The following is a 57,671-nucleotide window of genomic DNA, read 5'->3' as shown; positions in this document are numbered from 1 at the left end:
AATTGCGGTCGATAGATACTGAATATTTAGTAACTGGTAAAATCACACCTTTGGAACGTCGCGCTGTTGGCTATCCTGACCCCATTGTCGAGCATAAAATTCAGCAACAGCAATTTAAGCAGCGTTATCAAGAGCAAAAACAAGTGCTGGGATAAAGATAAACTTAAGTTTGTAGTCCGAGGCTCTAGCCCTTCTTAAAATCTTACTCTGAGTGCTTTAGCACTCACTACAAACTATGAGTATATTTTAAGTTAGCTTTTACTCACTATTCCTGAACTGATAGAGAATACAAAGCCATGACTGAAACCAAGCATAATCACATAGTACGTCAGGGAAGATTATTTCCTGAAATACAATGGACAGAAGAACAAAAAACACAATGGAGAAGGACACTAGAAGAACATTACCAACGCTGCAAAATCATTTTTGAGCGCCTTCAGCCAGAGTTGCTAAAAACCCACTATAAATGGTTTATGGCAGTAGAAGCAGAGAGTGGGGATTATTTTATTGATCAAAATGAAGAAATAGTTACCCAAATGTGCCTTCAAAAATATCCAAATGCTATCCCTTTCATTTTTGTGATCAACGAAACAGGGGTAGCTGGGAGAATATGATCGAAGGGAATTTTGGCAGTGATGGTGAGCTTTTTTTTGAAATTGAGTTGATTGCTGCTGATGGATTAGAATTACCAGTAACTGCTATGCTGGATACTGGATTTACAGAGTTACTTGCTGTTAATTCCCAGGATGTAGAAGGGCTAGGTTGGAGCTTTTTGCGAGAACGACAGTTACGAACAGCACAGTGAATAACAATTTTTAGAATTTATTTAGGAAAAGTCCGCTTAGATAGGCAAGAGTTTGAAGTTCCTGTCTATACTGGCGAAGAAATTACAGAAATTTTACTAGGTAGCCAATGGTTAAAAACTATGCGCTTAGTTGCAGATATGCCATCAGGAGTTTTGACTTTAGCATGAATTTGAAAAAATAAGAATTTCAATCCTGAATCTGTTTTCTTTTTGTAGATTCCACGATTGTATTACTTTGCTTTCTCAAGATAATTTTCTATCTTTGGCTTGCCTAGAAGTAGCTTCTAAAAAATCAGTAAATACTTGGGTGAACTTATGTATTCCCTCGCTACCGCCAGCAATTAAACCACCTGTTAATAATGCATCTAAACAGCGAAAAATAATTATTTGAATGGGATTATTAGCATCAAGTACAATTAGTGGTTCAATAGAGCGAATACCGATCGCACTAATTAATAAACCGCATAAAAGAGATGTCCATAAAGCAATTATTCTAGTATCAGACTTATAATTTACTCGCTGCCGTTCTATTTCATTCAAATTCTTAATTCTGGTATTTAAATCATTAATATGCGGTTGTAATTGCTGAAATGCTTGTGTAGGAATTTGGTTAGAATCTTGGATGAGTTGCTGTTCTAAAGTGGTTCCACCTGACTGATTAACTTTGATAGGACTTGCTTCTAAAGAAGAGACTTGATTTTGACTTTGTTGTTCTTCGATAAATTTTCGCTTTTCAGAAATTAGAGCGGTTTGCTGTTGAATACTAATTTCTAGCTGTTCTGTAGTAGGACCTCGCCAAGTAGTTATAAAAACTTCTAAGGAACGCTCTAATAAAAGTGAAATAAAAAACGGTAACGTAAGTAACTGCATAATATCATCTAACCCAAAGGGTTTTAACTCCAAAGGTCGTTGCGATAACCAAGCTGTTAAAGTTACCAATAAAAAACTAATAATTATTAATAAAATAAATACCGGAGATTCCAGAGAAACTTTTAGCAACATTCCTATAGTCCTGCTTTGTTCCACAATATCTAACACAGAGAGAAATGTAGAACAGCAGGAAGAAATTAGTCTTGCTTGAAAATACTTTGTGCCTTGGTATTTTAAGTAATATTGAACCACTAAGACACTAAGACACAAAGAAAAAAGGTTTTTATACAGCGAATTTCAAGTTAGTGAAGTACAGATCCTCAGGCTCAAACCCAAGCATAAAGACTGTTTTACTTCTGAATTCTGAATTCTAACTCCTAAATTCTGCTGTACGTGCTGGTATACGTAATTCATACTGGCTACTTCGTTAAATTCCCGCACCATCAAGAAAGTCTGCAATTACGCGATCGCTATCACAGGTACTACTTTCTATTACTCCATTGTCTTGTTGGATTGACGACAAACTTGACTCAGCGTGTAACTGTTCTAGGTGTTTCTCTAAAGCCTTAACCCGTTCAAACAAAGCGCGAATTGCTTCAGCTTCCACGTCCCGGACTTTACCATGAGCTAGAACATCGCCATTTATGTTGTTTTGACGAGTTATCCGTCCGGGAATCCCAACAACAGTAGTATCGCTTGGTACATCTCGCAGCACTACCGAACCTGCGCCGACACGCACGCGATCGCCAATTTGAATATTTCCCAAAACCTTTGCACCTGCTCCCACAACTACATGGCTACCTAATGTGGGATGGCGCTTACCGCTTTCTTTCCCAGTACCACCAAGGGTAACACCTTGATAAATTAAGGCATAGTCACCCACAATCGCCGTCTCGCCAATTACTACTCCCATTCCGTGGTCGATAAACACACCCTTACCAATCACTGCACCAGGGTGAATTTCAATTCCAGTGAAAAACCGACTCAGATGGGAAATAAATCTCGGTAGAAAAGGAATTCCCGCTTTATGCAGCCTGTGTGCTAATCGATGAAACAGCAAGGCTTGCAGCCCAGGATAACAAAACAATACCTCTAGCCAGTTACGAGCTGCTGGGTCGCGCTCGTAAATTGTTCGCAAATCAGTTAGTAACATACATCTGTTGATTGAGATTGTCGTTGATGGGCGAGGCTCTGGATGTTGAGGAACGCAGGAGTCCGATAATTTCTACAAAAGATTCAAACTATTTATGAGAATTTTATAAGATAATCTACGGTAAGTCGATAGGTATACGGAGATTTGTGCAATAAGTGAAGATGCGATCGCATGTTCCACTTTTAACCGCATAAATAACGATAAATCAATCGACCCACCGTAGTATATTGAGTAGAGACTTGAATAGCCAAACATACGCTCTCCTGGATCTGTCTTCCAAAGTCGAATACGCACTGCTGGCACTTTTAGAGTTGGCAAGCAACCACAGCAAAAAAGTTCCTCTGACTATGAGTGAGATTACTGCCAAGCAACCCATACCCGAACGCTATCTGGAACAAATTTTGACCAACCTGCGGCGTGCTGGTGTGGTGCAGAGTCAACGCGGCTCTAAAGGAGGTTTCATTTTAGTGCGTGAGCCGTGGCAGATTACCTTACTAGAAATTGTTACTGTGGTGGAAGGTGAACGCAAAGAGAAAGACAGCTCTGAAGCTCGCACTTTAGAGAAGAGTCTGGTGCATGAAGTTTGGGAGCAGGCTAATGCAGCCTCGATTGAGGTGTTAAATAGCTATACACTCCAAGACTTATGCCAGCAAAGAGAGGCTCGCGCACAGCAGAGTCCAATGTATTACATTTAGTTACGCAGGAGTACCCCTGATGCGGATAGCAAAAGACATCACAGAGTTAGTCGGACGGACGCCTTTAGTTCAATTAAACAAGATTCCCCAAGCTGCGGGCGCAGTTGCTCAGATTGTGGTGAAGCTAGAAAGCATGAACCCAGCTTCTTCTGTCAAAGACAGAATTGGTGTCAGCATGGTGGAAGCCGCAGAAAAAGGGGGTTGGATTCAGCCGGGAAAAACCATTTTAGTAGAGCCAACCTCCGGTAATACAGGTATTGCTCTGGCAATGGTGGCGGCCGCTAAGGGCTACCATCTTATTCTAGCGATGCCTGATACGATGAGCCAAGAACGGCGAGCAATGTTGAAAGCTTATGGCGCGCAATTAGAGTTAACGCCTGGAGTAGAAGGGATGCGCGGAGCGATCGCGCGTGCGGAGGAAATTGTCGCCAAAACGCCCAATGCTTATATGTTGCAACAGTTCCGCAACCCTGCAAATCCCAAAGTTCACGCCTCAACTACGGCTGAAGAAATTTGGGCTGACACAGATGGACAAGTGGATATCCTTATCGCCGGAGTCGGTACTGGCGGGACAATTACAGGCGTGTCAGAAGTCATTAAACAACGCAAGCCAAGTTTCCAAGCGATCGCAGTTGAACCTACCAACAGTCCTGTATTAGCAGGTGGTAAACCAGGCCCTCATAAAATTCAAGGGATAGGCCCCGGATTTGTTCCAGCAATTTACCGCCCAGATTTGGTAGATGAGGTCATTGAAGTTACAGATGAGCAGGCGATTTCCTACAGCCGTCGTTTAGCAAAAGAAGAAGGATTACTTTCAGGTATTTCTGCTGGTGCGGCTTTATATGCAGCACTTGTAGTAGCACAGCGACCAGAAAATGAAGGTCGCCTGATTGTCATGGTGCAACCTAGCTTTGGCGAACGCTATCTCAGTACCTCGTTGTTTAGAGATCCAGAGGAAAGTGAATGGTTAAGTAAGGTTTGATGCCTAGTTTTTTTTCATTTCTTTGACATTTTCATCATCATTTTTTAACAGAATTGTCAAACAAAGACAACTACCAGCAAGCTTTATTAAACTTAAAGCTTCGCTTTTCAATACAATAAAAGCACCTAAACCCATCAGTACGAAAGGCACAATATTGTTGCCGTAGCGAGTTAAGAAATTAGCTATTGTTTTCTGATGGGTTAGCTGATATGTTGCGTAGCACCATACTCCTAAAAGCAAAAAAAATAAAGCGATAATAACAACAAAACTCTCTAAATTATTGTTAGCAAATAAAGGCACATACACGCTAATGTTATCGCTACCATTAGCTACTGTCAGTGATGCCACAGTATAAATTTGTGGAGAAATAAAACTAGCAACAGCTGAGCTTTCAACTTGTTCCATTTCTGGTACTAATTCTGCTGATGAATTGGCTTCCCAATTGACTAGGCTACTAAGACCAATTGCCAGAGGAATCAAACCAAGTAATCCAATCCAGTTTTGCGGTACAACTAATCCACCAAAAAAACCGGGAAGGCTCAGTATTAACAATGCAGTGAAACCTAAATATTGGCCAGCAAAGATGTGCCAAGGGCGGAAGGTAGCATTAATCTGAGAAAAGAACAGTAGCAAAATAACAATATCATCAATGTTTGTAGCACTGAATGCGGCTACTCCTGTGCTAATTGCAGTGATGAACTCGTTCATATATTCAGAGAAATCAAGTTGGGAGAAAGGATTTTAGTAGGGTAGGCAATGCCCACCATATCTAAGTTCTATTGGGCAATGCCCACTCTACATACTCTGCAATTTTGAATTTTGAATTTGTTAATTTGGTATGGTGGTAAATTGTACATTCTAACCATCCACCATGAGCCAGCTTGGGGCAGCTTTCACTGAAGGAATTATCGCCTTTGTTGCTACTAATCTTGATGACATACTTATCCTACTGTTATTTTTTACCCAAGTAGATACTAACTTTAGACGGCGGCATATCATAATTGGTCAGTACCTAGGTTTTGTAGCAATTATCCTTGCTAGCTTACCAGGATTCTTTGGTGGCTTGGTGGTACGACGAGAATGGATTGGATTATTGGGAATACTACCAATTGCAATTGGTCTTAAGCAATTACTATCTTGGCAACAAGAAACTACAGAAGTGCAGACAGTATCTACTAATTTTGCACAGACATCACCTAGTAACTTTATCCTGTCTTTTCTTTTGAGTGTTCTGCATCCCCAAACCTATAAAGTGGCAGCAGTAACAATTGCTAATGGTGGCGACAATATTAGTATATATATCCCCTTATTTGCTGGACATAACCTTGCCAGCTTTGGGGTAATTTTAATGGTATTTTTTGTTATGGTCGGGATTTGGTGTGCGATCGCTTATTATTTAAGTCGTCACGCTACCATTGCTTCTGTTTTAAATCGCTACGGTCACCATATAGTACCTTTTGTATTGATTGGCTTGGGTTTGTTGATCATGTATGAAAGAGGTACATTCAACTTACTACCGTGGGTGAGATCATAATATTGACATTAAGTAGATATGTAACCACACCTGAAACACTTACAAATGACAAATGACAAATGACAACCTACTTACACCTGATAAACTAACTTCCAACTTACCATCATCAAAATTGCGTAAACAATAAACCTTAGTGGACGTTGAGGCGCAATTTGGCAGATTTTTGCACCTAGTAAAACACCTGGAATTGAGCCTATCCATATTGGCAATACCAGGCTCCAATTAACTGTTCCTAGGGTGAGATGTCCTAGAGAAGTAAATAGCAATAAAATCGCTGCCTGGGAAATATCTGTACCCACTAATTTACGTGCATCAAGACGGAAAAAGGCAATCATTACTAAGGCAAACATTGAGCCTGATGAAACGCTAGTCAGTCCTACCAAGCAGCCCAAAACTGCGCCTATGAGGATTGTTAGAAAACGACCCAAGTTGGTTTTTAAATCTAACTTTGGCAATTCGGGTAAATTGAACTTGGGGAAAAAAGTCAACAGCAGCAATTGTACTAGTGCTAACACTGTCACTAGGAGAATCATCACTCCTAGCATTCGCAGCATCATGTTATCTAGATGATACTCGCCTGTGCGCCGGAGAAAGTGCAAAATTCCTACCCCAAACAGCGAACCAGGAACGCTTCCCAGCGCCAGCCATTTTACAACTTCCACATCAAGGGTTTTCTGCTGCCAGTGTTTGGCACTACCAACAACCTTCATCAATGTTGCAGCTACCACATCAGAACTTACAGCAATGGAAGGGGGAACCTGGAAGACAAAAATCAACATGGGAGTGATCAGGGAGGCTCCACCAATTCCTGTTAACCCAACAATGATGCCAACAAAGAAGCTAAAGACTGGTAGTAATAAATAGTGCATACTCCTATCCAGAAACGAGGTTTCAAGTGTAATGAAGTCAGCTAGGACTTAAGCAGGCGAAATTTAGCCTAGTGGTAGACTAAGCTCGGTCAGTTATGGTACTGCTCAAGGGATAGGTAACACAAAGGTTATCCAAACTCAAGCTTTGGTCGAGTTAATCTCCAGTCCACAAAAAACATTTAGGAGTTGTTTGAGCATGGATGCTGGCATCGCTATTAAGCAAACCGTGATAACTGCTTATCGATCGCTTGTCCTGCTAGGTTTAACTGCCGATTGATTTTTTGTAGTTTTACATGTAAACACGGAAAACCGACTGGCTTACCGTATTTTAATCGTAAAGTTGATTTAAAGTCTAGGGTACTCGTGTTATAAATCACAAAAATTTTGGATAATACATGCCATTAAAAGGGATTCTCTGGTTATTGCTGCTATAAAAGTTACCCACCTCAGTGCGTGCCTTGCCAGTTCCCAGAAATTTGGGTGGTGCTAAGACGTACAAGAGCGATCGCCTGCTATGATTTTGTTAATTAATTGAGCCAATATCGATACAAATGACTGTGGCGTAGGGATCGATGGCTGATTTGGGAACAGAAATAGTTAACTCACCTAAGGGATCGGGATTTAATATAGAATCCATAATTGCACAACGACTTGTGTAGGCTAGTTGTGTACCATCGGCTAGTAGCGATACCGACTGCACTTGTTTAATTGGTAAACCCCTCACAGAGATAGTTTCATAAGGCTTCATCAACAGGTGCAGATAGATCCGATTGCCTTTTCGAGTTGAAGGGCCATAAAATTGCCAGGGTTCTAGTCCTGGTGTTGTACCCAGGATACTTTCAGCGTGGCGAGACATCCAACTGGCTATGTCCTCTAAACGTTCTAGCTGTTCAGGTGGAATTTGCCCATCACCCATTGGACTAATATTCAGCAGCAGGTTACCGCTTTTACCAGCAACTTCACACAGCGTATGAATTAGCTGACGAGAGGATTTGAAGTTACAATCGCTTGAGTTATATCCCCAACTTTCATTGATAGTCAAACAAGTTTCCCAAGGATGAGCAGGCGGTTGATGGGGAATAAACTGCTCAGGAGTTTCAAAGTCTCCACAATTTGGTAAGCGATCGCTGATGAGAATATTGGGTTGTAACTCACGAATCATTTTTGCCAACTCTTCAGCTTGCCATTGCTCTGGAGTTCGTTCCCAACTACCATCAAACCAAATGATGTCAATTTGACCATAGTTGGTCAACAATTCTTTTACCTGATTGAACATAAACTGGCGATATCGTTCCCACTGTTGCTGTGTGGGTTGAGGCAGTTTATCAAAACGGTAAGGTTTATCAGCTTCCGTAAAAGCAGGGTAGTCAGGATGATGCCAGTCACTCAAAGAAAAATAAAGACCAATACGCAATCCTTGAGCGCGCATAGCTGTGACAAATTCATCCACAATGTCCCCTTGATAAGGTGTGTTTGCAATTGAAAAATCTGATTGCTGAGTATGAAATAAAGCAAAACCATCATGATGTTTGGTCGTTAAAATAACGTACTGAACTCCTAAACTTTTGGCTAAATCTGCCCATTCTTGGGGATTGTACTGCTGGGGATTAAAAGTATCAGCTGTACTGTAATACTCTTCAATCAAAATATTTTGGCAAAAAGGAAGGCTAAACACACCTCCAACCATTGGCCAGGATAACTCCCAGCCTTGTTGAGAACTATGTCCCCAATGAATAAACATCCCCAACCGCGCTGTTTGAAACCAATTATTATTCATAGTTTTATTTATAAAATTCAGTCCTTAATTAGAGGACTTATCTGAGATTAATATTTATTGTGGAATTGAACCAACAAAAAATCATGGAAACTGTGAAACAAGCGACTAATGAGCGCCGTTCGCCGCTGAGTTTTCTCAAAAACCTACTTATTGCCCATTGGCGTTCTTTATTGATCCTATTAATAGGAGTTTATTTACCTTTTCAGTTCTTTGAAATTTTGGCAGTGAAAGTCTGGCAGAATGCAGGTGGCTTTCCTTGGGATGTACCGATTCTGCTGTCAATCCACTCTCAAGCACTGCCACAATTAGATGTAGTGGCGGTGATTCTGACGAAGTTTGGCTCGTTTTGGACTGCGTTACCGATTTTTACGGCGATCGCCATCATATTATGGCAAAAACGGTGGTGGCGATCGCTAACTTATTTGCTCACCACAACATTGGGAAGTGTGATCATCAACCGCACCGCCAAGGAACTCATGCATCGAGTGCGTCCGCAACTGTGGGTGTCTGGTGCGCCTGAATTTGATTATGCATTTCCCAGCGGTCATGCAATGACAAGTATGACGCTAGTAATAGTTCTGCTAATTTTGAGCAGAGGTTATCCTTGGCGTTGGTTGATTCTTCTTTTCGGTAGTTTATATCTCTTGGCTATTGCCTGGACAAGGCTGTACTTGGGAGTTCACTTCCCTAGCGATATTCTGGCAGGCTGGATGGTTGCGATCGCCTGGGCCATTGGAGTGAGTCTAATTATCAAACCCCATTTGAATTTAGCCAACCCGATAATTGCCGATAAAACTGTAGATGAAACTTCTTTATTACCAGAAGAAAAACAGCTTTTAGCAAAAGATTAAACCTATCCTCTACCTGTTGTGAACACAGTACAGGTGTTATGGATATTAAACCACAGATAAACACAGATGAACACCGATACTTATCTGTGTTTATCTGTGTGCATCTGTGGTTCTTAATTTATCTAGATTTAAGCCTTTTTGGTAGGCGCATTAGTTACTCGTGCATCCACAATTGCCTGCGACACATTAGGGATAAACCAGTCCACATCACCAGATTTGAGAATTTTAGTACCAGCTTGATTAAATTCAATTGTCCCGGTATCTGGATTTGCCTTCAGGGCTAAGTTAGTTCCGTTTGGAACCTTAATCACAACACCACCTGCCACTTCTGCGCTTTGTCCATCTTGGTTCAAAGCCGCAGCTGTCACATCACTCGGCAGATAAATACCCTTACAATTCCATCTATCTCGAGTTGTCTGACCATTACCCAAAAAATACAGTGCAGCTCCTTGGGAGTAGTCATCATCATCTAGATTTGGTTCTGGCCCATAGACAGCTAAAGTCTTACCTGTTTGATTAGTACACTGCCCCCAGTCAATCCCCGACTCAAAAGCATATTTTTGCAACTCTAACTCATTGATTGCTTGCTCAATTTGCTCTGGTTTATAGCCCTCTAATTGAGCCTGCGTGTCTTTAGCGGCTTGCAGTTTATTAATCTCTTCAGTTAAAGCTATATAATCAGGGTTTTTCGTAAATTTCGGGCGATCGGCAAATGAAGGTTGCGCAAAAACTAGATTGACTAGTAATAGCACTGCCATCAAAATGTATTTGCAGGTTTTCATATTATATGTCCTACTTTTTACAAATTGCAGTTTATATTTAACTACATAAATTGTCAATTTTATAACAAAAACTAAAATTTTATTATTTTAAAAAATTATTTTCTAATACTTCGGATTTTTCAGAATAACTATTAATTTTAACCTACCATTTTAACTCAGAATTGGCAACATTCGTTTTTTAATTGAGTTTTATACTTTTTGCCTTTAAGTGGATATTGTGCTGTATATCAGCTTCAGCCCTACCTATATTTGATCCCATCATGTAATTAAATTAAATGGCTCTAATCCCCATGAGCTTATCGGGTATTATTTTTATCTCCTTATTCAAGGTAACAACTATCAATGTTATTTCTCAATAATAAATTTACACTATTCCGATATACTTAGTGTGAATAATCTATCTTTAGAAAAATTTTAAAAATTATTTTTTACTAATACTTGATTGTAGAAAATACATGAGGTAGTATGACCTCTATCGTGAGAAATACAACCAATGATAGAGGTTGTCTAATTGAGATATATATCGAATATGCTCAAAATTTAGGGATAGCTGAAAAGGGATATTGTGCTTTAAAGCAATATCGTAAACACCCATAATCCCCTCGATATATGTACTATTCCTCCGCAAAAGCAGCAACATGAACAAGGAAATCTCATCGCATCGCAGTGTTCATGGCTTAAAGCCAGAATGTCTTTCCTTCACAGAAGTTTTAGCGCAATCTTTTGCTGTAATTGCACCCACAACAATACCCGCATCTAACATTGGCTTGATAGTTGCGCTTTCAGGGAATGGAACTTGGTTGAGTTTTTTAATAGGCCTGATCGGGTTATTATTTGTCAGCATTAATATCAACCAATTTGCTAGCCGTTCCGCCTCTCCCGGTTCACTCTATTCTTACATCAGTAAAGGACTCGGTCCGATGGCTGGTGTAATTTGCGGCTGGAGTTTGGTCTTAGCTTATTTATTAACTGGGATGTCAGTACTCTGCGGTTTTGCAAACTTCAGCGGCATGTTCTTCGGTCATTTAGGTATCCATCCGTCTAGTATTACGCTGTTAGCAATCGGTGCTGGAATTTCCTGGTATGCAGCTTATAAAGATATTCAAATTTCCGCAGTAGCGATGCTATTAATGGAGGGAGTATCCATTTTTTTGATCGCTATTTTGTGCATCATCATTTGGGCACACAAAGGTTTTGTGCTAGATATTTCCCAATTGACTTTATCTAGTACAACACCAGGTAGCGTGGCAACAGGTCTTGTCTTAGTAATGTTTGCTTTTTCTGGCTTTGAAAGTGCAACATCCCTAGGTGATGAAGCAAAACACCCTTTGCAAACCATCCCTAAAGCTGTAAAGGGTAGCGTAATCCTGGCGGGTTTGTTCTACATTGCAACTACTTATATAGAGGTATTGGGGTTTAGCGGTACAGGAGTTTCAATTACCAAAACTGAAGAACCACTGGGTTTTTTATCACAACAAGCCGGAGTTGGTTTTTTAGGAGAATTAGTTGCTTTAGGTGCCTTACTTAGCTTCTTTGCTTGCATCCTTGGCAGTATTAATCCTGCTGCTAGAGTGTTCTTTTTGATGGCGCGTCATGGTCTTTTTCATTCCTCTTTAGGTACAGCACATTCATCCAACAAAACCCCTCATGTTGCAGTCACAATGTGTTCGTTAATTACATTTCTTGTGCCTGCTTTCATGTCTCTATGTCATATCAAATTGTTTGAGAGTATGGGTTATTTAGGTGCAATCTGTAGCTATGGATTTTTAACAGTGTACATTTTGATATCCGTTGCCGCACCAGTTTACCTATACAACATTAGACAACTTCGTTTGCGAGATGTATTGTTCTCAGTTTTGGCAGTTGGATTCATGATCATCCCAGTTCTAGGAAGTATTGGAATTCCTGGTAGTAAACTCTTTCCAGTTCCCGAAGCTCCTTACGATCTGTTTCCCTACCTATTCTTGTTCTATCTAGTTGTCACTTGTGGATGGTTCAACATTAAAAGGCTTCGTTCTCCCAACCTAGTTGCAGGTATGCGCCAAGGAATTGAAGAAATTCACGCTAGATTCAGCGACAGAAAAATTCCTTAATTTTTGTTTCCTTTCTCCAAATTTAAAAATCTAAAATTGATATGAGTGGTTTAGTCACTGCAATTAACACTGGGATCGCAGCTTTCAGCGCTACCAACATTGATGATATGGTGCTGCTGACGCTGTTTTTCTCACAAGTAAATGCTAAGTTTCGCCGTTGGCATATTATTGCTGGTCAGTATCTAGGTTTTACAGCACTAATAGTCGCTAGTCTTCCCGGTTTCTTTGGCGGCTTGATTATCCCACGTCCTTGGATTGGTCTATTTGGTATAGTGCCAATAGTTATAGGAATCCGTTCTTTACTTAAACAGGAAGAAGACAATTCGGAGGCAGACGAGACAGAAATAAAGCAGTCTCATCACTCAGTTTTAACCAAATTTCTCAATATCCAAACTTACAGTGTGGCTGCTGTGACCTTTGCCAATGGTACAGATAACATCAGCATCTATGTTCCTTTATTTGCTAGTAGTACTGGGGAGAGCTTACTGATAATTTTAACGGTATTTTTTCTGTTAGTTGGATGCTTGTGCTACGCAGCATATAAATTAACCCATAACAGAGCGATCGCAGATGTTATGGCTCGCTACGGTAATAATATTATGCCTTTTGTTTTGATGGGATTAGGAGCTTTTATTTTGTTAGAAAGTGGGTCTTTGACTCTCGTAAATCTATTAAAGGGCGAATTGTTCTTACCTCCCTTATAATTCCAAGCAACAAAAATCATCGGCTGGCGCTGGAAGTATCAAAAAAATGAAATGTTATCTAAGCATCATATTTAGCTTTCATCCGCCTGCCAGAGAGTAATTATTTATTTATCATCTATATTAAAAATCTCATCACACATTCATATATATCTAAGACAGAGGTATGAAATTTGAATATCCTAGAATTTTCTTTACTAGTTTGGACAGGTTCATTTACTGCTGGCTTTTTAGGTGCATTAACTGGTTTAGGCGGCGGAGTTGTAATCGTTCCCTTATTAACTTCGGTATTTGGTGTTGATATTCGATACGCTGTTGGTGCTTCTCTAGTATCTGTAATTGCTACTTCCTTAGGTGCTGCGTCTACCTATATTAAAAAAGGCTACACCAATTTAAGGCTGGGAATGTTTTTGGAAGTAGCCACAACTTTAGGAGCTATAGTTGGTGCTTTATTAGCAACTGTTGTCTCTGTTAAAGCACTGACTATTGTGCTAGCGATCGTCCTCATTTATTCAGCATACCTTTCTCAAAGACCTAGAATCGAACATATTGAAGATGAACCAGCCGATCCTTTAGCAAACTATCTCAAACTCAATGGAACTTATCCAACTGCTGATGGACTGATATCTTACCAAGTTCATGCTGTTCCAGCAGGATTTAGCGTGATGGTAATAGCAGGCGTGCTTTCTGGTTTGCTTGGTATTGGTTCAGGGGGGTTTAAAGTATTAGCTATGGATCAAGCCATGCGTTTACCCTTCAAAGTTTCTACCACTACTAGCAATTTTATGATTGGTGTTACAGCCGCCGCATCAGCAGGAGTTTACCTAGCACGGGGTTACATCGATCCGGGTTTGTCAATGCCAGTAATGTTGGGAGTACTACCTGGTGCTTTTTTAGGTGCTAGAGTCCTTTTAGGAGCCAAAACCCAAACTTTGAGAATAATTTTTAGTCTTGTACTGGTAGTAATGGCTTTGAAGATGGTCTACAACAGTGTCATAGGAGGGCTGTAAAATGTATAAATTCAATTCGGTTTTTCAGTCACTCTCATCAACACGGGCAGAAAGTGAAATAGTCGCAATAGCTTTACCACAACAAGATTTAGGTTCTGATATCAAACAATTGCAAGAACAACAAGCCAATAAAAAGAATTTAACAAAAACATTAAGCGAGCAACAGCTAGAAACTTTACTTAGCAACCTCCTAAAATATGGGGTTTTGCTTGCTAGTACTGTGGTATTAATAGGGGGAATACTATACTTAATACGCCACGGTTCTGAGCCTGTTACCTATCAGTTTTTTCAAGGAGAGCCATCAGAATTTCGCTCACCAGTAGGCGTCATAAATGCAGTTTTATCAGGTAGCCGACGCGGCATTATCCAACTTGGACTGCTATTATTAATCGCTACCCCTGTTTTGCGTGTGGTAATTTCTTTATTGGCTTTTATATGGCGACGAGAGTTTATCTACATTGTTGTGACTTTGATAGTATTGGCTAGTTTAACTTATAGCCTTGTGGGAGCCTATTACTAATATTGTTAAAGTTAGCAGTCACGTGCAGAATTCATCCTTGAGTTTTGAAGTATAAGTAGGGTAGGTACTGTCCACCCTAAACTTAAGCTTCATTTATATAAAAACATTCATTTGGTTATATCAGAGATTTATTCATATATTACTACAGTAAAATTTTGCAATTCGCTTAAGAGCCAAATAAATAGTCATTAACAAATCCTGTACTTTGTTGAATTAGATTTGTTAGATAGGTTCTTAATAAATCCAGGGTCTCTACAGAAGTAGTTCCTGATAAAAGAGCAACCGCTAAACTTAACAAACCAATCAATAAAGCTAAAGTTCTGCCGAAACAACCTGGATTAATTTCAGCAAAACCCAGTTTAGTTTGCCCCAAAACAGCAATCAAAAGGAAAACAATTCCCACAATTAGAAAGACGTTAGTTGAAGGAAAATTTGTCATACTCTTTTAAACATTCATAATTTTGATTATAGCGATTATAAAATTTTTCACCCAACCCAAAAATCTGGTTCAGCCTACTGTATTCAGTAACTTGCTCATAGTTTATATCGTACTTTTTAGCACCAGTACTGATATAAATGTAAATACTAGTATATTTTTACACTATAAATTAAAGCAATTTACTAATTAAAATAGTCAAAATTTCAAATGGTATCAGTACTGTACTAGACTTTTTTTCGGCTTCTAGATTAAACTACACTAGACTGGTAGGATTAGTGTGTTTTTATGGAAAGCGTCCAAGAAGTTAGTCAAGAGTTGAGCTTAGCAGGGGAAAAACAGCCGGAGCAATTACAACAGGCTGCACCCCAGGAGTTAAAAAAAGGTATTTTAAAAAAGCTTAGAGGTGGTTTCTTCCTGGTACTTGGATATTTACTCTCACCGCTGTGTTGGTGGAATGACCTGTTATTTAATTTACCGATTGCTTACTTTTTTGGGTATATGTGTAGTTTACTATCACCCAAATTACTTCTACCTTGTTCAATTATAGGATATTGGCTATCTAACATCGTAGGTATTCTTTTAATGCAATTTGGGTCTGCGGATGTTTTTCAAAACGAAGCCAAAGAGCGTAATTTGAAAAAAGAGCTATTGACAGGTTTAGTTTCTTCAACTGTTTATACTCTTGTAATTATGGTATTGATACAGTTAAAAATACTTGATACTCCAGTTTTGTTCTCTAATGGTTAGCGATCGCTTTATCTAGAAAAAGCAAGATTAATTTTCGTAATCTTTAAAAAGTTCGCTCAAATTCCAAAATTTGGGCGTTTCCTTACCAACAATTAATGGTAGTTTGCCATTCCACTTTTCTATTGCTTGTCTTTGCAGTATTTCTGTGGTCAAACCGTCTCGCAGTAACCTTTGTACCTCAGCTTCTCCTTTTGCCAAATTCACTTTAGCCTCAGCTTCTTTTGCTGCTCTAATCGCTATAAATTCTGCTCGCTTTGCTTCTTGCTCAGCAACTTGTTTTGCCTCTACTGCTTCGCCAAATCGTTCTGAAAAATGAACATGAACTAAAGAAATATCGTCAACAGCAATGTGATAATTACCCAGTCGTGTACTCAATGCATTATCTACACTGCCTTTAACTTCCCCTCGTTTAGTAATAATTTCTTCAGCCGTATACTTAGCAATGATTGCTTTTAAAACTTCTTCTACTGCTGGATGAATAATACTTTTAACTACGTCTTTCTCATCTCCAATCTGTTGAAAAATGGCATTTGCTTCCTCAGGGATAATATGCCAATTGAGCGCTACATCAGTAAAAACATCTTGTAAATCTTTCGAGGATGCCTCAGCCGAAATTTCTTGATTTTGCACGCGAACGCTCAATTTTTTTACTGTGTTGACTACAGGAATAATTACGTGAATACCTTCTCCTAGTATTCTATTTTGCACTTTACCAAACTCCATTAAAACGCCGCGTTCACCAGCGTTAACAATTACAAAGGGTGTCAAAAATATAGTTATCAATATTAATAGTGCAGTTAATTTACCAGCACTATTGAAAGCTTTATATTGTTTCATAACTATCTTTAAAACCAAGGTAGAGCATATAAATACGGTAACTTGCTCGGAATACTAAAGTAATAATGTCTAGATACAAATATGTCATAATTGCACCTACCAAACAAGCCTTCTGAAGGTATACCAAAGATTGCAAAGCACTCTATTTAGCTAGAGTAGTCTGGGGAAAATGCGCTGTTAGTAGGGTTACCACAACTACCGTAGGGAACATTATTATGTTCTTACGAAATACCTATATCGCCTTTTTATTTAATTTGTAAAACCTTTGCCGGTTGGGCATTGTCTGCATATTCGGATTTTGGTGGGCATTGCCTACCCTACAGAATTACTAATTTTTCCCAATGATTTAGGCTTGCTATCCTACAGGAAATTAGAAATGGCTATTAATAATTTTGGAAAATATATTTAATCTATTTAATTAATCTTGTTGCCGATTAAACTCATCAACTGTTTATCCAATTCGATGAGATAATCTCTACCGTAGGCACCATTTTCTAAACTTGTAACTAGATGAATGGGAATGTCCTGTCTAATTTCTTCACTGCATGAACCAGCAGCTAGGGCAATTGTTGCGACTGTATCCACATCGCCGGTAAAGGCAATACAGTCTTGCAAGAGTTCGCTTATGCTGTCATTTCGGATAAGCGCTGTAATTGCTGCTCTAACGCTCATCCATCCTTTAGACTTAACTTTACCCTCCCACGCTTTAGACCATTCTCCAGATACATAGCTTTCGAGAAACTGTCCTAAATTTTGTTTTGGCCCTAGTCGGTAAATAAAATAATGGGACATCAGCGCCGCTGCAATGGCGGCGTTAATGCCATCGGGTGTGTTGTGGGTAATTGCTGCTTGAATGGTTGCGGCTTCTATCACCTTTTCGGGTGTGGAATAAATGCCAATTGGCCCTGCACGCATTGCAGCACCGCTTTTGTCACTGTCTGGGCGAATTTTTGCTAAAAACTCTTTTCCATGTTGAATATTTACGAGAAAATCGTAGAAACCACCAGCGTAGCCTTCTCTGCGATCGCGTTTAAAGCAGGTAACGAAACTATCAGCTAAGACTTGCGGTGTCCAAGGTGCTTGCGACACAATCACTTCGGCAATGGCAATGCTCATTTGCGTGTCGTCTGTATAGCTACATGGATTGAGTCGATGACGAGGATGTGTGACGTATCGACTCAAATCGTTATAAACGCTCATTTCGTCAGCGTATTCAAAGCCGGCTCCGTAGGCATCACCGATCGCTAATTCTATGAGCATATTGACCTTAAACTAAGAAAGGACGAGCCAACAAAAAGCTAGAAATCGTTTTAGCATCTACTGGTTCACCGTCTAGAAAAGCTTTCTCCAGTTCTTGCGGAGTGTAATAGAGGATTTCAATATCTTCATCCTCTTCTTTGGCTGGTGGTGTCTCTAACTCTTCTACATCTCGCGCGAGAAAAGCGTAGAGAATTTCATCCGAATAGCCAGGAGCTAAAAAAAACTCTCCTAACTTGTCCCACTTTTGGGCACGATAACCAGTTTCTTCTTGAAGTTCACGCTGCACCGTTTCTAGGGGATCTTCACCGGGTTCTACTGTACCCGCCGGAAATTCGATGATTCTGCCTTGAATTGCAAAACGGTACTGGCGCAGCAATATCAGCTTACCCTCTGCTGTTACGGGCACAGCTAGAGCACCACCTGGATGACGAATACATTCCCATTCTCCCTCCGCTTTGTTGGGTAACCGCAAGCGATTAACTTCAAAATTAAACTTGCGCCCTTTATAGAACAAGCGTTGTTTCAGCAGCTGTGGTAATTCTCTACCTAATGGCATAGTAAAATTATATTGTCTTTAGATACACAGGCAAACACTGAAGCTGGTTGTACAACTCAGAAGCTCTCTGCATTTATGGATGGTAATTTTAACTGCCCATCAATAAATGTACATCAGAACAGTTTACCTCTTTAACCAAATCTTTAATAACACATCCAGAAACTGGTTCTACCCAATCTGGGGCAATTTCTGTCAAGGGAACCAACACAAAAGCCCGCTCCCGCATTCGGGGATGGGGAATTTGCAGGGTTGGTGTATCTACAATTAAGTCATCATATAAGAGCAAATCTAAATCTAGGGTGCGGGGTCCCCAACGTTCTTGACGAACACGCCCAAATTTTTGTTCAATCGCTAATAAAGTTTCTAATAACAGCTGCGGTAGCATAAAGATTCTCACTATGACGCAGCCGTTTAAGTAATCTGGCTGTGGCGGACCTACGGCTTTAGTTTTATACCAATGAGACTTGGCTTCTAGAACAATACCTGGTGTTTTGGCTAAAGTTGCGATCGCTGCTTCTAAAATTTCCCTTGAATCTCCGATATTACTACCAAGCGCGATCGCAGCACGAACGCCTTTAGCGATCGCACCAGTTTTCAACATGCTGCTCGTCTTTGTGCCTGTACCTTGCGGCATAGTTTTAGTTTCTGAAGGCAGTATTTTGACTGCGAAATTTTAATAAAATTCTGTATTAATATTTACGGGATCAAATTTAAAGAATTCCAAAAAATCACTGTTTGATACTTAATTCTCTGGTTTATTTATGGGATATTATACTAACACAAAGGTGGTAAGCTAACCCCGAAACTACTGGTGGTTAGGTAACAACTACATTTGAGCGAGGAACTAAGGTGGGGAAACTAACCTCCTGGTTCAAGCAAGGATCAAGTGATTTAAGTGCATCTGACAAGGAGAAACCGCGATTGTCGCCTGGTAATCATCTCGAAAATGAAGAATCTGTCAATGAGAACTTACCACCAACAAAGCTGGGCAAAGGAAGGCAGGTACTAAGCCAGATGCAAAACGTCTCATCTGGAGTAATTGCCAAACTATCCAGTAGCGATAAACCGTTTTATCGTCGCCTTTGGTTCTGGGCAGGCTTAAGTCTAGGTGGTGGAATTATCGCCTTTAACTACGGCATTGGGACAATAGACCGCACATTGCCAGATAAAGCTGAATTGAACGCCGTTGTCCGAGAGCAAACATTAACCATTAAAGCTGCTGACGGTACTATCTTGCAACAGCAAGGAGAAGCAGCAAGAGAACAGCTAAAGCTGGAGCAAATACCAGAAAAGTTTAAAAAAGCTTTCATCGCCTCAGAAGATAGAAGATTTCAGCAACACAATGGAGTTGATCCTCAAGGAATAGTCAGAGCAGTTTGGAATAACTTGCGATCGCAAGATGTTGTTGAAGGTGGTAGCACGATTACTCAACAGCTAGCGCGAATTCTCTTCCTCAAACAAGAAAAGACAGTCTGGCGCAAGCTCAAAGAAGTCCGTCTGGCACAAAAGATGGAGCACGAATTGACCAAAGACCAGATTCTTGAGCGTTACTTAAATCTGGTGTATTTGGGATCTGGGGCTTATGGTGTAGCTGATGCTGCATGGGTATACTTCAGCAAATCAGTGGATCAACTGACCTTACCGGAAATGGCCACCATCGCCGGATTAGCGCCAGCCCCCAGTCTCTACTCCCCAGAGAGAAATCCAGAAGCTGCTAAAGCCAGGCGGAATTTGGTGTTGCAGCGGATGCAAGAAGATGGCGTAATTACAGCCGTTGAAAGAGAAGCAGCAACTCGGGAACCAGTAACCCTCAACAGTAGCTTACCTAAGCGCCTGCAAGTAGATTCACCCTACTTTACTACCTATGTTCAAAAAGAATTGCCCAAGTATGTTTCTCCTGATGTGTTAGCAGGCGGGGGTTTAGTAGTGGAAACTACCTTAAACCCAACTTGGCAGAAGTTTGCAGAAGAAGCAGTGGCGAAAACGCTAAGAAATCAAGGTCGCTGGGAAAATTTTAAACAAGCAGCAATGGTTGCCATTGACCCCCGTAATGGTGAAATTCAGGCAATGGTTGGGGGCAAAGACTTTGGGAAAAACCAGTTTAATCGCGTGACTCAAGCCCAACGTCAGCCAGGCTCGACATTTAAAGGATTTGTCTATGCCACCGCGATCGCTACTGGTAAGAGTCCCTATGACAGCTACTTAGATGCTCCCTTTGTCGTAGATGGCTATGAACCGAAAAACTACAGTGAAAACTTCCGGGGCTGGATGAGTATGCGAGATGCCCTCACCAGTTCGATTAATATCATTGCGGTGAAGACATTAATTGATGTGGGATTTGAGCCAACAATTAAACTTGCCCATGATATGGGAATTAAATCAGAACTCAAGCCTACCTATTCCTTAGCCCTTGGCTCGAATGAAGTGAATCTACTGGAGTTGACTAGCGCTTATGGTAGCTTTGCTACCCAAGGCTTACACACAGAAGTTCATGGTATTCGCCGTATCCTTAACCGCCAAGGACAAGTAATTTGGTCGGCTAATTTCGCTTCCAAGCGCGCCCTTGACGCTGATAGTACGGCTATCATGACCTGGATGCTACGTAACGTAGTAGAAGCGGGTACTGGTGCTGCTGCTCAATTAGATAATAGACCTGTAGCTGGGAAGACTGGCACCTCCGATGAAGCCCGCGATTTATGGTTTATTGGCTACATCCCCCAACTGGTGACAGGAGTTTGGCTAGGTAATGATGATAACCGCCCGACTTGGGGTAGTAGCGGTAGTGCTGCTTATACCTGGCATGAATTTATGGAAAAAGCCGTAAAAGATATGCCAGTAGAAAAGTTTCCTGCACGTCCTAAACTAGACGGTCGTAAAGGCACTATCAAGGCCCAACCTCTGAAGCCTAAACGAATTGTGAATAAGGCTGTTTCCTCTGGTGATGACGATGAGGATAACTCTAGCAATGAGGAGCGTCCATCTAGAAGACGTAGATATTATCAACAAGACCAGCAACAAGAAGAAACTCCAAGACGCCGCAGACGTTATTATCAACAGCAAGATGATGAAACAGGTTCATCTCGCAGACGGCGTCGGTATCGTAGCGAAGAAGTGAGCAACAACAGTGATTCTTCAGAATCTCGTCCCAGACGGCGCAGTCGGCGGGTAGAGTCTTCTGAATCTTCCTCGCCTCGCAGATATCGGAGGTCATCATCGTCCTCAGGTAATAGGTCATCTGGTTCCTCAAATTCCTCTTCAAGTCAACCTTCCTGGCGGGACAGGCTTAAACCATCCTCTTCGGAATGAGACTAATTATTTAAGTTGCTAGCTTGCGCATCTTTTAGTTTCCTTAGCTGTAGCTAAGGAAACTAAACAGTTGAATATCAACCGATATTCAACTGTTGATATTTAACTGTTCAAACTAGGGGGGGATGTTAGGTGCTACGCTCGTTTTATAGTCTGATAAGCAGTGTTACCTAGATTAGGAGAATATACTCATGCTTTTATTGATGCAAACAGCAGCACAAGCAGCAGATGCGCCGCATTTTCCTTTTGCCTTTACCTTAGTGTATGTTGTTGGTTTTATTGCTGCTGTCACCATTGGCTCGATCGCCTGGTACAACTCTAAGCGTCCCCCCGGTTGGGAAAGCAAAGAGCGTCCTGACTTTGTGCCCAAAGTTGAAAAAGAAGAGACTCCGGGTGTGGGTGAACCGAAGTCATAAGCAGTAATGAGTGCTGAGTTAAATTATCAAATTTTAAAATCATCAACAGGCGCGATAAACCGCGTCTGATTAACTCACAAATCATAAATCTCTGTTAGTTTTGAACTTCAACCCAACGCCGATAAAGCTTTTGAATTTGTTTGAGCAAAGCAGTGTGGGCTGATTGGGTTGACTCACTGGCCTTAGTAATCTCCTGTAATTTTGTCAGGAGTCTTGCTTCCTCTATCGCCACGTCGCCGTCGCTGTAAATTAAACCACTGATAGCTTCAATTAGGCTGACACAATCTTCAATGCTGGGGCGATCGCCTAAATATTCTTGCACCCAGCCATAGCATTCTTTTGGTTGTACAGGAACCAATTCGTACAACCACGGCTTAATCTCTGGATCGGTAGCTACACCTTTGGCTTGGGCTATTTCTCGGAGGTATTGCCGTTCTTCCGGCTGGATTACACCATCAATCCACGCCGCACCGATCAGGATTTTCACTAAGTTTTTCACATTGGAATCAGTAACCATGCTGCATCCTCTGGGAGATTTAAACCTCCATCAAATCGTACAATCCCAATCCAGTATTCACCCGGAATCATTAGTTTTTCTTAAGCGAACCATAAAAAAGCCATCCATATTCTGACGATGGGGCCAAACTTTGCACCAACCTTGTGGAGTGGAATAGCCAACAAGAGGCGAATCAACGCTAGGAGGCTCTATTTGCCAATTAGGGAATTGAGTTAAAAACTCTGAAATCACCTCTTCATTTTCTGCTGGATGCAGCGTACAAGTGGCGTAGACGAGTACTCCACCTGGTTTAACAAAAGTTGAGGTATGTGAAAGTAATTCTTTTTGCAGCCGGGAAAGTTCTTGGACAGTTTCTGGTGTTTGTCGCCAACGCGCATCAGCATGGCGATGCAAAGTTCCCAAACCAGAGCATGGAGCATCTAGTAAAACGCGATCGGCGGTATTTTGAAATTCTAAGAATTGGCGACTGTCCCCAATACAAATTTGAATAGATTGTAAATTTAACCGTCGGGCATTTTCTTGGAGTTTACGCAGCCTAGAGGGAGTGCGATCGCAAGCCCAAATCTTACCCTTATCCCCCATCAACTCAGCCATGTGAGTTGTTTTTCCCCCTGGTGCAGCGCACGCATCAATCACCACCTCACCTGGTTGGGGGTCAAGCAAATGGCTCACCATCTGAGCGCTACTATCCTGTACAACCCACCAACCTTCACTAAAACCCGGTAAATTTTGAATTGGGCCACTGTTGCTAATTAATCTTAAAGCTTGCGGCAAGTTGGGAAGGCGTTTCACTAACACATCAGCCGATTGCAACGCTGCTTCAACTATATCTATAGAAGTGCGAAGCGGGTTGATTCGCAAGTCAATTGTTGGTGATTGATTCATCCATTCACACAACTGTTCTGTTTCAGCAAAACTCAGTTGTTCTAACCATACTTGAATAATCCAGTCAGGAAAGCTGTGTAAAATACCCAAGCGTTCCACAGGATTTTCTGGGAGTTGCAAGGGGAGATGAGAAGAATTTCCCCGATCATTCTCTGCAACACGAATGGACTGTCGCAACAAACCATTCACAAAACCCGTAAGTCCAGAAAAGCCATTTTCTTTAGCTAGTTGGACTGTAGTATTAACAGCCGCAGAGGCGGGAATCCGTTCTTGATAGCATAGTTGGTATAAACCTAAATGCAGAATAGTACGGAGGTCTTTTGGTTGTTGGTGAGATTTCTTTTTGGCGAGTTGGTCAATCAAGGTGTCTAGGGTGCGTTGTCGCCTGACACTGCCATACACTAATTCTGTTACTAAACGGCGATCAATATCTTGTAATTTAACCTTTTGCAGCACTTTGTCTAGAGCAACATCAGCATAAGCCCCTTTGTGAACATCTCGCAGGGCAAGAAAAGCTATGTGACGGGGGTTTATCATGAAAATATTTAAATTATGGATTTCAGGATATATGAGGAATCCTATGTTTACATTCTGACAATATTTATAGTACTTATCTATAAACTTGCGCTTAATGATTACCTCACTCTTCCTTAGAGTTCTTGGCGATTCATTTATTAAATATTAAATTTCCAGGAATCATCAATTAATTATAAAAAATATTAAGTAATCTAGGCTAAGCATTGCCAGCCCTACAGGATGATTAATTATTTGCTTGCAAATAAGATAAGAGCAATACAAATTATCTGATTTTATCTAACTTTAAACTTATAAATCACAAATTTGGGAAGCATTGTTTAAATCAAATTCTGCAAAACTCATTAATTCTAAATAATCAGAGTTGCGCATCAATTCTTTTGCTAATAAAAACCCGGTAATTGTCCAGGTTTGATATCTCCTGGCTTCTTTACCAATTAATAATCCCCTCGTCCCATCGTAATATTGCGGCCATTGATCTTCACTAAGACGGGTTTGGGCAATTTCAATAGCGCGTTGAGCAAGACTTGTTCTACCTGTTTTTTGAGCAGCAGCAGTTAACAACCACAATAAGACTGGCCAACTGCCACCATTATGATACGACCAAGGTGGATTTTTGGGGTCACATCCTGTAAAAATTCTGTACTCTTCTTTTTCTATAGCAGGGAAACAGATTTTCATCGGCATTTCTGCCACTAAGTCTTGCCACTGTTCTTCAATCAAATTCATAATTGCTTGTGATTGGCGATCGCTAGCTAAAGAAGTCAAAATCGCCATCAAATTTCCAAGTGAAAAAAAGCGAGTATCTAGCTGCGAGGGACCAACATTACCAGCTAAATAACCACCGAGTTTTGGTAACCAAAGAGCCAACTTAGCATAAGCAATTGAATCTGCATATATATTGAACTGATTGACGGCTGTATGACCATATTCTTCACCTTTAAAGCGATAAATTGCATTCAGGCGATGCATATCTATCCAATAATGATTCCGAATATGATCTCGTAATACAGGTAAGCGATTATCAATACCTATAACAATCTCTTCATCGCCTGCACAAATTAGTAACTTGCGAGCAGCACGCAATGCCCCATAAAATAGAGCTTGAATTTCTAAAGGATAGCCGTAAATACCCAAACGCCGTTGAATCATACAAGCGCCATCTGGAACTAATAGCGTTGGGTACATATCAAATCGAGTCGCCAAGCAGAGTTCCATGATTAACACGATTCCCTGCTGAAACTCAGGTTGCAAGGCGAAATTTATATCTTTTGTGGCTTTGACATATGCATATAAAATAATAATCCACCAGAGGCAGGAATCAACTGGTGTAACTCTAGCGATCGCATGTTCGCCAAAATCTGCTTCTAAATATTCTTGCTCATTCGTTGATACCACTTTGAAGCTTGCTGGTATCAAACCTCGACCAGGGGTATAAGCATTTAAGAGATTTTCAGTTGGTTGTAATTTTAAAGTTTCTTCAAGGAAATTACGGACAATATCATATCTACCTTTGATCAGAAAAAGTAAGGCTGATGGTACAAAATCTCTGACAAAGCAATGATCGTAATTCAATGCTACTTCTGATGGCTCGCTAGCGGCGATTGTACCTATAGGGCGACCTTGATAGTAAATAATCGACTTTTCTAGTAGTTCCCATGCCTGTTTCTCTATCTCATCAAATATTACTAATTCCTCTCTTTCCATTACGAGAACCACTCCATCTTTCTTGGATTTTGGCAGTAAATGATACTTTTATTTTTCTTTGTTGATGTAATGCTTTTTCGCCGATTAATAAAGACAAAAATATATAGTCACTGAGCTTTTGCCACACTTTCTCCAGCGCTATAATTCATTGTCCATTCTCTCAGGATAGGCCAACTTTTTCACTTACTTCATTTTCTGTGATGACATATTCTTGAAGTGCTCGTAGAGAGCAATTTAGAAAACAGAAAAGCCCCTATAGCTACAAAGGGGCTTTTAAAATATTGTTTATCCTGAACAATCAGTTTATTTTAGTAGCAATAAAACTTTGCTGCTATCGCGGCATGTATGGATCTATACTACCAATTTCAAACTCACATGCTCTAGAAACTGCTTCTGGGGATAATTCATCAAAACTTACTAATCGTAAATAACTGGGGTTAGCTATCAGTTCTTTTGCTAATAAGAACCCAGCAATAGACCAAGTTTGATATTTCCTAGCTTGCTTACCAATCAATCGTCCTTTTTTACCATCGTAATATTCTGGCCATTCATCTTCACTTAGACGTGTTTGGGCAAGTTCAATAGCCTTTCTAACTAAACCTGTTTTGTTAGTTTTCACAGCAGCAGCTGCCATCATCCACATCAAAACTGGCCAGCTTCCAGCATTATGATAAGACCAAGGAATATTTTTGGGGTCACATCCTGTGACAATTCTATACTCTTCGTGTTCTAAAGCTGGGAAACAAATTTTCATTGGCATATCTCCCACCAAATCGTCCCATCTTTCCTCAATGAGGTTCATAATCGCTTGCGACTGTTCTTCAGTTGCAAGATCGGAAATGATCGCCATCAAATTACCAAGGGAAAAGAAACGAGTATCTAGTTGAGAAGGACCAACATTACCAGCTAAATAACCACCTTTTCTCGGTAGCCATTTATCTAATTCATAATAAGGAAGAGAGTCTACATATATATTGAATAAATTGACTGCTCCTTTGCCATACTCTTCACTCTTGAAGCGATAAATCGCATTCAAGCGATTTATATCTATCCAATAATGTTGACGAATATGAGCGCATAAAAGAGGTAAGCGGTTATCAATTGCTGCCACAATATCCTGATTACCTTGACAAATTAGCAGTTCACGAGCAGCACGCAGAGCCGTATAAAATAAAACTTGAATTTCTAGAGGATGACCATATATACCCAAACGGCGATCAATCATACAAGCGCCATCTGGAACCAACAACGTTGGGTACATATCAAAACGATTCGCCAAGCAGATTTCCATAATCAACTTGATACCATTTTGAAATTCAGGCTGATACGCTATGGAATAATCTTTAGTAGCGACTACATAAGCACGCAATAAAATAATCCACCAGAGACAGGAATCAACAGGTGTAACTCTAGCGATCGCATGTTCGCCAAAATCTGCTTCTAAATATTCCTCACCATTGAGAGACACAACTTTGAAGCTAGCTGGAATTAGACCTCTTCCAGGTTTATATGCATCTAATGCTCTTTCTTTAGGCTGTAACTTTAATGTTTCTTCTAGAAAATTGCGGACAATTTCCGTTTTACCTTTGATTAGGAAAATTAGAGCCGACGAAACAAAATCTCGGATAAAGCATTGGTCGTAATTCAGCGCCTCTACAGATGCATCGTATGCGGCCAAAGTCCCAATAGGACGACCTTGATAATAGATAATTGACTTTTCTAGTGCTTGCCAGGCTTCTTCTTCTATATTTTCAGCTATTACCAATTCGTTTATTTGCATCGCCAGAATAACTCCATTAGGATTGTAAATTGGTGTAGATGCGCTTTGATTTATGCTGCTATTCAGATCATAACAAAGACGATTTTTGGAATAGCAAATAGAATTTGGGAATAATGAAGTCTAAAAAAGATGTCTGTAACTGCCGATTTTTTGCAGCTTAATTGACAGTTAATTTGCTTTTAAGCAACGATCATCTTGGTGAATGACAATTTTATTTTTTCACCTTAAGCAATAATATTACTTTTAAAGCACTTACGCAAAATATATTTTTAGATTGTTTAACAAGCTTTCATGTCCGGAGTGTTTGCGTTGCCAAACAAATATATATTGCTAGCACTGTTATAAGATTTCCTTAATTTTTTCCCTAGTTAAAGTATCTCTACTTAACTAGGGCTTAGTTTTTCAGACTACAAATTAATTTATTCCCCTATAACTTAATAATTTATAACGTTTTTTCAGAATATGCAATATGAATAATTAAAAAATTTTAGAAGTCAATACTTCTTAAGGATTATATATTGTAACTTATTTACCCATTAAGCAGCGAGCCTGTAAGAGTAAGTATGCAAAATGTGACGTATATCAGAGTGAGGAGTAATAAATTTTTATATTCTTGTTGATAAATGAAGAATAAGCAATATTTAGCGTAGTTAAAGTGATTATTAAAACAATATCAAAATGATCATTTTTGAGTTGCCTGACAGCTTTATATAAAATAAGGTTCACGCAAAGGCGCATAGACACGAAGCGGCTTCCCGAAGGGTAGGTGCAAAGGAAGAGAGTAGGTAGAGATGCGATCGTGCTTGACTCTTTCCTCCTGTTGCAATTGGTAATTTTTGAAACAGTAAAACCCTTCAGTTAAAATACCGAAGGGTCATCTTTGTTATTTGGCAAATATTGTATACGTCATTATAAACTACGCGCACCTTTTCCACGATTGCAATGGAAACACAGCGTTTGCAAATTGTTCATGTCGTTACTGCCTCCTTTAGAAAAAGGCTTTTTATGGTCAACTTCTAGCGTGACTTGTGGTGGACTTTGACCACAAGAAACACATTTATGGTCATCTCTTTGCAAAACTGCAAAACGAATTGATAGGGGAATATGACGCGATCGCTTTTTTGTTTGCTGGTTAGATTTGGATTGGGATTTGGTAGCAGGTTTTTTAGCCTTTAGCTTTTTTGCTTTATCGGCTTTTTGACCATTAGCCTGATTAATCAAATCCCGAATCATACCTCTTACCAGTTTTTGCAGTGGATTAGGAGGATTTTTTGCCATCTACAGCTTAGTCAAAAAAGACTTTCTTCACTCCATAAGCTGCAAGTCCTGCGGTTGCAACAATTCCTGCTGCTGGTAATGCAACAACTGTCGTTGTCGTAAATCCTAGAACACCTAAAATTCCAGGTGCAGTTGAAGTAAGTGTAGCTACTGTAATAGAGCCTAGACCAGCAGCAGCCGATGAAGCAGCTGCAATAGCACGTATAGCATTAGAGTCTTGTGAGCTTAGCATTTATGTGTATCCTGTATTTACAGCTTACTTAGTCAAAAATTTTCTTCAAGCCATAAGCAGCAAGTCCAACCACTGCACCAGCAGCTACTACCGGAGCAGCGCCAATAGCAACAGCAGTTCCTCCTACTGCTAGACCCATACCGCCAACGGTCGCTGCGACCCCTGCACCTGCTGCGGCTCCACCTGCTGCAAATGCCGCAGCTTCTTTAATATCATCTTCCTGGCGTTTTTTAGCCATTATCTTTTTTACCTAAAAATTAATTAGATCTATAAAAAAAATAACAGAAGCTTGTTTTAGACTCCATTTGTGCTTTTACTTAAATCTTGAATTAGCTTTTCGTGAAGCAGTAAAAGTAAAAATACACAGTTCATTAAGCTTATTTATGAAAAAATTTAAACTGCGATCACAAATCTTCAGACATTTTAAGTTTTACCTTATAGAAATAACTCTTTATTTTCTTCTTTCTCTATGTTCTCTGGGCCTCTGCGGTTCGTTTTCAGCAAAATACCCATAGGTAAAGCTTGAGAACTACTAGCAAAAGTTTCTTATTTCTGTCACCTATAGCCAGGACACCAGAACAATCAATCCCCACCGCTAGAAAAAGCTTATCCTCTTCTTGCTCAATTTCTTATAGTGAAGTTCATAGCCTGTGACGGTATTGTAGTAAAAGCTATGCCTGGATAAAACAAACAATTTATATGACTTCGGTTTCTCCTCATAAAAAAGCCAGAGCTTTAAAAGCCACTAGCCGCCGTCCTGCGAAAGAACTTTGTAGCGAGTGCGGACTGTGCGATACATACTACATCCACTACGTCAAAGAAGCTTGCGCCTTTATTAATCAGCAGATAGGCGAACTTGAAGAACAAGCCCACACTCGCCCCCGCAATCTCGATAACCCCGATGAACTCTACTTTGGTGTTCATCAAGACATGATGGCGGCGCGGAAACAGCAGCCTATCGAAGGGGCGCAATGGACTGGTATTGTCAGCAGTATTGCCATTGAAATGTTGAATCGTGGCATAGTTGAAGGTGTTGTCTGCGTGCAAAACACCAAAGAAGACCGCTTTCAACCCATGCCCATTATTGCCCGTACCCCAGAGGAAATACTGGCAGCTAAAGTAAATAAACCAACACTATCACCCAATTTATCTGTTTTAGAACAGATAGAAAAATCAGGGATGAAGCGGCTATTGGTGATTGGAGTTGGTTGCCAAATCCAGGCATTAAGAGCCGTAGAAAAACAGCTTGGGTTAGAAAAGCTGTATGTCTTAGGTACACCTTGCGTAGATAACGTTAGCCGTGCTGGACTCCAAAAATTCTTAGAAACCACCAGCCGATCGCCTGAGACAGTCGTGCATTATGAATTTATGCAAGACTTCCGAGTTCACTTCAAACATGAGGATGGTTCTACGGAAACCGTGCCATTCTTTGGCTTAAAGACCAATAAACTCAAAAATGTCTTTGCCCCTTCTTGCATGAGTTGCTTTGATTATGTCAACTCCCTAGCAGATTTAGTTGTCGGCTACATGGGCGCACCCTTCGGCTGGCAGTGGATTGTAGTTAGAAATGACACAGGCAAAGAAATGTTGAACTTGGTGAAAGACCAGTTAGACACTCAACCTGTCATGTCCCAAGGTAATCGTAAAGAAGCTGTACAACAAAGCATTCCCGCTTACGATAAAGCCGTTACTTTACCCATGTGGGCAGCAAAGTTGATGGGTGTGGTGATTGAAAGAATTGGGCCTAAGGGTTTGGAATATGCGCGGTTCTCGATTGATTCGCACTTTACAAGGAATTATTTGTATGTGAAGCGGAATCATCCGGAGAAGTTGGAGGCGCATGTGCCGGACTATGCCAAGCGGATCGTTGGGCAGTATAAGTTACCGGAGGAATAGCTCACGCAGAGGCGCAGAGGCGCAGAGAGAGCTGTTAGAGGTTATTAACTACCCGTGAGATACCGTCTTTAATTAGTGAGACGTTAAAGTTGATCAGCAATCCAACTCGCTTATCAGCAAGGCGTAGGTAGGTAAGAAGTTGCTTTTTGTGTACTGGATGAACGGCTTCCACTGATTTGAGTTCAACAATCACCTGATCTTGGACTATTAAATCAGCACGAAAGCCTTCATCTAAAACTACACCCTCATAAACAACCGGAATAATTACCTGTCTTCTTACCTGTAACTTGCGCTTCCGTAACTCAAAGTCCATTACAGTCTCATACACAGATTCCAGTAAACCAGGTCCCAAAGCCATATGAACCTTGTAAGCAGCATCCACAACTGCACCCGAAATCTCATTCTCAATCATTCTCCTCTGCGCCTCCGCGTCTCTGCGTGACACAATCCTAACTCATGTTACTTAGGACACCATCATCAAGCCATCCCCACTGCTTCTATCGCCGCCTCCAAAGCGATCGCAATATGAGTCCAATGCGTCCCCCCTTGGCAATAAACCACATACGGCTCACGCAAAGGCCCATCCGCTGAGAACTCCAAGGTACTTCCCTCGATAAATGTCCCCCCAGCCATGACTACCTGGCTCTCATATCCCGGCATTTCATCGGGGATCGGGTCTAGGTAGGAACCGATGGGAGAATTTTGTTGTACAGCTTTACAGAAGGCAATCAGCTTTTGCGCAGAACCGAGTTTGATTGCTTGAATTACATCTCGACGAGAAGCAAATGGTGCTGGATTTACTGGATAGCCAAGCTTGTCAAATACATAACCAGTCAGATGAGTACCTTTGATCGCCTCACCTACCATCTGCGGAGCTAAAAATAAGCCTTGGAATAGCAGACGATTTTGGTCAAAAGTAGCACCACCATAACTACCAATACCAGGAGCAGTGAGGCGGCAGGCAGCAGCTTCTACTAAGTCAGCATGACCAGCGACATATCCACCAGCAGTGACAATCGTGCCACCAGGATTTTTAATCAATGACCCTGCCATTAAATCAGCACCGACGGCTGTGGGTTCTTTTGTTTCGATGAATTCGCCGTAGCAGTTGTCTACAAAGCAAATGGTGTTGGGATTTTGTTGTTTGACTAAATGAACGATTTTTTCGATGTCAGCAATGGATAAGCTAGGACGCCAAGAATAACCACAAGAACGCTGAATTAACACTAAGCGAGTATTATCACCTACCTGAGTGCTTAAACCTTGCCAGTCTATGGTTCCGTCCGAGGTTAAGTCTAATTGGCGGTAATTTATGCCAAACTCAATAAGGGAGCCTTGCCCTTGACCCCTTAGACCAATTACTTCTTCGAGCGTATCGTAGGGAGAACCGACCACTGCTAACATTTCATCTCCAGGACGTAGCACACCAAATAACGCACAAGCGATCGCATGAGTCCCGGAAACAAACTGCACTCGCACCGCCGCTGCTTCGGCACCCATTACTTCGGCAAATACTTTATCTAAAGTTTCTCGTCCTAAATCATCGTGACCATAGCCACTTACACCCGCAAAATGGTGTGCACCGACACGGTGATTACGAAAGGCATTCAGCACTTTTTGAAGATTTTGCTTGACCTGAGCGTCAATTCCAGAAAAAATCTCTAACAGTGCCTGTTCTGCTTGCCGCAGCTGTTCCAAGCTGTTCATTGTTTCCTCGTTCACAAAAAAATTTAAGATGCGGATTTTTAAATCGCGCAGACTAGGCTTGACCTTTCCTATTCAGGTTTCCCATGACAATTGCTACCTCAACCAAACTTCAAATTAACTGGGTTAATACCCTATTCTTCGCTGCATTGCACATCGGAGCTCTGTTTGCCTTGGTTCCTAGTAACTTTAGCTGGAATGCAGTTGGTGTCGGTTTATTGCTCTACTGGATCACTGGTGGTTTAGGAATTACTTTGGGATTTCACCGCCTGGTTACCCATCGCAGTTTTCAAACTCCCAAGTGGCTGGAATATCTATTGGTTATTTTCGGAACTCTCGCCTGTCAAGGTGGGCCAATTGAGTGGGTAGGTACGCACCGTATCCATCATCTACATTCGGATACTGAACAAGACCCCCATGATTCCAATAAGGGTTTTTGGTGGAGTCACATGGGTTGGCTGATTTATCACGCACCTGCTCACGCAGAAGTTCCTCGCTTCACTAAAGACATTGCCGATGACCCAGTCTATCAGTTTTTGCAAAAATATTTCATTCTCGTCCAAGTAGCTCTGGGTTTATTGCTATTAGCTATTGGCGGTTGGCCGATGGTGGTTTGGGGAATTTTTGTGCGGATTGTTTGGGTTTACCACTGTACTTGGTTGGTCAATAGCGCCACTCACAAATTTGGTTATCGTAGCCATGAAGCTGGCGATCGCTCGACTAACTGCTGGTGGGTAGCCTTACTGGTGTTTGGTGAAGGCTGGCACAATAATCATCATGCTTTCCAATACTCAGCTCGTCACGGTTTGGAATGGTGGGAAATTGACATGACTTGGATGACTATTCAATTGCTGCAAGCTCTAGGTCTCGCTACAAATGTGAAGCTTGCAGATAAAAAGTCTTAAGCAAATCGTTAATTTTCAGTCAGGTCTTGACATTGGATGCTTGGCTGTAGACGTTTAATTGGCGACGAAGTTTTTTTAGCAACTATGATATCCATTCAATAATTTCGAAAAAAGAGTGGGTGAGATTGCTATAATCCGAGACGCTAATGTTAAGAAACTTTGCGGCAAACCACTATGTGGTGTGTTGGAGATAGATTTTGTTGTTTTTCAGGTTTTCATGACTACATCAATAATCCAAAATCAGAAACAAGCTTATAACCTTAGTAATTCCGACCTGAGGCTTAAAGATATAATTAAAACCTTGCCAAAGGAGTGCTTTCAGAAGAATAGGCGTAAAGCTTGGACAAAGGTGCTGATTGCTGTGGTGATGGTGGCTTTAGGCTACTTCAGCATCGCCATTTCTCCTTGGTTCCTCTTGCCCTTTGCTTGGATTTTTACAGGCACTGCTTTAACAGGTTTTTTTGTTATCGCTCATGATTGTGGTCATCGTTCGTTTGCTAACCGTCGCTGGGTAAACGATTTGGTAGGGCATTTGTTGATGATGCCTTTGATTTACCCATTTCACAGTTGGCGTATTAAGCATAATTATCACCATAAGCATACAAATAAGCTGGATGAGGACAATGCTTGGCATCCAATTAGAACAGAAGTATTTGAAAATTGGGGTTCATTCCACCAGTCTATTTTTGAAGGCTTCATGCGTAACCGCCTCTGGTGGGTAGGTTCTGTTGGACATTGGGCAGTTGTACATTTTGATTGGCGTAATTTTAAAACTAAAGACCAATCAAGTGTTAAGCTTTCTGTGGCTGTAGTAGTTTTGTTTGCAGCAGTGGCGTTCCCATTACTCATCGCTACAACTGGTATCTGGGGATTTGTCAAATTTTGGCTTTTACCCTGGTTGGTTTACCATTTTTGGATGAGTACTTTTACAATTGTTCACCATACTGCTTCAGATGTACCTTTTGTGGCAGCGAACAAGTGGAACGAGGCTTTAGCACAACTATCGGGAACTATTCACTGTGATTATCCACGCTGGGTAGAATTCCTGTGCCATGATATTAATGTTCATGTACCCCATCATCTTTCTACTGCTATTCCTTCTTATAATCTGCGGCTAGCTTACAGCAGCATCAAAGAAAATTGGGGGGATTATCTGCATGATGAAAGCAAGTTCTCTTGGGCATTAATGAAACAAATTACAGGCCAATGTCAACTGTACATAACTGATGTTGGTTATCAGACTTTTGACGACTATTACTCAGGGCGATAATTCAAAGAGGAAGTATAACTTGGGAAGGTGTATAGTCTTCCTGAAAGTTTTACCCTAAACTTCTTTGTGTGATCGCTCTGTGAGCTATCTCGATTCTGGCAGTTTCTACTGATGAACATTGTTCAGGGAATTGCCAGAAAATATCCTTGTGCGGGTTAGTGAGAACAGAGATGTCTCCAAAGCTTTCCATTGCAGAGGTAACATTTCCTTGTTGAAAGCAAGGCTAGAATTTATATTTCATCGAATCCAGTGCCATCAAATAGTATTCCAGCAAATAGCCTTAACGTACTCCATCTCCCTAGCTCACAATCATCTGAAGATTACACAAAACTACCCTTTACCCTTCAGGAATTAAAAGCTGCAATCCCACCTGAATGCTTTCAGCCCAATTTAGGGAAATCACTTTTTTATTTTTTTCGAGACATCCTAATTATTTGTCTACTCTACGCAGTCGCTAATTATCTGGATTCTTGGTTTTTCTGGCCTGTTTTTTGGCTAATGCAAGGAACTATGTTCTGGGCTTTGTTTGTAGTTGGACATGACTGCGGACATCAGTCTTTTTCTAAAAAGAAATGGCTCAATGATTTAATTGGCCATTTTGCTCACACACCGATACTCGTCCCTTATCATGGTTGGCGAATTAGCCACAGAACCCACCATCTCAATACGGGTAATCTTGATAATGACGAAAGTTGGTATCCTGTGAACGAATCACAGTACAAAGAAATGCCGTGGTCACAAAAGATAGGCCGATATTATGTGTTTTTATTAGCTTATCCGGTATATCTGTTCAAGCGTTCTCCTAATAAAGAAGGTTCCCACTTTTTGCCCAGTAGCCCACTTTTCAAGTCATCCGAAAAATGGGATGTCATTACCAGCACTGTACTTTGGACTTGCATGGTAGCCTTACTTGGGTTTTTCACATATCAATGGGGTTGGATATGGTTGTTGAAAAATTATGCCGTACCATACATTGTGTTTGTAATTTGGCTAGATATGGTGACATTCTTACATCATACTGAGCCAGATATTCCCTGGTATCGTGGGGAAGATTGGACTTTCCTTAAAGGCGCTATTTCCAGCATTGACCGCAATTACGGTTGGCTAAATCATATCCATCATGATATCGGTACTCATGTAGCTCACCATATATTCCTAAACATCCCTCACTACAATTTGCTAAAGGCAACTGAGGCAATTAAACCAGTTATGGGAGACTTATTTCGTGAGTCTCAAGAACCGATTTGGAAATCATTATGGCATTCCTGTTTTAGCTGTCATTTTGTGCCCGATTCTGGAGCAAAAGTTTACTATACATCCAATAGTAAATTTGTCAAAGGTTCATCAAGAGACAGCTTTTTATGAACTAAAGCATAGGCGTAGAGCAAGAGATTTGAAATTTACTTTCAGTTGTATCTCTCTACGCTTTTTTACATTTTGGCTAACTAATGCTAGCCTGCTTGTTGGCAAAGATGCAAGTCTTCTATGAATGAGTACTAAGAATAACCAGTAAAAATTATTTTTACTATTCTCTCTTTCTAAGCACGACTTTCAAGGTAGATTCTAGGTTGTTAATTTTGGCAACACAACCTCAGTCTAAGCAATTTTTGTCAATTAATTTACATTTTATTTAACTGAGGATTTTCTATGACGCAACCACAGCTAACACGAGTAACTTTTACTAAAAACTTCGGTTTTAGAAAAGAACTCAATAAACGAGTTGATGCTTATTTTAAGTCAGAAAACATTGCAACAAGAGATAATCCAGCAATGTACTTAAAAACATTCATTATTGCAGCATGGGTAATTTCTGCCTGGACATTTACTCTGTTTGGTCCACCGCAAATATGGCTAAAAGTGATTGGCTGCATTGTTCTAGGATTTGGTATTGCTGCTGTTGGATTTAGTGTAGGACATGACGCTAATCATGGTGGTTATTCTAGTAAAAAATGGGTTAATAATGTCTTGGGTTCGACTTATGACGTGATTGGATTATCTAGTTATTTATGGAGATACCGTCATAATTTTTTACATCATACTTTTACGAATATATTAGGTCATGATGTAGAAATACATGGTGATGGCTTAGTGCGGATGACTCCTTATATGGAACATAAATGGTATCACTCATTTCAACACATATTTATTTTATCTATCTATACAGTCATACCAATTTATTGGTCTTTTGCTGATATTCATATCATTCTGTTTAAGCGTAAATATCATTCCCATGTGGTTCCTACACCTAAACCACTAGATATGCTTATCCTTTTTGGTGGTAAAGTCATTTGGCTGGCACTTTTTATCGGGGTACCTATTGCTGTTGGATACAATCCAATTCAGGTGCTTGTAGGATTTCTCATCACTTACATGACCTATGGATTTTGGATTTGCATAGTTTTCATGCTGGCTCATGTCATGGACACAGCAGAGTTTATTCAACCAGATGGAAAACTAGAGGAAATTGATGATGAATGGGCAATTTTTCAAGTCAGAACAACTGTTGATTTCGCTCCTAATAATCACTTTTTAAATTGGTATTTAGGTGGTCTTAATTATCAAGTTATTCATCATTTATTTCCTCATGTATGCCATATTCACTATCCAAAAATAGCTCCTATATTGGCAGAATTGTGTGAGGAGTATGGAGTGAAATATAATGTTTGTCCAACATTTACAGCAGCACTTGTTTCTAATTTTCGCTGGCTGAAATATCTAGGAACTACGCCAAATGCAGAATATAAAGCTCCAGCTTTGGTGAATAACTAGTAGAATTTGAAATTTCCGTAATATATACGTAGGGACATGGTAATACTGTGTTCCTACGTATATATGTAATTAACTTGACTATGAAGCGTGATGATCTTTAAGAATATTCAGAGTGTACAAAAATAAATGCAGAATTTCGAGAGATGATATCGGAGAACTGTGATGGCATATGAAATCACATTCTCCTTTCTTTATGTTATGTTCAAGAAGTTTAAGGTTAAATCTCAAAATCTAATTCGAGCATCAGTTAAAAATATAATTTCAAACTTTAATCTAATAATTTCGGCAGGTTTATAATTTACGTTAACTAAAATTGCCAAAGTAAATCAATATCAATTCTAAAATCTGGAGATATAAGAATATGTCTTTCAGGGGCCATGTCTATTCAAGCGGTTTCAAACTCCAATACATTGTTGAAGGTAACGGCGTTCCTACTATCGTGGTTGGAAGTTCACTGTATTACTCTCGAACGTTTTCTAAGAATCTTCGTAACAGTTTAAAGTTGGTCTTTGTCGATCATCGAGGTTTTTCACCTCCTCATGATTGTAAAGATATTTCTCAGTATAATTTAGACTTACTAGTTGATGATATAGAACTCGTTAGGAAAGAGTTAGGATTTGACAATGTTATTGTTATTGGTCATTCAGGCCATGCATTTATCGCGCTAGAGTATGCCAAGAAATATCCTGCTAATGTGTCTCATGTGGTAATGATGTGTGCAGCACCAAATTTCTCACCTGAAGGGCGTGCTGCTGCGGAACAATATCTGAATGACTCTGTTTGTCCTGAACGTAAAGCAGCTCTTGCTCTTAACCTGACTAGGTTGCCTCAAGAAATGGCAACCGCACCTGAGAAAGCTTTTATTACGTATTGCCTTCTCATGGGACCCAAAAGTTGGTTTGACTATAACTATGACGCGACAAAACTTTGGGAGGGTGTGGAAGTAAATATGGCTATGTTTGATTATGTTTGGGGTGAGGTTTTTCGGGACATAGATATTACTGAGAACTTAGATAAGTTGGAAGCGCCTGTACTCCTTGCTCTCGGTCAGTATGATTACCTGATTCCACCAGCACATATGTGGGAATCTGTAAGAGACAAGTTCAGTAATCTGACTATCCGCATATTTGAGAAAAGCAGCCATGCGCCTCACTTTGAAGAGCCGGAACTATTCGATAAAGAGTTGATCAACTGGCTTTTCAATAGCTAAGCCTTCGTTCTATAGGAAATCCAACATTTTCTTCTCTTTAGGGTTTCAACTACTTCCTCAAAAAGCAAAGTCCGCATCCACTTTTAATCAAATAAGGCTTAATTGTAGTTGAAATCTCCAATTAAGAAGCCCAGATTTTTCAGTTGTGTCCTCTGCGTTTCTCTAAAATCGTCCATTTCCTTGGACAATATGCTTGACTGTCGTCAGGGTTTCCAGGCTAATAAATCCGCGACGATGACCTTTTTGATTAGACATACCTAGGAATACTGCATCTCCGCGTGAGGGATTGCGGGAAAAACGGGGGGAAGCATTGATATAAGTAGAAGCGCTGTTGACTCCCAAGGCAAATTGTCGGCTTTCTTGGTAGGATTCAGTCACAATGCAGTCGGCATGACCGCTACTGTATTGATTAATCCAAGCGATCGCACCCTCTAGGCTATCAACTAGTTTAAAAGCTACTGTCTTGGTTAAATAGGCGCTTCCCCATTCACCTTCCTTAGCTAGTTGCAATTGGGGAAAGGCTTCTACTAATTCGGCATCGCCTTTGACTTCAAACCCTTTGTCCTTTAAGCTGTTCCACAGAACTGCCAATGATGATGGTAAGGCTTGCCGATGAATTAGTACTTTTTCAATAGCGTTGACTGGATCTGGCTCGCTTTCATGGCTATCAATAATCATCCACCGCACCATCTCCAAGCTGCTATTTAGCGACCAATAAAGGTAACAGTTGCCCATTGCTGATTTTAAAACTGGGCAAGTTGCTTGCCGCATTACCTGCTGTACCAAGGTGGAACGTCCGTAGGGAATGACTAAATTCAAGTATTGGTCTTGGATGACTAAATCCCGAATGGATGCGCCATGTTCTGTCGTAATCAGTTCTAAACAGCCTGATGGTAGACCTGCTTCAGTAATAGCAGTTTGTAGTACATTCGCGATCGCTTCGTTAGAATGGCTGGCCTCTGTACTACCTTTAAGAATGATACTATTACCAGTTTTGATACATAAACCCGCTGCGATCGCTCCTAAATCAGGAAAGGCTTCATAAATAAATGCAATGACACCTAAGGGCATTAGCTGGGAGTAGCTTTGAGAATCATCTTGTTGATACTCAGCGTTTCTCACTCGCCGCAGCGGATCTGATAATTCCCCCAAACGTTGTAGGATTTCTACTGTCGTTTCTAGCCTTGTGGGAGTTAATTTTAGCCAATCTAAAATCAACTCTGGCACAGCCATTTCCCGACTCGCTTCTAGATCTAAAGTGTTAGCCTCTAGAATGTCATCAAATGAGCGTTCTATTGCTCGTGCCATCGCCAATACAGCACGACTGCGGTCTACTCCCTTTGCGATCCCCAGCTTTAGGGAAGCTTGATAAGCGCGTTTAGCGCTATTGATTGGTTCGGGGCGATCATCCAAAACTTCAACGGTCATTGGTTAACGTCTGTAGGTAAGCCAGACCATTAGTGCTGGCAAAATAGCCAAGAGCACCGCCACCATTGCCCAAGCAATAATGGTGGAACCATTTGCTAATCGCAGTGCTAATGGTAGCCATATAATCACTAGCACGAAAATAATGCCCAGCGCTATCGGCAGATAGCTTTCTCCCAGTCGAGGATGGACAACATGCCAACTATTTCCTACCCAGCGCCAAGCTCGCTTGTAGGGATAAGTGGTAGAGAGTTGCTCTAGGACATAAGCATCATTTTCCACCACAAAGATTTGTTGACAGCGATCGCAACCAAATGCATCTGTCAGCGTAATCGGAATTAACCGTCCCCGGCGACGACAGGGACAGGGGTATTCCGTATTGAAGTCAATTTTTTCAGGTTTTTGAGATTGCACAAGCGTTCTAATAACTTGAGCTTATTTTTTACAATATGTGGAAATAACATTCCCTGGTCTATACCTTGGGTACTGGTTTTCTGATATTCCAGATTTACATAGATGGGGAGGCAAAGCCAATACTGCTATGATCCCCAAGGATAGATGAGGCTAAATTATGCTGTCGTAACTACGATCTTAAAGTTCTGATGTTTGACCAGAGGCTATCGGTCTGCGGTTCTTCCCTATATTGGGCAATCTTGTTTAAGGATTTTCTACTCTTCATCTGTGGCTTAAAAGGTAATTTTAGTCGTGTTCTTAGACATTTATGCTTTTTGAATATCTGGCACAGTTCTCAGTTTACGTGGCGACATCTCATAAAACAACTGTTCTTTGAGGTTACCCGTAAAAGTAATCAGTACCAGCAAATCAAGTACTTAGCTATTGCCAATGCCCCTGTTTGGATTGATCGTGGCTGACTCGTTATTACTCTCCTGTGTATTCATTATTGCTTATTTTCAAGTATAAACACTCAGGTATTACTAAGAAATCACAGAGATTTTTTGAGAACAGGGAGCCTAAAAACATTAGTGAGTTTATCCAACTCTTGCCCTCGGTAGATTTTGGCTCACTTCACTGCTACACAGCAATTTGCACCTAACAATATTGCGATTAATCTAGCCACCCTTCATCCAGTGTAGTACACTGTACAAAAAACGAATTGGCTACATCTATAAAGATTAGCTTAAGCTAGTTTTATACGTTAGTGAACTGGGGTTTTGTATTCTTCATTAAAGCGGGTAACGCGATTCGAACGCGCGACATTCACCTTGGCAAGGTGACGCTCTACCACTGAGCTATACCCGCAATCTTTAGACAAATACTAGACTCTCATATCTGTTCTGAGTTGTCAAGGCCTTAGTTGAGTTTTGAGTAACGAGTGCTGAGTACTAAGTCAACCAAGAGAGTAGGGGAACAAAGGGAAGGAGGAAGCAGGGCAGAAATGACAAATGACTCTTGTCTATTGCCTCTTGACTCAGCACTCAGCACTTTTTTAGCTCAATTCTTCAGACTCAGGGGAAAAATTGCCTAAGCTAGCACTGGGAAAAGAAGCTGGCAGAGATTGACTATTAAGAGCGTAAGGCTCCGCCAGATTAGAGCGTAATTGCCGCATCAGGCTTGCCATTTCTAGGGCATTCATTGCGTATTCCCAGCCATGATTGCTTTTTATCCCTGCCCGTTCTAAGGCTTGCTGCATAGTGTCTACTGTCAAGATGCCAAAAATCACCGGTACACCAGTTTGGAAGCTAGCGGCGGCAATGCCCTTGGCTACTTCCGAAGAGACATAATCAAAATGAGGTGTTTGCCCCCTAATGACAGCACCCAAGCAAATTATCGCATCATAGCGATGAGAAAGTGCTAGCTGACGGGCGACTACGGGCACTTCAAAGCTTCCAGGAACCCAAACGTAGTCTACCTGATTACCGTGGGGGTTGGGATCGACACCGTGGCGTTTCAAGCAATCTTGACATCCCTCTAGCAGCTTTACGGTAACAAGGTCATTAAATCGACCAATTACGAGTGCAAACCGCAAGGGTTCTGTTTGGGTAAAAGTTCCCTCAAAAACTGCCATGACCGCCTCTTAACAAACTATACTTCAAGGCTAATATACATTTCTTCTGTAAAGATAGAAGAGCAGAAGAACACAATCAGCTAAGAAAAACAAGGTTAAACCATCATCCTCATTACTTTTTAGCTCGGCTCTTCTGCCCTGATAGGATCTATGCTATTTACTTGCGTTCGGAAGCGATCGCTTATACTACAAAAAAGTTTAATAGCCCGACTAAGAATACCAAAGCAAACCAGACTCCAGAACCAAGCCAGAGTAACTTTTTCGATTCAACCCAATTTTGGGGCGTAGCATAAGCCACAGGAACGCCAATCACTAATACAAAAGACAGCAGAACGAGTGCCAACAAAGAGATTTGGAATATTATGGTCATTTTTGCTTCTCCCAAGACAGCGAAATACTAAAGATAGAATATCGTACAGGGCAACACTGACATTTTTCCACGCCACTTGACGGCAGTTGCTTCAAGCCGGGAAACCCGACGCCAGTTGCTACAACGGAGGGAACCTCCGCAACGCACTGGCTCTCCAACGCACTGCCTCCTCCACTTGGGGAGCTACCCGCGTGCGGGAGTTGCCTCCCGTTGAGCGGACTGGCGTGAGACCCCTTGGCGCTAGCCTCTCCCAAAGGGAGAAGACCGCAGTGGCTCTTATTTGTTAAGCTAGCAGAAATTGCGTCACTATAGTCATTAATCCCAAGTCCAAAGTCCAAAGTCCAAATAAATATTGACTCTTGACTTTTGACTCTTGAGTGTTAAGTGTTGACTATGGACTTAATTCTTTGCCACACTACAGCTGATTTTGACGCACTCGGAGCAGCAGTAGGGCTGACACGTTTACAACCAGGAAGCAAGATTGTACTGACTGGTGGTGCTCATCCACCTGTACGAGATTTTTTGGCGCTGCATCGGGATGAGTATCCGCTGATTGAACGGCGTTCGGTAAATCCAGAAAAAATTCGTTCTTTAACTGTGGTGGACGCTCAACAGCGCGATCGCTTGGGTAAGGCTGCTGAGTGGCTGGATTTACCTAATTTAAAAGAAGTCATTGTTTATGACCATCACGTGGGGCAAGAACTCAACATTCCTGCTACACAAATCTATATTTCCCCTGTAGGAGCCACTACAACTTTAATGGTGGAGCAATTGCAACAACAGCAAATCTCCTTGACACCATCTGAAGCGACTGTAATGGCTTTGGGTATCCACGTTGATACAGGCTCATTGACATACGAGCAAGCAACACCAAGGGATGCTTTAGCTTTAGCTTGGTTGATGCAACAAGGAACCAGTTTGTCGGTAATATCTACTTACATTGACCCTGGTTTATCGCCACAATTGCAAGAGCTATTAACCGAGGCTTTAGATAAATTAGAATATCTCTGCTTGCGTGGATATACGATTGCTTGGGTAACGTTGAAAACTGAGGCATTTGTGCCAGGGTTATCGAGTCTCGCTTCCCAACTGGTAGAGCTAACTGAAATAAATGCTTTACTGTTGGCAAATGAATATCCTTTATCAGCAGATGATTCCCGCTTAACTGTAATTGGGCGATCGCAAATTCCCGATACAAATCTCAACCAATTATTTCAACCTCTAGGCGGTGGGGGTCATTCGCAAGCAGCATCGCTGAATTTACGCGCTGTAGATTCCCAAGCAATCTTAAAACAGCTCTTAGATAAGTTCAAATCCACTATTCCCCATCCCCTGACAGCAAGAGACTTGATGTCTTCCCCTGTCCGCACCATCCGTCCTGACACCACAATTACGGAAGCACAGCGGATCTTACTGCGTTATGGACACTCTGGGTTATCCGTAGTCGATACCGCAGGGCAACTTTTAGGTATTGTTTCTCGGCGGGATATTGATATCGCCCTACACCACGGGTTTAGTCATGCACCAGTCAAAGGCTACATGACAACAAATGTCAAGACTATTGCAACTGACACGACATTGCCACAAATTGAAGCGTTGATGGTGACCTATGATATTGGGCGTTTACCAGTCTTAGAAAACGGGCAATTAGTCGGGATTGTTACCCGCACTGATGTATTGCGGGAATTACATCAAAACAGTGCTGAGTTTCGAGTGCTGAGTTCCGAACCTCAAGTCTCCCTCAGCACTGAGAAATCAGGACTCAGCACTGAGTTAAAAAATCGCCTAACTCCTCAATTATGGCAACTGCTGACTCAAGCATCTCAAGAGGCAGAAAAAAGAGGTTGGCATCTGTACCTTGTAGGAGGTGCAGTGCGGGACTTGCTATTAGCTGAGGACGCAACCGGGACTTTAATGATTAAAGATATTGACTTAGTAGTTGATGGCTTTCATAAATCAGCAGATGTTGGTGCTGGGGTGGAACTAGCTAAGGCGTTGCAAAAAATGCACCCAGAGGCCCGCTTAGAAATTCACGGTGCTTTTCAAACTGCGGCTTTGCTATGGCACAAAGACCCAGAATTAGACTCTTTATGGGTAGATATTGCAACTGCTAGGACAGAATTCTATCCTTATCCTGCCGCGAATCCGGAGGTTGAGGCGAGTTCTATTCGTCAAGACTTATATCGTCGCGACTTTACCATTAATGCTATGGCGCTGCGGTTGACTTACCCCCGTGCTGGTGAATTACTTGATTTCTTTGGGGGGCTGCTAGATTTACAGGCAAAGCAAATTCGGGTTCTACACGCCAACAGCTTTATCGAAGACCCTACCCGCATTTATCGTGGCGTGCGTTTTGCTGTACGCTTCGGATTTGAAATTGAACCACAAACTGAAGACTATATCCGCTACGCCATCAATAGTGGTGTTTACGATCGCACTGCACAAGAAAATAGCAAAACCCCAGGTTTACAAACCCGCTTGAAAGCAGAATTGAAACATATTCTAGAAGCAGCCTACTGGAAACCTGCTTTGCAGTTACTCGATAACTTGGGAGCATTGCAGTGCATTCATCCCACTCTCAAATTAGATGCGGAAATCTTACGGCAGCTACGTTTGCTAGAGCGCTGTTTGCAACGATTCGATCGCCAACAAACCTTAATTCACTGGCAAATGCGGCTAGAAACTTTAATCGCTCACCTATCGCCAGAATATCGGGAGAAAGTAGCGAAAAATCTCCAAATGCAAGAGGATAGTATTAGCAGGTTAAAAAACTTAGCTGAAGTAAAAGCTAAGGTAACGGCATCATTATCTACTTTTAAACGACCCAGCCAGGTAGTAAATTTGCTGCGACAATATGACTTACCAACACTAATTTTAATCGCTTTGCAAAGTCCGCGATCGCACCGACGGCTGATTTGGCATTATTTAACAGTTTGGGCTAATGTTCAACCAATTTTCAATGGTAATGATCTAAAGAAACTAGGCTACAAACCCGGCCCGCAATATCGACAAATCCTTGATGAGCTACTAGCTGCTACCTTAGATGGCGTGATTACAAATAAAACTGAAGCACAAGAATTTTTAACCGAGCATTATCCTCAGTAAATTTCCTCTTCTCCTTTGCGACTTTGCGCCTCTACCTGAGAAAAAAGATTTTCTATTCCCTTTATTGAGATTTATGAAAAGACGAACTTTGAGATCTGAGAAAAATAAATTTAGGGAAAAGGTAAATAAACTATACAGTCTTGATATTCATTTTCTTCGGAAGCTAAAGCAGCTAATATTAATTCTTGTAGATTTTCCCCGAAACTTAAATTTGGATTAAGAATGAAAATTCCAGGAATATGCCGATTATTATCCATATGATCGGCTAAATGTACTGGCATAGAAGTTCTATTATTTGTTACCAGTACGAAATTATTCTCTTCACACCAGCACAAAATTTCTGGATCTAGTGTACTTTTTGGTGGCGTTTCAGATTCACCTACTACCTTTATGAGAATATTTGGTTCTCGTAGTCTAATTTGATTTGGATAGATAGGATTGACATTTTCATCAATCAGATATTTCAACGCCATCTCTCTGCCTTTTAGCTTGTCTTTCAATCCGCATCTGGCGCATTTTTTCTGATATGGGTGGAGGATTTAAGCGTTGTTGTTCTCTCATTCTATGACCATGTTCTATCCAGTTTTTCATATAAGTACTTACCGTTTCTTTATTTTGTAGATAATAAAGAATAGTTGCATATACTTGTTCTAAAGACAAAGATGTATATATCTGGGCAATTGCTTCTGGAGAACGTCCACAATCAATGTATTCATAAAGAATTGTTTCAATACCAATTCTTGAGTCTTTCACTCTAATATCTTCAGGAGAGAGAAAGTTGAAATAATCTGTAATGTTCTTGCTTGACATAGTAACCTTAATTCATTTGTGCAACTCACTCTTGTCTATATTATACGGATTCAATTACAGCAGTTTTCACCTATTTGAACCACAACTGTCCTAGGGGTAAAGCGCATTGCTAAACCCCTACAACGTAGTCTATTTACAGTCAGTTAAGGATTGTCTTTAAGGGCGGGGATACCCAGCTTATATAAATGCATTTGAATTGAGCCTGATTCTTCGGGTCTTGGTAGGAAAAAATATTTTCTAATGAAAGCGTTGCTTGATTATGTTATTAAAAGCTCACGCTAAGGCGCAAAGACGCAAAGAAAGGCCAAATATTCACTCTACGGCATAAGCAGTAAACTGACGTTTAAAAGGCGAATAGAAACCAATCACAATATCTGAGGCAGGTACACCAAAATCAACCAACCTTTCCGCGATCAGATCTTCTGTACCGTTATATTGAATCCATATTTTCCCATTTAAAATATCAAAATGCATTATAGGGCCAAATACCCGCTTATCCTCATCCCAGCCCACATAAGCTAATTGATAGTGGTCGTTCTCACGATCAAAAATTAATTGCGGTTTAACAGCATCTTTATGAGAACTAATTTGTGCGTGTTCTGTCAAAATTTGTTGGATTATTTGGCGATAGCGTTCTATTTTATCCATTGCCGTATCTCCTCTTTTTTAGGGTCGTAAATTATCAATTTAATTTGATAACGTTGAAGTGAACTTTGAACAAAAGCAAGCTGAAAAAAATCTTAGTAAGTTTCATTAGGAACAGCTAAATAAATTATTCTATCTGTCTCATATTCTTCTAATGCTTGGCGATAATTAAGATATTGCCCAAGTGCCGTATGAAATTCATTAATATCCGAACCTGTAATAAAGCTCTTAATTTCAACTGCTATCTTTTCAGCATCACGTTCGGCTGCAATAGTATTTTCTGCTGCTAAATCTATCTGGACTTTAATCACTTCGCTAATCCGAATTGTCAACGGATCATTGGTAATTATCCAGCCATCTTTAATCAAGGCATTTTTTACCTGTTGATGGAAAACATCTCTAGCCATTTTTAAAAGTTATTATAAAGCTCACACAAAGACGAGCCAGTGCGTTAGACGGGTTTCCCAGCTTAAAGCAACTGGCGTTGTAAAGACGCAAAGAAAATCAAACACTTACATTCTTCCCCGCGTCTGTGTCTTGAAAAGTTCAGATCGCCGGCTTCCGGCGCTCCGACTTTTCGCTGCTATTCTGCGTGAGCAATTAATTTGTAGTTGATTTGGCAATTGCTCCTAATTGCAAACCTGATGGATAGCTACCATCTTCTTTGATACGCTTAATTTCTGCATCGCCAATCCGCAAATTTAGCTGTTGTGCTATTGTCTTCACAATATCTCCACGATCGATAACACCAGCTACAGCACCAGCGGGAGAAAGTACAGTAATACGGGGTAAGTGTTCATTTTCCAGCTTGTTAATCACCTCAGCTAGGGAAATTGTTTCCGCTACGGTAGGTATTTCTGTTAGAGGATGCACAATGCTTTGGAGAGTTTGAGTTTCCCATGCACTTCTTTCTACTAAGCGTAAATCATCAATGGAAACCATGCCTCGATAACGTCCATCAGAAGCAGCAAAATAAACTTGTGGAGCGTTAGTGTCTAGTAGATATGAATCAGCAAAGGAACGCAAAGTCTGATCGGCATCGACTACACGAAAGTCACGAGTCATAGCATCGCTAGCTGTGACTTTCAGTAAAGTTTCTTGTAATGTAGTGACGCTGTCATAAGTGTTGGCGTTACGAATCCCAAACCAACCCAACAATACAATCCACAAACCTAAAGCCAGTTCCCTAGTAAAAAAGTCTATGGCAAATCCTAGAGCGATCGCAGCATAACCCAAAATTTGCCCAGACCTAGCTGCTAAGTGTACTGCTTGAAAGCGATCGCCTGTAACTTTCCAGAGTGCAGCTTTTAACACTTGTCCTCCATCCAGAGGTAAGCCGGGAATTAAGTTAAACAGAGCCACAACTAAGTTAATTCTCGCCAAATCACCTACCATGACACTGATTGGGCTAGTTTCAGGCAAAACATAACCCACCAGGCGCAGTATAAAAAACAGCCCAATACTAACTAAGGGGCCAGCGATCGCTACTTGAAAAGCTTTACCCGGAGTTTTGGATTCTTCTTCTATAGCAGCAATGCCACCAAACAAAAATAGGGTAATCGAATTAACTCTAATTCCTTGCGATCGCGCTACCAAACTGTGACCTAATTCGTGTAACAATACCGAACCAAATAGCAGCAGTGCCATTACTATACCTGCACTCCAGGCTAAAACACTCCCCCATTCTTGATAAGCTACCCCAAAGTTGAGGGTTGCCAATCCTAAAATCACGAACCATAAAGGGTCTAAAAATAGTGGAATTCCAAATAAAGACCCGATTTTCCAATTTGTTTGCATGACATTGTCCTAAAAGTAGATATTTACATTTTCAGATGATATAAATGATACAAGTATGTTTTTATACTGGAGATTCGCCTACGATCAAGTCACAGAGCGCTCATCAAAAACTTATGCCTGAAATGAAGGCTTTACCAAACCTTGGTGACGATGCTCTCATTTCTAGAATAGACAATTAACCATATTTAATCATTTTGAGAAAATAAAATTCTTCTTCCCAAAGAATAGCAAATGAGTGTGGGGTCAAGAGTTACTTTTGACGAAGGCAAATCTGTCTAAAGATACTGCTTTAGCGATATTGAAAAAAGTAATTTCTGATCTACTCAATCCTCCAACTTTAGCTATGAGGTAATACTTGGTACTCAGAACTACTGAATACCTTAAAGATGAAGGTGTAGAAACCCGATTTAAATACTAGAGATTACCTTTATTGCTAATAGACTATCCTTGCCATAGTTGCAAATTTTACTAGCGACCAGAAAAATACGATTTTCAAAAAATTACTGAAGCATTCATTAACCAATAATAAAGGTATGTTGATGCTTTTACAAGAAACAAATTTCAATTCGGTTTTTACTTAATCATATGTTTGTTTTTTACTAATATCTAACTGGGTGAATGTAGGAAATACAAATTTATCACAATTTGTAAAAGGCTGAACTTTTGTTAAACCAAGATTATGATACGGTGAATTTAACACTGGAGCTAGTAATACTATATTTCTGAGATAAACAGTATGCTTTTACCAGTTTTTTACATGGAAAGTCTCGATCAAATAGACACTGTAAATCTTTCTCGCGGTGAAGTCCAGGTTCGTAAGATTGCAAAAAATATTTCCTTAATTCCGACTTTTTTTGTCTATGCAATCTTTTTACCGCTACTGATGATTTTATATTACTGTTACGAACCAGGTAAAGAAATAGTTCAAGGTTTTATCTTTACTTTTATTATTAAACCAACTCGCTGGTTCTGCTATCAAATCGTTTATTTTATGTGTGATTTTTTAAGAAAATTAAATAATTAAATCCCCAGAAGCATCAGTAAGTAGAGTATTTTTTCCTTTCTGCTACCCCTCCTTGCCATATATATTAACCTTCAACTCACAAGTCAAAGGGTATTAGTTTATTTACTAGCTGCTTGCAATACTAGCAAATTGGGATGAATAGTATTGTTTGAGATGGCTGAAACTGCCTGTAGCTCAATATTATTATATAATCTTAAATTACTATAAGGCAGGAAACTAAGCACTTACTAAGAACTTAGTCTCCTACCTGTAAAATGCGTTACTAAGAATATGCTAACCACAGCAAAATTTAAAGAATGCTGATAGTTATTTAATCTGAAAACGGCAGCAACGCATATATTTAGCGGAGAAACAACCTGAATATATTTTCAGGGTTTTGGCTTCAAAGAGACTTGGATTGCCGCGCCTCTATTCATAAAAATTACAAACGACCGATGTTAGTCAATCCTAAAACAATCCCAGTACCGATAATGTGACCAAAAGCCATTGCAGCAATAAATGTGGGAATACTTACAGGAAGACCTGGCAGTTTAGGACCCACATTGGGCTTTTCAATTCTCGTAGCTAACAAAAGAACTACTATGCTACTGATGCTGATGATAATTGCTACTGTGGGATTCCATGCAGGTGTTGCAGGAACAGTTGTAGCTGCTGCTAGTAAAATTGATGAAATCAAGCTTGTGTCTCCTAAATAGGATAATTATGTAATCCATCAAGATTATAAAATTTATTAGGAAAAAACCTGAAATTATTGCAAAAATATCTACCTTTATATAGGTATTTATCCTAAATAACTCAATATCTATGCGAATTAAAATTTGTGGCATCACCCAACCACAGCAGTCTGTAGCGATCGCCTCTCTTGGAGCCACGGCACTAGGATTTATTTGTGTGCCTAATTCACCCCGCTATGTTAATATACAGCAAATTCAAGCAGCAGTGGTACCACTACCAGAAAATATTGACAAAATCGGTGTGTTCGCCAACACCAGTATTACAGAAATCAAGCAAACAGTAGTTGAGTCTGGTTTAACTAGTGTGCAGTTACATGGTAATGAATCACCAGAATTTTGCTCCCAACTGCGCCAAGCTTTGCCAGAGATAGAAATTATTAAAGCCTTTAGGATTCGCAGCAGCGAACATCTTGAGCAAGTAGCTGAGTACACCAATTATATAGATACTTTATTGCTGGATGCCTATCATCCGCAGCATCTGGGAGGTACAGGTCAAACTTTAGATTGGAGTATGTTACAAACATTTAGCCCAAGTTGCCCTTGGTTTCTAGCTGGGGGATTAACACCAGATAATATTTTGGACGCTCTAAATATGCTACAACCCAGTGGCATTGATTTATCTAGTGGTGTGGAAAAGGCACCTGGGGATAAAGATTTAGATCAAGTCGCCAAGTTGTTTGTCAAGCTAGCAAATATTCAATAATAAATGTCCAAAAATGCGATTTATTTAGGTCAATATCAAATTAGCCAATTGTCTGTGAGAAATTAAGGGAGGAGCAAAAAGCGATCGCTGATTACAATCAATCAGTCTCAACCCAAATTGACCTATGTTTACTACAACCGCAGTCTTGTTCGTCAACAACTGGGAGACAAAAAAGGCGCCATGTCTGACGACAAGCTGCTAGCTTGCGGCAACGCTCCGCGAACGCATCTACGCAGATTACAACCAAGCCGTTAGACTCGATCCAAGTTTACGTAAGTAAATTCAGTATGGCAAGTGCTGAGTCCTGAGGCGAAAAATTTTCAGGACTCAATACTTAGTACACCTCGTCATTGATAGGTGTGGAGAATACTGAGGGCTGATGCTGGATTTGGCTCTATTTTACCCAAGTGACGCGTACTCAGCACTTAAAAGAATGCTGCTTGGTGACGAATTAAGTTCAAGAATTCTTCGCGGGTTTTTTGTTCATCTTGGAACACACCAAGCATCGCGCTGGTGACAGTCCAAGAACCAGGTTTTTGCACACCCCGCATCACCATGCACATATGACTAGCTTCCATGACTACTGCAACCCCTTGAGGATTGAGGATAGTCTGTACTGCTTCTGCAATTTGGCGAGTGAGCCTTTCCTGTACTTGCAGACGACGGGAATACATCTCGACAATCCGCGCCAACTTACTTAGTCCGACAACTTTTTGGTTGGGGATATAAGCAACATGTGCTCTACCCATAAAAGGCAACATATGGTGTTCGCACAGGCTAAAGAAATTAATATCCCGTACTAAAACCATCTCGTTATGCCCTTCATTAAAAATGGCTCCATTAACGAGTTCTTCTAGAGATTGGTTGTAGCCACTGGTCAGAAACCTCATTGCCTCTGCTACCCGTTTGGGGGTTTTTAGAAGCCCTTCACGTTCCGGATCTTCTCCCACACCCAATAGTATTTGCCGCACGGCTGCTGTCATTTGCTCCATCTCTTCTTCTTGAGGAGGATGCAAATTTGGTTCACGTCCGTCGTGAGTATTGCGATCGGGTCTAGGACTGATGGCATCTGTCAAGTCTGGAATTAGAGGCGATTGAGAGCGATTAGAACCGTTAGAACTTGCGATAGTCATATTAAGTCTTAGTAAGGATTAGTCATTAGTCATTAGTCCTGAGTCATTAGTCATGTGTTATTGGCAAAAACATATGACACAAAACGAAGGACTGATTAGAGAACGCCAGCGCTGGGCATGAGAATTAATTCATCAATGACCGCTTGTGGTGGCAATAAGGCTATGTGCAGAATTGACTGCGCAACAATTTCCGGCGTTAACATCTTTGAACGGTCAAAGTTGGCATGGACTGTTTCTGTATCCCAAAGTTCGGTATTAACGGCACCAGGACAAATCGCGGTGACGCGAATGCCGTGGACGCGTTCTTCTTGCGCTAAGGCTTGAGAAAGAGCAATCACACCAGCTTTACTGACGCTGTATGCACCCCAATTAGAAAAAGCTTGCTTCCCGGCAATCGAGGCGACGTTGATCATGGTGCCTCTGCCGCGATCGCGCATTCCTGGCAAAATCCCCATAATGCACTGGAAGACGCTAGTTAGATTTAAGTTAATCACTTGCTGCCAATCTTCTAAGGGAGTTTCGCTTAAGGTGGCTGTATACGCTATCCCAGCATTGTTTACCAGAATATCTATATCGCCAAATTCATTAGCGATCGCTTGTATTTGTTCTTTTACTTGCCAAACACTAGCTAAATCGACAGCATAACTTCTTGCTTCAACTCCTGTGTGCTTTGCTGCTACTGCAACTGCCTCCAACTTCTCCAGGGAGCGGCTAACTAAGGCGACATCTATTCCCGCCTTCGCAAATGCCAAAGCAGTTGCTTTTCCAATTCCACTACTTGCCCCAGTAATTAGGGCGCGTCGTTTCGGCTCAACGCTCATGCTATCTCCAGATTTGTTGGCGGTTGGGCGAGCTTATTCCTACCCCATTATTCAAATCTCTCGGCTTGCTATAGATTAAACGAATCTAAAAAATAGATTAAATAAATCTAAAAAATCCGATGATTGCTTTCGGCAACTGTTATCTTACACTGCCAGGATGGGTTTGTTTTTTGATTAAGTATTTGCCCAGGGATGAAGAAATAATGCTCGTCTGGGGAATTTCATCCGAACATTTAAAATTAATTAGCAAATATTCAGACAAACCAATCATCCAATTGACTTGGTTAGTCCGAAATGAAAACGCCTATGACTGAGAAGATTGTTAAAAATCTTTAAGCGTCATAGGCAATTATAGCATTGCTGCCATGCTAATCAAGCATCTCAAGGTTTTTAGTAGGCAACTTCAGTAAAAACGCCAATTTTGCGGAATTTTTCATAGCGCAGTTGGCGGCGTTCAGAAGCAGTTAAACGATTGAGTTCGTCTAAATTCTCTAATAAAGCTTGTTTGAGGGTATTAGCAGCTCCTATCGGGTCAGAATGAGCGCCACCGATGGGTTCAGGCAATATTTGGTCGATAATACCCAAATTTTTCAGGTCATGGGAAATAATTTTCAGAGCCACAGCGGCTTGGGGAGCCTTGGTGGCATCTTTCCACAAAATGGCGGCACAGGCTTCTGGAGTAGCAACAGTATAGACAGAGTGTTCAAACATCATCAAGCGATCGCCTACCCCAATACCGAGTGCACCACCAGAACCACCTTCACCAATGACTGTACAAATAATCGGCACATCCAAGCAGAACATCTCTCGCAAATTGTAAGCGATCGCTTCTCCTTGACCTTGATGCTCGGCTTCAACTCCAGACCAAGCTCCGGGCGTGTCGATAAAAGTTAAAATCGGCATGGAAAACTTGTTGGCGTGTTCCATCAACCGCAGCGCTTTGCGATAGCCGCCAGGATAGGGCATACCAAAGTTACGGGCAATATTATCCTTGGTATCCCGCCCTTTTTGATGACCCAACATTACTACAGGCTGCCCACCCAAACGACCGACACCACCCACTAAAGCCGGATCGTCACCACCACAGCGATCGCCATGTAATTCCATCCATTCATCACTGATAGCCTGAATGTAATCGAGAGTACTAGGGCGGCGGGGATGGCGAGCCACTTGCAGTCTCTGAGATGGAGATAGACTAGTAAAAATTTCCTCACGCAGTTGCATAGCGCGCGCTTCTAATTGGCGTATCTGACCAGATACATCGACGCCATTTTCTTCTGCAAGTTGCCGAATTTGGTCAATTCGCGTGGCCAGTTCTGCTAGCGGCTTTTCAAAATCTAACAGTAGCGGTTTACGCTCGGTAGTTGCCATCGTACAAGTTATAAGTGTTGAGTTGTTCAGAAGGCAGGAGGCAGGAGGCAGGAGACAGAAGGAAACTACACTTAAAAGCCTGGGACTTAGTTTTTAAGCTTTTTATACATTGGTACAAGCAATCTCAATATATTTGAGACTTCAAACCTTGCTTTAAACCCAGAACTAAAGTTTTTATTTATACTTTTTTCACTTCTGCTATCTGCCATCTGCCCTCTGCCTTTTTTGTAATGGTTAAGTAGAACCTAATTAGTCATCAGTAATTAGCTAATGACTAATGACTAATGACCAATAACCAATAACTAAACCAGCAGTGGCCTAAATCCATGCTTAACTGAAACCTGACCAATCTGCTCCATTTTGTCTACGGTAATCTGATTACGCCCCCAAGAAAAGTTCGTATATAACTTCTCAAATTCCAGGAGCATTGATTCCGCAAAACAAGCAAACAACTGACGTCCTGGCACCTCCATATTGACGATTTTCATGATTTTCCAGTCAATGTCTAGAGAATGCTCAACAATCCCACCATTTAACACATATACCCCTGGATGCTGAATTTTTGTCCCTAAATTTTTAGGATAGCCACCATCAATTAGCAAACAAGGTTGTTTCAACCTAGTGGGGTCAATTTCCACGCCTTTGGGCATACTAGCAACCCAAACGACAATATCAGCTTGGGGTAGGGCTTCATCCAAAGACATAATTTTGCCCCGCCCCAGTTCAGCTTGTAAATATTGCAGCCGTTCTTGGTTACGGGCTATGAGTAATAGTTCTTTGACATCTGTTTTCGCATCTAGCCAGCGCGTAACTGCACTGCCAATGTCCCCCGTTGCGCCACACACAGCCACGGTTGCTTGCGATAAATCAATACCTAATTGTTTCGACGCTTGTTCCACCTGCCGACAAATAATGTAGGCAGTGTGAGTATTGCCTGTAGTGAAGCGTTCAAACTCTAGTTTGATATTACGAACTTGGCTAAACTGCTCCAAGCTAAAATTTTCAAAAATAATTGAGGAGAATCCGCCTAAAGCTGTGATATTAATGCCATGCTTTTGAGCATGGGCCATAGCGTTGAGGATCTTGCGCGTTGCCGCCTTAATCCGGCGATTCGCCAACATTTCTGGTAAGAAGCATGATTCTACATATCGTCCTTCAATTTTCTGCCCAGTGACACTAGTCACAGTAATGTTATCAACAATTTGCGGCGGGGCGCTGCACCAAAAATCTAGCCCTTGATCGGCATATTCTGGGTATCCCAAGTCTTGAGCTACGGCTTGAGCGTGTTCCAAACTAGTCAGATGTCCAATTAGACCAAACATGTATTGATATATTAGGCGCGTGCTGCGTCGAAAGCGTGGAATTTAAGTGGGTTAAGAGGGAATGACTTACTCTTAAAAAGAGTACATAAAGCGTAATATACATCAGGGGCAACGCCAGCAGTTACCCCTATAGGTTATATTTAAGCGGCTGTGAGTCCGTAAGCTGATAGGCGCATGATATCGCGTGTACTGAAGCCTATATTACTTAATGCTTCACCGTACTGAATCATAAAGTCTTCTACCAAAGCATCTTTTTCCATTGCCAATATTTGGGCATCATCTGCAACTTGGTTGAGCATTTTCCAAACAATGGGAAGGTTTTGACGATTTGCTTCTTCTAGTTCAGTTTTGGCTTCGACAAAGTTTTCTTTTAACCAAACTTCGCCAAAGTTGAGATGGCTGTATTCATCTTTTACTACACCCTCAGTAATTTTGCGGGCAAAATCATCGGCAACAGGGATGTAGATGTTGTATGCTGCGATCGCAAAACATTCAATAATCAAAGACTGAATCAGCAAGCAAGTAACTACTTTACCTTCTGCTGCTGCTTTTTGAAAGTTGCTATGCAATCCCAGAAAAAACTCTTTGGCAAATTGCAGATCCGGCACTACCTGTAAATTGCGTCCACAAGCTTCAAATCCTTTCTTATGGCGACTTTCCATTTTAGATAGGCGAATCAATTGCTCTTGATGTTCCGGCAGCATTTGGGCCAGTTGGATGTAATTATCGTAAGCTTCTTGCTCACCTTCAATTACAATCGCATTAATGCGGCTGTAGGCGTCTTTGTATTTTTCGCTCCGGAAATCAATTTCAGGTTGCTCTGTAATCTGCTGCATGTTATCTTTACCCCTGTAAACGTGAATCATTTGATACCAAAAATAAATTTACCCTATGAGTTTAGGGTAACAATCACTGTGATTTAATTTAACTTAACAAGTCACTATGTTTATAGATTAGCTGTTGCTGGGGGCGATGCTCTAGTACTACAAACACAAATGCTTGAAAGCAAAACTCATGTCTAAAGTACAATCGAATCTGAAATATACCGATTTTTTAAGCCTAGGAGTTTTACTAATAGGCGCTTTTATCGTTTTGCTGCCCTTGTTTGTAGTTTTCCTCACTTCTTTTGCGCCTGGAGGAGCAACGCCGGAAGTTCTACAGAAAAATAACTGGACTTTAGCTAATTATCAGGATGCATGGCAGCGGGGTAAGTTTTTATTGGCGTTTGCTAATTCTACCTTAGTAGCGATCGCAGTGACCGCGTTTCAGATTGTGACTTCGGCTTTGGCAGGTTATGCCCTCGCAAGATTAAAATTTCGCGGCAGACAAGCACTGCTATTGATTGTCTTAGCAACTTTAGTGATACCCTTTCAGTTATTGGTGATTCCCATCTTTTTGGTTTTGAAGTGGGGTCATTTGATCAATACCTACGGGGCTTTGATTCTACCAACGGCTGTCAACGGCTTTGGAATTTTTTTGTTACGTCAATATTTCC

The 57,671-nt window shown here is 40.9% G+C and carries 58 protein-coding genes, 1 tRNA gene and 1 pseudogene (2 of these 60 cut by a window edge); 24 read left to right on the top strand and 36 right to left on the bottom strand.

Features of this window, described 5'->3' with window-relative positions; all coding sequences use genetic code 11:
* From BV372_RS17785 to BV372_RS38215, 3 genes are all read left to right on the top strand, one after another.
* Window positions 1–155, top strand: the final stretch of a protein-coding gene (locus BV372_RS17785; RefSeq protein WP_086687823.1) for a deoxyribodipyrimidine photo-lyase, 8-HDF type. 1,285 nt of this gene lie to the left of the window's left edge; the window shows 155 of its 1,440 coding nt (coding positions 1,286–1,440); its start codon lies beyond the left edge, outside the window; it ends in the stop codon at window positions 153–155.
* Window positions 156–296: 141 nt separating this feature from the next.
* Window positions 297–614, top strand: a complete 318-nt coding sequence (locus tag BV372_RS17780) for a hypothetical protein (RefSeq protein ID WP_086687822.1) — start codon at window positions 297–299, stop codon at window positions 612–614.
* Window positions 611–805, top strand: coding sequence for a hypothetical protein (locus BV372_RS38215; protein WP_306298992.1), 195 nt, complete (start codon window positions 611–613; stop codon window positions 803–805). Before BV372_RS17780 ends, BV372_RS38215 begins: the two co-directional genes overlap by 4 nt.
* Before the next feature lie 243 nt (window positions 806–1,048).
* On the opposite strand, the gene BV372_RS17770 is transcribed toward BV372_RS38215, so the two are convergent.
* Both BV372_RS17770 and cysE read right to left on the bottom strand, forming a co-directional pair.
* Window positions 1,049–1,807, bottom strand: coding sequence for a hypothetical protein (locus BV372_RS17770; RefSeq protein WP_086687821.1), 759 nt, complete (start codon window positions 1,805–1,807; stop codon window positions 1,049–1,051).
* A 295-nt stretch (window positions 1,808–2,102) separates the two neighbouring features.
* Window positions 2,103–2,828 (bottom strand): serine O-acetyltransferase, encoded by a 726-nt coding sequence (gene cysE, locus BV372_RS17765; RefSeq protein WP_086687820.1) that lies wholly within the window; start codon window positions 2,826–2,828, stop codon window positions 2,103–2,105.
* Between the two features lie 239 nt (window positions 2,829–3,067).
* Here cysE and BV372_RS17760 point away from each other — a divergent pair, with 239 nt between their 5' ends.
* Window positions 3,068–3,523 carry an Rrf2 family transcriptional regulator gene (locus tag BV372_RS17760; RefSeq protein ID WP_256973295.1) on the top strand — a complete coding sequence of 152 codons (456 nt, stop codon included), beginning with the start codon at window positions 3,068–3,070 and terminating at the stop codon, window positions 3,521–3,523.
* 19 nt (window positions 3,524–3,542) lie between these two features.
* Entirely contained in the window at window positions 3,543–4,505 is a 963-nt protein-coding gene (gene cysK, locus BV372_RS17755; protein ID WP_086687818.1) for a cysteine synthase A, read from the top strand.
* Window positions 4,506–4,508: 3 nt separating this feature from the next.
* Here the strand turns inward: cysK and BV372_RS17750 are convergent, their stop codons facing one another.
* Window positions 4,509–5,213 carry a cadmium resistance transporter gene (locus BV372_RS17750; RefSeq protein ID WP_086687817.1) on the bottom strand — a complete coding sequence of 235 codons (705 nt, stop codon included), beginning with the start codon at window positions 5,211–5,213 and terminating at the stop codon, window positions 4,509–4,511.
* Window positions 5,214–5,376: 163 nt separating this feature from the next.
* Here BV372_RS17750 and BV372_RS17745 point away from each other — a divergent pair, with 163 nt between their 5' ends.
* On the top strand, window positions 5,377–6,039 hold the full coding sequence (locus tag BV372_RS17745; RefSeq protein ID WP_086687816.1) for a cadmium resistance transporter: 663 nt from the start codon (window positions 5,377–5,379) through the stop codon (window positions 6,037–6,039).
* Between the two features lie 71 nt (window positions 6,040–6,110).
* Here BV372_RS17745 and BV372_RS17740 read toward each other — a convergent pair whose 3' ends face one another.
* Together BV372_RS17740 and BV372_RS17735 are read right to left on the bottom strand one after the other, a co-directional pair.
* On the bottom strand, window positions 6,111–6,908 hold the full coding sequence (locus tag BV372_RS17740; protein ID WP_086687815.1) for a sulfite exporter TauE/SafE family protein: 798 nt from the start codon (window positions 6,906–6,908) through the stop codon (window positions 6,111–6,113).
* Between the two features lie 523 nt (window positions 6,909–7,431).
* Window positions 7,432–8,685 (bottom strand): alpha-L-fucosidase, encoded by a 1,254-nt coding sequence (locus BV372_RS17735; RefSeq protein ID WP_086687814.1) that lies wholly within the window; start codon window positions 8,683–8,685, stop codon window positions 7,432–7,434.
* 83 nt (window positions 8,686–8,768) lie between these two features.
* Between BV372_RS17735 and BV372_RS17730 the strand changes: the two genes are divergently transcribed.
* Window positions 8,769–9,536, top strand: a complete 768-nt coding sequence (locus BV372_RS17730) for a phosphatase PAP2 family protein (protein WP_086687839.1) — start codon at window positions 8,769–8,771, stop codon at window positions 9,534–9,536.
* A gap of 128 nt (window positions 9,537–9,664) precedes the next feature.
* Here the strand turns inward: BV372_RS17730 and BV372_RS17725 are convergent, their stop codons facing one another.
* A complete protein-coding gene (locus BV372_RS17725; protein ID WP_086687813.1) occupies window positions 9,665–10,318 on the bottom strand; it encodes a hypothetical protein in 654 nt (217 codons plus the stop codon).
* A gap of 638 nt (window positions 10,319–10,956) precedes the next feature.
* Here BV372_RS17725 and BV372_RS17720 point away from each other — a divergent pair.
* From BV372_RS17720 to BV372_RS17705, 4 genes are all read left to right on the top strand, one after another.
* Complete coding sequence (locus tag BV372_RS17720; RefSeq protein ID WP_086687812.1) at window positions 10,957–12,411, top strand: APC family permease; 1,455 nt, start codon at window positions 10,957–10,959, stop codon at window positions 12,409–12,411.
* A 41-nt stretch (window positions 12,412–12,452) separates the two neighbouring features.
* On the top strand, window positions 12,453–13,115 hold the full coding sequence (locus BV372_RS17715; RefSeq protein WP_086687811.1) for a cadmium resistance transporter: 663 nt from the start codon (window positions 12,453–12,455) through the stop codon (window positions 13,113–13,115).
* A 170-nt stretch (window positions 13,116–13,285) separates the two neighbouring features.
* The gene (locus BV372_RS17710) at window positions 13,286–14,122 is read left to right on the top strand and encodes a sulfite exporter TauE/SafE family protein (protein ID WP_086687810.1); all 837 of its coding nucleotides are present in this window, start codon (window positions 13,286–13,288) and stop codon (window positions 14,120–14,122) included.
* 1 nt (window position 14,123) lies between these two features.
* The gene (locus BV372_RS17705; RefSeq protein WP_086687809.1) at window positions 14,124–14,642 is read left to right on the top strand and encodes a DUF1634 domain-containing protein; all 519 of its coding nucleotides are present in this window, start codon (window positions 14,124–14,126) and stop codon (window positions 14,640–14,642) included.
* Window positions 14,643–14,808: 166 nt separating this feature from the next.
* Here the strand turns inward: BV372_RS17705 and BV372_RS17700 are convergent, their stop codons facing one another.
* Window positions 14,809–15,027: a hypothetical protein gene (locus tag BV372_RS17700; RefSeq protein WP_256973294.1), complete on the bottom strand. Its 219-nt coding sequence runs from the start codon at window positions 15,025–15,027 to the stop codon at window positions 14,809–14,811.
* Between the two features lie 339 nt (window positions 15,028–15,366).
* On the opposite strand from BV372_RS17700, the gene BV372_RS17695 reads away from it, so the two are divergent.
* Window positions 15,367–15,828, top strand: coding sequence for a hypothetical protein (locus BV372_RS17695; RefSeq protein ID WP_086687807.1), 462 nt, complete (start codon window positions 15,367–15,369; stop codon window positions 15,826–15,828).
* 27 nt (window positions 15,829–15,855) lie between these two features.
* Here BV372_RS17695 and BV372_RS17690 read toward each other — a convergent pair whose 3' ends face one another.
* The 4 genes from BV372_RS17690 to folK form a co-directional block, all read right to left on the bottom strand.
* Complete coding sequence (locus BV372_RS17690) at window positions 15,856–16,665, bottom strand: prohibitin family protein (RefSeq protein ID WP_086687806.1); 810 nt, start codon at window positions 16,663–16,665, stop codon at window positions 15,856–15,858.
* A gap of 414 nt (window positions 16,666–17,079) precedes the next feature.
* A complete protein-coding gene (locus tag BV372_RS17685; protein ID WP_086687805.1) occupies window positions 17,080–17,925 on the bottom strand; it encodes an ADP-ribosylglycohydrolase family protein in 846 nt (281 codons plus the stop codon).
* A gap of 7 nt (window positions 17,926–17,932) precedes the next feature.
* Window positions 17,933–18,481, bottom strand: coding sequence for an NUDIX hydrolase (locus BV372_RS17680; protein WP_086687804.1), 549 nt, complete (start codon window positions 18,479–18,481; stop codon window positions 17,933–17,935).
* Window positions 18,482–18,569: 88 nt separating this feature from the next.
* Entirely contained in the window at window positions 18,570–19,082 is a 513-nt protein-coding gene (gene folK, locus BV372_RS17675) for a 2-amino-4-hydroxy-6-hydroxymethyldihydropteridine diphosphokinase (protein ID WP_086687838.1), read from the bottom strand.
* 248 nt (window positions 19,083–19,330) lie between these two features.
* Here folK and BV372_RS17670 point away from each other — a divergent pair, with 248 nt between their 5' ends.
* Both BV372_RS17670 and psb35 read left to right on the top strand, forming a co-directional pair.
* Complete coding sequence (locus BV372_RS17670; RefSeq protein ID WP_086687803.1) at window positions 19,331–21,787, top strand: transglycosylase domain-containing protein; 2,457 nt, start codon at window positions 19,331–19,333, stop codon at window positions 21,785–21,787.
* A 191-nt stretch (window positions 21,788–21,978) separates the two neighbouring features.
* A complete protein-coding gene (gene psb35, locus BV372_RS17665; protein ID WP_086687802.1) occupies window positions 21,979–22,203 on the top strand; it encodes a photosystem II assembly protein Psb35 in 225 nt (74 codons plus the stop codon).
* A 94-nt stretch (window positions 22,204–22,297) separates the two neighbouring features.
* On the opposite strand, the gene BV372_RS17660 is transcribed toward psb35, so the two are convergent.
* The 7 genes from BV372_RS17660 to BV372_RS17630 form a co-directional block, all read right to left on the bottom strand.
* Complete coding sequence (locus tag BV372_RS17660; protein ID WP_086687801.1) at window positions 22,298–22,720, bottom strand: TerB family tellurite resistance protein; 423 nt, start codon at window positions 22,718–22,720, stop codon at window positions 22,298–22,300.
* 57 nt (window positions 22,721–22,777) lie between these two features.
* The gene (locus BV372_RS17655) at window positions 22,778–24,142 is read right to left on the bottom strand and encodes a 16S rRNA (cytosine(967)-C(5))-methyltransferase (RefSeq protein WP_086687800.1); all 1,365 of its coding nucleotides are present in this window, start codon (window positions 24,140–24,142) and stop codon (window positions 22,778–22,780) included.
* 288 nt (window positions 24,143–24,430) lie between these two features.
* Window positions 24,431–25,846 carry a glycoside hydrolase 100 family protein gene (locus tag BV372_RS17650; protein WP_086687799.1) on the bottom strand — a complete coding sequence of 472 codons (1,416 nt, stop codon included), beginning with the start codon at window positions 25,844–25,846 and terminating at the stop codon, window positions 24,431–24,433.
* A gap of 331 nt (window positions 25,847–26,177) precedes the next feature.
* A complete protein-coding gene (locus tag BV372_RS17645; RefSeq protein WP_086687798.1) occupies window positions 26,178–27,626 on the bottom strand; it encodes a glycoside hydrolase 100 family protein in 1,449 nt (482 codons plus the stop codon).
* Window positions 27,627–28,535: 909 nt separating this feature from the next.
* The gene (locus tag BV372_RS17640) at window positions 28,536–28,904 is read right to left on the bottom strand and encodes an HNH endonuclease (protein WP_256973293.1); all 369 of its coding nucleotides are present in this window, start codon (window positions 28,902–28,904) and stop codon (window positions 28,536–28,538) included.
* A gap of 7 nt (window positions 28,905–28,911) precedes the next feature.
* Window positions 28,912–29,136 (bottom strand): hypothetical protein, encoded by a 225-nt coding sequence (locus BV372_RS17635; protein WP_086687797.1) that lies wholly within the window; start codon window positions 29,134–29,136, stop codon window positions 28,912–28,914.
* Between the two features lie 28 nt (window positions 29,137–29,164).
* Window positions 29,165–29,374 (bottom strand): hypothetical protein, encoded by a 210-nt coding sequence (locus tag BV372_RS17630; protein ID WP_086687796.1) that lies wholly within the window; start codon window positions 29,372–29,374, stop codon window positions 29,165–29,167.
* Between the two features lie 461 nt (window positions 29,375–29,835).
* On the opposite strand from BV372_RS17630, the gene BV372_RS17625 reads away from it, so the two are divergent.
* The gene (locus tag BV372_RS17625) at window positions 29,836–31,032 is read left to right on the top strand and encodes a Coenzyme F420 hydrogenase/dehydrogenase, beta subunit C-terminal domain (RefSeq protein ID WP_086687795.1); all 1,197 of its coding nucleotides are present in this window, start codon (window positions 29,836–29,838) and stop codon (window positions 31,030–31,032) included.
* Window positions 31,033–31,066: 34 nt separating this feature from the next.
* Here the strand turns inward: BV372_RS17625 and BV372_RS17620 are convergent, their stop codons facing one another.
* A complete protein-coding gene (locus tag BV372_RS17620) occupies window positions 31,067–31,444 on the bottom strand; it encodes a GxxExxY protein (protein WP_086687794.1) in 378 nt (125 codons plus the stop codon).
* A gap of 65 nt (window positions 31,445–31,509) precedes the next feature.
* The gene (locus BV372_RS17615) at window positions 31,510–32,739 is read right to left on the bottom strand and encodes a methionine gamma-lyase family protein (protein ID WP_086687793.1); all 1,230 of its coding nucleotides are present in this window, start codon (window positions 32,737–32,739) and stop codon (window positions 31,510–31,512) included.
* 83 nt (window positions 32,740–32,822) lie between these two features.
* Between BV372_RS17615 and BV372_RS17610 the strand changes: the two genes are divergently transcribed.
* The 5 genes from BV372_RS17610 (at window position 32,823) to BV372_RS17590 (ending at window position 38,890) form a co-directional block, all read left to right on the top strand.
* Entirely contained in the window at window positions 32,823–33,641 is an 819-nt protein-coding gene (locus tag BV372_RS17610; protein WP_086687792.1) for an acyl-CoA desaturase, read from the top strand.
* A 217-nt stretch (window positions 33,642–33,858) separates the two neighbouring features.
* On the top strand, window positions 33,859–34,911 hold the full coding sequence (locus BV372_RS17605) for a fatty acid desaturase (protein WP_086687791.1): 1,053 nt from the start codon (window positions 33,859–33,861) through the stop codon (window positions 34,909–34,911).
* A gap of 249 nt (window positions 34,912–35,160) precedes the next feature.
* Window positions 35,161–36,276, top strand: coding sequence for a fatty acid desaturase (locus tag BV372_RS17600; RefSeq protein ID WP_373270780.1), 1,116 nt, complete (start codon window positions 35,161–35,163; stop codon window positions 36,274–36,276).
* A 282-nt stretch (window positions 36,277–36,558) separates the two neighbouring features.
* Complete coding sequence (locus tag BV372_RS17595; protein WP_086687790.1) at window positions 36,559–37,680, top strand: acyl-CoA desaturase; 1,122 nt, start codon at window positions 36,559–36,561, stop codon at window positions 37,678–37,680.
* 439 nt (window positions 37,681–38,119) lie between these two features.
* The gene (locus tag BV372_RS17590; protein WP_218776739.1) at window positions 38,120–38,890 is read left to right on the top strand and encodes an alpha/beta fold hydrolase; all 771 of its coding nucleotides are present in this window, start codon (window positions 38,120–38,122) and stop codon (window positions 38,888–38,890) included.
* Between the two features lie 162 nt (window positions 38,891–39,052).
* On the opposite strand, the gene BV372_RS17585 is transcribed toward BV372_RS17590, so the two are convergent.
* The 5 genes from BV372_RS17585 to psbZ form a co-directional block, all read right to left on the bottom strand.
* Entirely contained in the window at window positions 39,053–40,318 is a 1,266-nt protein-coding gene (locus BV372_RS17585) for a glutamate-5-semialdehyde dehydrogenase (protein ID WP_086687788.1), read from the bottom strand.
* A gap of 3 nt (window positions 40,319–40,321) precedes the next feature.
* The gene (locus BV372_RS17580) at window positions 40,322–40,729 is read right to left on the bottom strand and encodes a hypothetical protein (RefSeq protein ID WP_086687787.1); all 408 of its coding nucleotides are present in this window, start codon (window positions 40,727–40,729) and stop codon (window positions 40,322–40,324) included.
* Between the two features lie 774 nt (window positions 40,730–41,503).
* A tRNA-Gly gene (locus tag BV372_RS17575) sits at window positions 41,504–41,575 on the bottom strand.
* A gap of 187 nt (window positions 41,576–41,762) precedes the next feature.
* Window positions 41,763–42,341 carry a 6,7-dimethyl-8-ribityllumazine synthase gene (gene ribH, locus BV372_RS17570; RefSeq protein WP_086687786.1) on the bottom strand — a complete coding sequence of 193 codons (579 nt, stop codon included), beginning with the start codon at window positions 42,339–42,341 and terminating at the stop codon, window positions 41,763–41,765.
* Window positions 42,342–42,522: 181 nt separating this feature from the next.
* Window positions 42,523–42,711, bottom strand: coding sequence for a photosystem II reaction center protein PsbZ (psbZ, locus tag BV372_RS17565; protein WP_086687785.1), 189 nt, complete (start codon window positions 42,709–42,711; stop codon window positions 42,523–42,525).
* 393 nt (window positions 42,712–43,104) lie between these two features.
* Between psbZ and BV372_RS17555 the strand changes: the two genes are divergently transcribed.
* Window positions 43,105–45,816, top strand: a complete 2,712-nt coding sequence (locus BV372_RS17555; protein WP_086687783.1) for a CBS domain-containing protein — start codon at window positions 43,105–43,107, stop codon at window positions 45,814–45,816.
* A gap of 110 nt (window positions 45,817–45,926) precedes the next feature.
* Here the strand turns inward: BV372_RS17555 and BV372_RS17550 are convergent, their stop codons facing one another.
* The 5 genes and pseudogenes from BV372_RS17550 to BV372_RS17530 all read right to left on the bottom strand — a co-directional run bounded on the left by BV372_RS17550 (window position 45,927) and on the right by BV372_RS17530 (window position 49,068).
* Entirely contained in the window at window positions 45,927–46,316 is a 390-nt protein-coding gene (locus BV372_RS17550; RefSeq protein ID WP_306298988.1) for a DUF5615 family PIN-like protein, read from the bottom strand.
* Entirely contained in the window at window positions 46,267–46,626 is a 360-nt protein-coding gene (locus BV372_RS17545; protein WP_086687781.1) for a DUF433 domain-containing protein, read from the bottom strand. Before BV372_RS17545 ends, BV372_RS17550 begins: the two co-directional genes overlap by 50 nt.
* A gap of 312 nt (window positions 46,627–46,938) precedes the next feature.
* Window positions 46,939–47,274, bottom strand: coding sequence for a XisI protein (locus tag BV372_RS17540; protein ID WP_086687780.1), 336 nt, complete (start codon window positions 47,272–47,274; stop codon window positions 46,939–46,941).
* A pseudogene (locus BV372_RS17535) lies at window positions 47,262–47,678 on the bottom strand (XisH family protein). Before BV372_RS17535 ends, BV372_RS17540 begins: the two are co-directional and overlap by 13 nt.
* 193 nt (window positions 47,679–47,871) lie before the next feature.
* Window positions 47,872–49,068 carry a site-2 protease family protein gene (locus tag BV372_RS17530; RefSeq protein ID WP_086687779.1) on the bottom strand — a complete coding sequence of 399 codons (1,197 nt, stop codon included), beginning with the start codon at window positions 49,066–49,068 and terminating at the stop codon, window positions 47,872–47,874.
* 736 nt (window positions 49,069–49,804) lie between these two features.
* Between BV372_RS17530 and BV372_RS17525 the strand changes: the two genes are divergently transcribed.
* The gene (locus tag BV372_RS17525; protein ID WP_086687778.1) at window positions 49,805–50,092 is read left to right on the top strand and encodes a hypothetical protein; all 288 of its coding nucleotides are present in this window, start codon (window positions 49,805–49,807) and stop codon (window positions 50,090–50,092) included.
* Between the two features lie 421 nt (window positions 50,093–50,513).
* Here the strand turns inward: BV372_RS17525 and psaK are convergent, their stop codons facing one another.
* Window positions 50,514–50,768: a photosystem I reaction center subunit PsaK gene (gene psaK, locus BV372_RS17520; protein ID WP_086687777.1), complete on the bottom strand. Its 255-nt coding sequence runs from the start codon at window positions 50,766–50,768 to the stop codon at window positions 50,514–50,516.
* Between the two features lie 128 nt (window positions 50,769–50,896).
* Between psaK and BV372_RS17515 the strand changes: the two genes are divergently transcribed.
* On the top strand, window positions 50,897–51,529 hold the full coding sequence (locus BV372_RS17515) for a phosphoribosylanthranilate isomerase (RefSeq protein WP_086687776.1): 633 nt from the start codon (window positions 50,897–50,899) through the stop codon (window positions 51,527–51,529).
* A gap of 425 nt (window positions 51,530–51,954) precedes the next feature.
* Here the strand turns inward: BV372_RS17515 and folE are convergent, their stop codons facing one another.
* The 5 genes from folE to BV372_RS17485 form a co-directional block, all read right to left on the bottom strand.
* Window positions 51,955–52,662, bottom strand: a complete 708-nt coding sequence (gene folE, locus BV372_RS17510; protein ID WP_086687775.1) for a GTP cyclohydrolase I FolE — start codon at window positions 52,660–52,662, stop codon at window positions 51,955–51,957.
* A gap of 95 nt (window positions 52,663–52,757) precedes the next feature.
* A complete protein-coding gene (locus tag BV372_RS17505; RefSeq protein ID WP_086687774.1) occupies window positions 52,758–53,483 on the bottom strand; it encodes an SDR family oxidoreductase in 726 nt (241 codons plus the stop codon).
* A 390-nt stretch (window positions 53,484–53,873) separates the two neighbouring features.
* Window positions 53,874–54,854 (bottom strand): acetyl-CoA carboxylase carboxyltransferase subunit alpha, encoded by a 981-nt coding sequence (locus tag BV372_RS17495; RefSeq protein ID WP_086687772.1) that lies wholly within the window; start codon window positions 54,852–54,854, stop codon window positions 53,874–53,876.
* A 302-nt stretch (window positions 54,855–55,156) separates the two neighbouring features.
* Window positions 55,157–56,176, bottom strand: coding sequence for a long-chain acyl-[acyl-carrier-protein] reductase (locus tag BV372_RS17490; RefSeq protein WP_086687771.1), 1,020 nt, complete (start codon window positions 56,174–56,176; stop codon window positions 55,157–55,159).
* 140 nt (window positions 56,177–56,316) lie between these two features.
* Window positions 56,317–57,012, bottom strand: a complete 696-nt coding sequence (locus tag BV372_RS17485; RefSeq protein WP_086687770.1) for an aldehyde oxygenase (deformylating) — start codon at window positions 57,010–57,012, stop codon at window positions 56,317–56,319.
* A gap of 178 nt (window positions 57,013–57,190) precedes the next feature.
* Between BV372_RS17485 and BV372_RS17480 the strand changes: the two genes are divergently transcribed.
* Window positions 57,191–57,671: the 5' portion of a carbohydrate ABC transporter permease gene (locus BV372_RS17480; RefSeq protein WP_086687769.1), read on the top strand. The gene runs 347 nt beyond the window's last position; 481 of the gene's 828 nt are visible here — the first part of the coding sequence; the start codon lies at window positions 57,191–57,193; its stop codon lies off the right edge, out of view.

Origin of the sequence: Nostoc sp. T09, assembly GCF_002154695.1 — a bacterium.
Lineage (GTDB): Bacteria > Cyanobacteriota > Cyanobacteriia > Cyanobacteriales > Nostocaceae > Aulosira.
Note: the sequence above shows the minus strand (reverse complement) of the source record. Positions and strands in the feature narration are given on the sequence as shown.

What these genes read in the sequence shown, in the direction of transcription:
- BV372_RS17615 (WP_086687793.1), bottom strand. Translation starts at nt 32,739, where the DNA reads ATGAACAGCTTGGAACAGCTGCGGCAAGCAGAACAGGCACTGTTAGAG.
- BV372_RS17720 (WP_086687812.1), top strand. Translation starts at nt 10,957, where the DNA reads ATGAACAAGGAAATCTCATCGCATCGCAGTGTTCATGGCTTAAAGCCA.
- BV372_RS17485 (WP_086687770.1), bottom strand. Translation starts at nt 57,012, where the DNA reads ATGCAGCAGATTACAGAGCAACCTGAAATTGATTTCCGGAGCGAAAAA.
- BV372_RS17680 (WP_086687804.1), bottom strand. Translation starts at nt 18,481, where the DNA reads ATGCCATTAGGTAGAGAATTACCACAGCTGCTGAAACAACGCTTGTTC.
- BV372_RS17750 (WP_086687817.1), bottom strand. Translation starts at nt 5,213, where the DNA reads ATGAACGAGTTCATCACTGCAATTAGCACAGGAGTAGCCGCATTCAGT.
- folE (WP_086687775.1), bottom strand. Translation starts at nt 52,662, where the DNA reads ATGACTATCGCAAGTTCTAACGGTTCTAATCGCTCTCAATCGCCTCTA.
- BV372_RS17740 (WP_086687815.1), bottom strand. Translation starts at nt 6,908, where the DNA reads ATGCACTATTTATTACTACCAGTCTTTAGCTTCTTTGTTGGCATCATT.
- BV372_RS17610 (WP_086687792.1), top strand. Translation starts at nt 32,823, where the DNA reads ATGACAATTGCTACCTCAACCAAACTTCAAATTAACTGGGTTAATACC.
- BV372_RS17505 (WP_086687774.1), bottom strand. Translation starts at nt 53,483, where the DNA reads ATGAGCGTTGAGCCGAAACGACGCGCCCTAATTACTGGGGCAAGTAGT.
- psb35 (WP_086687802.1), top strand. Translation starts at nt 21,979, where the DNA reads ATGCTTTTATTGATGCAAACAGCAGCACAAGCAGCAGATGCGCCGCAT.
- BV372_RS17780 (WP_086687822.1), top strand. Translation starts at nt 297, where the DNA reads ATGACTGAAACCAAGCATAATCACATAGTACGTCAGGGAAGATTATTT.
- BV372_RS17685 (WP_086687805.1), bottom strand. Translation starts at nt 17,925, where the DNA reads ATGCTCATAGAATTAGCGATCGGTGATGCCTACGGAGCCGGCTTTGAA.
- BV372_RS17650 (WP_086687799.1), bottom strand. Translation starts at nt 25,846, where the DNA reads ATGGAAAGAGAGGAATTAGTAATATTTGATGAGATAGAGAAACAGGCA.
- BV372_RS17525 (WP_086687778.1), top strand. Translation starts at nt 49,805, where the DNA reads ATGCTTTTACCAGTTTTTTACATGGAAAGTCTCGATCAAATAGACACT.
- BV372_RS17725 (WP_086687813.1), bottom strand. Translation starts at nt 10,318, where the DNA reads ATGAAAACCTGCAAATACATTTTGATGGCAGTGCTATTACTAGTCAAT.
- BV372_RS17695 (WP_086687807.1), top strand. Translation starts at nt 15,367, where the DNA reads ATGGAAAGCGTCCAAGAAGTTAGTCAAGAGTTGAGCTTAGCAGGGGAA.
- BV372_RS17595 (WP_086687790.1), top strand. Translation starts at nt 36,559, where the DNA reads ATGACGCAACCACAGCTAACACGAGTAACTTTTACTAAAAACTTCGGT.
- cysE (WP_086687820.1), bottom strand. Translation starts at nt 2,828, where the DNA reads ATGTTACTAACTGATTTGCGAACAATTTACGAGCGCGACCCAGCAGCT.
- BV372_RS17770 (WP_086687821.1), bottom strand. Translation starts at nt 1,807, where the DNA reads ATGTTGCTAAAAGTTTCTCTGGAATCTCCGGTATTTATTTTATTAATA.
- BV372_RS17555 (WP_086687783.1), top strand. Translation starts at nt 43,105, where the DNA reads ATGGACTTAATTCTTTGCCACACTACAGCTGATTTTGACGCACTCGGA.
- BV372_RS17655 (WP_086687800.1), bottom strand. Translation starts at nt 24,142, where the DNA reads ATGATAAACCCCCGTCACATAGCTTTTCTTGCCCTGCGAGATGTTCAC.
- BV372_RS17715 (WP_086687811.1), top strand. Translation starts at nt 12,453, where the DNA reads ATGAGTGGTTTAGTCACTGCAATTAACACTGGGATCGCAGCTTTCAGC.
- BV372_RS17620 (WP_086687794.1), bottom strand. Translation starts at nt 31,444, where the DNA reads ATGATTGAGAATGAGATTTCGGGTGCAGTTGTGGATGCTGCTTACAAG.
- BV372_RS17645 (WP_086687798.1), bottom strand. Translation starts at nt 27,626, where the DNA reads ATGCAAATAAACGAATTGGTAATAGCTGAAAATATAGAAGAAGAAGCC.
- BV372_RS17730 (WP_086687839.1), top strand. Translation starts at nt 8,769, where the DNA reads ATGGAAACTGTGAAACAAGCGACTAATGAGCGCCGTTCGCCGCTGAGT.
- BV372_RS38215 (WP_306298992.1), top strand. Translation starts at nt 611, where the DNA reads ATGATCGAAGGGAATTTTGGCAGTGATGGTGAGCTTTTTTTTGAAATT.
- BV372_RS17630 (WP_086687796.1), bottom strand. Translation starts at nt 29,374, where the DNA reads ATGGCTAAAAAACGCCAGGAAGATGATATTAAAGAAGCTGCGGCATTT.
- BV372_RS17745 (WP_086687816.1), top strand. Translation starts at nt 5,377, where the DNA reads ATGAGCCAGCTTGGGGCAGCTTTCACTGAAGGAATTATCGCCTTTGTT.
- BV372_RS17545 (WP_086687781.1), bottom strand. Translation starts at nt 46,626, where the DNA reads ATGTCAAGCAAGAACATTACAGATTATTTCAACTTTCTCTCTCCTGAA.
- BV372_RS17635 (WP_086687797.1), bottom strand. Translation starts at nt 29,136, where the DNA reads ATGCTAAGCTCACAAGACTCTAATGCTATACGTGCTATTGCAGCTGCT.
- BV372_RS17490 (WP_086687771.1), bottom strand. Translation starts at nt 56,176, where the DNA reads ATGTTTGGTCTAATTGGACATCTGACTAGTTTGGAACACGCTCAAGCC.
- BV372_RS17515 (WP_086687776.1), top strand. Translation starts at nt 50,897, where the DNA reads ATGCGAATTAAAATTTGTGGCATCACCCAACCACAGCAGTCTGTAGCG.
- BV372_RS17660 (WP_086687801.1), bottom strand. Translation starts at nt 22,720, where the DNA reads ATGGTTACTGATTCCAATGTGAAAAACTTAGTGAAAATCCTGATCGGT.
- BV372_RS17585 (WP_086687788.1), bottom strand. Translation starts at nt 40,318, where the DNA reads ATGACCGTTGAAGTTTTGGATGATCGCCCCGAACCAATCAATAGCGCT.
- BV372_RS17625 (WP_086687795.1), top strand. Translation starts at nt 29,836, where the DNA reads ATGACTTCGGTTTCTCCTCATAAAAAAGCCAGAGCTTTAAAAGCCACT.
- BV372_RS17540 (WP_086687780.1), bottom strand. Translation starts at nt 47,274, where the DNA reads ATGGATAAAATAGAACGCTATCGCCAAATAATCCAACAAATTTTGACA.
- BV372_RS17495 (WP_086687772.1), bottom strand. Translation starts at nt 54,854, where the DNA reads ATGGCAACTACCGAGCGTAAACCGCTACTGTTAGATTTTGAAAAGCCG.
- BV372_RS17640 (WP_256973293.1), bottom strand. Translation starts at nt 28,904, where the DNA reads ATGGCAAAAAATCCTCCTAATCCACTGCAAAAACTGGTAAGAGGTATG.
- BV372_RS17735 (WP_086687814.1), bottom strand. Translation starts at nt 8,685, where the DNA reads ATGAATAATAATTGGTTTCAAACAGCGCGGTTGGGGATGTTTATTCAT.
- ribH (WP_086687786.1), bottom strand. Translation starts at nt 42,341, where the DNA reads ATGGCAGTTTTTGAGGGAACTTTTACCCAAACAGAACCCTTGCGGTTT.
- BV372_RS17705 (WP_086687809.1), top strand. Translation starts at nt 14,124, where the DNA reads ATGTATAAATTCAATTCGGTTTTTCAGTCACTCTCATCAACACGGGCA.
- BV372_RS17530 (WP_086687779.1), bottom strand. Translation starts at nt 49,068, where the DNA reads ATGCAAACAAATTGGAAAATCGGGTCTTTATTTGGAATTCCACTATTT.
- cysK (WP_086687818.1), top strand. Translation starts at nt 3,543, where the DNA reads ATGCGGATAGCAAAAGACATCACAGAGTTAGTCGGACGGACGCCTTTA.
- psbZ (WP_086687785.1), bottom strand. Translation starts at nt 42,711, where the DNA reads ATGACCATAATATTCCAAATCTCTTTGTTGGCACTCGTTCTGCTGTCT.
- BV372_RS17690 (WP_086687806.1), bottom strand. Translation starts at nt 16,665, where the DNA reads ATGAAACAATATAAAGCTTTCAATAGTGCTGGTAAATTAACTGCACTA.
- BV372_RS17605 (WP_086687791.1), top strand. Translation starts at nt 33,859, where the DNA reads ATGACTACATCAATAATCCAAAATCAGAAACAAGCTTATAACCTTAGT.
- folK (WP_086687838.1), bottom strand. Translation starts at nt 19,082, where the DNA reads ATGTTGAAAACTGGTGCGATCGCTAAAGGCGTTCGTGCTGCGATCGCG.